Below are 55308 nucleotides of genomic sequence, written 5' to 3'. Positions count from 1 at the left end.
CGTTGCCCGATGATCTGCTTCGCCGCCTCCGGTGGTGCGCGGATGCAGGAAGCGTTGATCTCCCTGATGCAAATGGCCAAGACCTCCGCGGTGCTGGCGCGTCTGCGCGAAGAAGGCATTCCGTTCATCTCCGTGCTGACCGACCCAGTCTACGGCGGCGTTTCCGCCAGCCTGGCGATGCTCGGCGACGTGATCGTCGGTGAGCCAAAAGCCCTGATCGGCTTTGCCGGCCCGCGCGTGATCGAGCAGACCGTGCGCGAGAAACTGCCGGAAGGCTTCCAGCGCAGCGAGTTCCTGCTGGAGCACGGCGCAATCGACCTGATCATCCCGCGCGGTGAACTGCGTCCACGCCTGGGTAGCCTGCTGGCGCAGATGATGGGCCTGCCGACACCTGTTTACGTCGCGCCTAAAGTCGAGCCGATCGTTGTACCCCCGGTGCCTGCGAACCTATGACCCAACGTACCCTGGGCGAATGGCTCGCCTACCTTGAGCAGTTGCATCCGTCCGCCATCGACATGGGCCTGGAGCGCTCGCAACAGGTAGCGGCCCGCCTTGGGTTGGGCCGGCCGGCACCGCGAGTGATCACGGTGACCGGCACCAATGGCAAAGGCTCTACCTGCGCCTTTGTTGCCGCGCTGCTGCAAGCCCAAGGGCTGAAAGTTGGCGTGTACAGCTCGCCGCACCTGCTGCGTTACAACGAGCGGGTGCAACTCAATGGCGTCGAAGCCACTGATGAGCAACTCTGCGAAGCCTTCGCTGCACTCGATGCCGGGCGAGGCGAGATTTCCCTGACTTACTTCGAAATGGGCACCCTGGCGGCGTTCTGGCTGTTCGAGCGTGCGCAACTGGATGTGGTTGTATTGGAAGTGGGCCTGGGCGGACGCCTGGACACCGTCAACGTGGTGGATGCCGACCTGGCGCTGGTCACCAGTATTGGCGTGGACCATGCCGACTACCTGGGGGATACCCGCGAGTCCGTGGCTTATGAAAAGGCCGGGATTTTCCGCCAGGGTAAGCCTGCGCTGTGCGGTGATCTGGATCCGCCGCAGCCCTTGCTGGACAAGGTGCGTGAGCTGGATTGCCCATTCTTCCTGCGTGGCCGCGAATTCAATCTTGATATCGGTGGCCGGCACTGGCAGTGGCGCGGGCGGGATGCGCGTGGGCTGGCTGTAGAGCTGCGCGATCTGCCCTTGCTGAATCTGCCGATGGAAAACGCCGCGCTCGCGCTGCAAGCCTATCTGTTGCTGGACCTGCCTTGGCATGCTGAGCAGATTGCTGCGACGTTGCTGGCGACTCGCGTGGTGGGGCGTATGGACCGTCGCGGGTTCGACTGGCACGGTAAGCACCTGAACCTGCTGCTGGATGTGGGGCATAATCCCCATGCAGCGCAGTACCTGGCAAAACGCCTGGCGCGCACGCCGCCGGTGGGGCGTCGCCTTGCTGTATTCGGTTTGCTCGCCGATAAGGACTTGGAGGGCGTGGTTGCGCCGTTGCTGGGCAGCGTCCAGGCATGGGCGGTCGCGCCGCTGGACACGCCCCGTAGTCGTCCGGCCCATGAGCTTGAGATCGCGTTACAGAACCTTGGTGCGCCCGTGGCGTCGTATGCAGGCGTGACTGCTGCCCTGGAGGCTCAGTGCGCGGTGGCGACGGCCGAGGACGAGATTCTGTTGTTCGGATCATTTTATTGTGTTGCCGAGGCGCTTGAGTGGTTGGCCCGGCGCTCCACGGAGGAAGCTGCACATGGCATTACTGGATAGCGCATACAAGCAGCGAATGGTTGGAGCCCTCGTGCTGGTGGCATTGGCGGTGATTTTCCTGCCGATGCTGTTTTCCCGTCAGGACGAGCAGCGCCAAGTGGTCGTCGAGGCCCCGGCTGCGCCCCAGGCCCCGGCGGTACCGCAAGTGCAGGTTGAACCGGTGGTAGTACCGGAGCCGCAGGCATTGCCGGAAGAAGAGCCCGTGCCGACTGATGATGAGGTGGCCGCGCAACAGGCGCCGTCGATGCCGGTTCAGCCAAGTGTCCCGGTGGTCAAGCCGACACCTGCTCCGGCGGTCGCCGCCAAGCCTGCGACGCCTGCGCCCAAGCCTGTAGCGCCGCAGCCTGCTGCGCCGGGCAAGCCGGATGTGGGTCAGAGCCGTATCGATCCGAATGGTTTGCCGATCAGTTGGTCGATCCAGGTGGCCAGCCTGGGCAATCGCGAAGGCGCTGACGCCTTGCAGAAAAAGCTGCGTGCCCAGGGTTACAACGCCTACATCCGTAGCGCCGACGGCAAGAACCGGGTGTTTATCGGGCCGCTGATCGAGCGCGCAGAGGCCGACCGGCTGCGGGATTTGCTGGACCGTCAGCAGAACCTGAAAGGCTTCGTGACCCGTTTCCAGCCTGAGCGCGGCTGAGCCCGCATCGATTCCAGCCTGGAATGCAATCAAATGTGGCGGGGTTGAAATCGGGCCGTCTCGCCACAAACTATTGATTTGCAAAGCAGCCGCAATCACAGCTTACCGACAGCCCGACGCTCTGCTAAAATGCGCCGCCTTATCCGTCCGTAGGCTCAAACGTGCCATTTACCTGGGTTGACTGGGCGATCGTTGCAATCGTCGCCATCTCCGCTTTGATCAGTCTAAGCCGCGGCTTCGTAAAAGAAGCACTGTCGTTGCTGACCTGGATCATCGCAGGAGTCGTAGCCTGGATGTTCGGCGGTTCATTGTCGGTCTACCTGGCCGGATACATCGAGACACCTTCGGCTCGTGTCATCGCGGGCTGCGCCATCATGTTCATCGCCACGCTGCTGGTGGGGGCAATGGTCAATTATCTTATTGGCGAGTTGATACGTGTCACCGGCCTCTCCGGGACCGATCGATTTCTCGGCATGGCCTTCGGTGCTGCGCGTGGCGCGTTGCTGGTGGTCGTGGCGGTCGGGCTATTGAGCCTGGGGCCGGTACAGCAGGATTCGTGGTGGCAGGAGTCGGTACTCGTGCCAAAGTTTCTATTGGTTGCAGATTGGTCCAAGAACCTCATATTGGGGTGGAGCAGTCAGTGGCTGGCCAGCGGAATCAGCGTACCCGCTGATCTTCCGTTCAAGGAACACCTCTTGCCGGCCAAAACGCCGCAGTAAGCTGTGTTCAGTCAAGATTCATTAAGTAGGGGTTGCGTCGCATGTGTGGCATCGTCGGTATCGTCGGTAAGTCGAACGTCAATCAGGCGCTGTATGACGCGCTAACCGTCCTCCAGCACCGCGGCCAGGACGCTGCCGGTATTGTGACCAGCCACGACGGCCGGTTATTCCTGCGCAAGGACAATGGCCTGGTACGTGACGTGTTCCATCAACGTCACATGCAGCGCCTCGTCGGGCACATGGGCATTGGCCATGTGCGTTACCCGACCGCCGGTAGCTCGACTTCGGCCGAAGCTCAGCCGTTCTACGTCAACTCGCCTTACGGCATTACCCTGGCGCATAACGGTAACCTGACCAACGTTGAGCAACTGGCCAAGGAGATTTACGAATCTGACCTGCGCCACGTCAACACCAGTTCCGACTCGGAAGTGCTGCTCAACGTGTTCGCCCACGAGCTGGCCCAGCGCGGCAAGCTGCAGCCGACCGAAGAAGACGTGTTCGCCGCCGTGATCGACGTGCACAACCGTTGTGTCGGCGGTTATGCCGTCGTTGCGATGATCACCGGCTACGGCATCGTGGGCTTCCGTGACCCGCACGGTATTCGCCCAATCGTGTTCGGTCAGCGTCACACCGATGAAGGCGTCGAGTACATGATCGCGTCCGAAAGCGTATCCCTGGATGTGCTGGGCTTCACCCTGATTCGCGACCTCGCGCCGGGCGAAGCGGTGTACATCACCGAAGACGGCAAGCTGCACACCCGGCAGTGCGCCGTCGCGCCGAAACTCACCCCGTGCATCTTCGAACACGTCTATCTGGCGCGTCCGGATTCGATCATCGACGGCGTTTCGGTATACAAGGCGCGCCTGCGCATGGGTGAGAAGCTGGCCGACAAGATCCTGCGCGAGCGTCCCGAGCACGATATAGACGTGGTGATCCCGATCCCGGACACCAGCCGTACCGCTGCGCTGGAGTTGGCCAACCACTTGGGCGTCAAGTTCCGCGAAGGCTTCGTGAAGAACCGTTACATCGGTCGCACTTTCATCATGCCGGGCCAGGCTGCGCGCAAGAAGTCGGTGCGCCAGAAACTCAACGCCATCGAGCTGGAGTTCCGCGGCAAGAACGTGATGCTGGTGGACGACTCCATCGTACGCGGCACCACCTGCAAGCAAATTATCCAGATGGCTCGCGAAGCCGGTGCGAAGAACGTGTACTTCTGTTCCGCAGCGCCTGCCGTGCGTTACCCGAACGTGTACGGTATCGACATGCCGAGCGCCCACGAACTGATCGCCCACAACCGCACGACCCAGGACGTGGCCGACCTGATCGGCGCGGATTGGCTGATCTACCAGGACCTGCCGGACCTGATCGAAGCGGTCGGCGGTGGCAAGATCAAGATCGAGCAGTTCGACTGCGCCGTGTTCGACGGCAAGTATGTGACCGGCGATGTTGACGAGGCCTACCTGAACAAGATCGAGCAGGCGCGTAACGACTCGTCGAAGATCAAGACCCAGGCGGTCAGCGCGATCATCGATCTGTACAACAACTGAGTAGACACCGGCCCTGAGGGGCCGGTTTTGTATCTTAAATAAAGAATTGAGTAAGGAGTCGCAGCATGAGTCAGGAATGGGATGCCGGTCGCTTGGACAGCGACCTCGATGGCGTAGCTTTCGATACCCTGGCTGTGCGCGCCGGCCAGCACCGCACCCCGGAAGGTGAACACGGTGACCCGATGTTCTTCACTTCCAGCTACGTATTCCGCACTGCTGCTGACGCCGCTGCGCGCTTTGCTGGTGAAGTGCCGGGTAACGTTTATTCGCGTTACACCAACCCGACTGTGCGTGCGTTCGAAGAGCGTATTGCGGCGCTGGAGGGTGCGGAGCAGGCGGTGGCGACGGCCACCGGCATGGCGGCTATCCTGGCGGTGGTAATGAGCCTGTGCAGTGCCGGCGACCACGTGCTGGTGTCACGCAGTGTGTTCGGTTCGACCATCAGCCTGTTCGAGAAATACTTCAAGCGCTTCGGGATCGAAGTGGACTACGTGCCCCTGGCGGATCTGTCCGGTTGGGATGCGGCGATCAAGTCCAACACCAAATTGCTGTTCGTCGAGTCGCCGTCCAATCCGCTGGCCGAGCTGGTGGATATCGCCGCATTGTCCGAAGTGGCCCACGCCAAGGGCGCAATGCTGGTGGTCGATAACTGCTTCTGCACGCCTGCCTTGCAGCAGCCCCTGAAGCTGGGCGCGGACATTGTGGTGCATTCGGCCACCAAGTTTATCGATGGCCAGGGCCGTTGCATGGGCGGCGTGGTTGCCGGTCGCTGCGAGCAGATGAAGGAAGTGGTGGGCTTCCTGCGCACCGCCGGCCCGACCCTGAGCCCGTTCAACGCCTGGATCTTCCTCAAGGGCCTGGAAACCCTCAGCCTGCGTATGAAGGCCCATTGCGCCAACGCTCAGGCCCTGGCCGAGTGGCTGGAGAAGCAGGACGGCATCGAGAAAGTGCATTACGCCGGCCTCAAGAGCCATCCGCAACACGCGTTGGCCCAGCGCCAGCAGCGTGGATTTGGCGCCGTGGTGAGCTTCGAAGTGAAGGGGGGCAAAGAGGGCGCCTGGCGCTTTATCGATGCGACGCGCCTGATCTCCATCACGGCCAACCTGGGTGACAGCAAGACCACCATTACCCATCCGAGCACCACGTCCCACGGACGCCTGGCGCCGCAGGAGCGTGAAGCGGCCGGTATCCGGGACAGCCTGATCCGCGTTGCGGTAGGCCTGGAAGACGTCGCTGATCTGCAGGCTGACCTGGCCCGCGGGCTGGCTGCCTTGTGATCGAGTGGTCCATGGAGGCCGCAACGGCCAGTAATGGTCGCGTCGCTCTGGTGACGGGCGCGGCGCGGGGCATTGGCCTGGGGATTGCCGCGTGGCTGATCAGCGAAGGCTGGCAGGTGGTCTTGACCGACCTGGACCGCGAGCGCGGTTCCAAGGTGTCCAAGGTGCTGGGCGACAACGCCTGGTTTATCACCATGGATGTGGCTGACGAGAAACAGGTGGCCCAAGGGGTCGCCGAAGTCCTGGGGCAATTCGGGCGCCTGGACGCGTTGGTCTGTAACGCTGCGGTGGCCCACCCGCACAATATCACCCTGGAAAGCCTTGACCTGGCTTACTGGAACCGCGTGCTGGCCGTTAACCTCAGTGGGCCGATGTTGCTGGCCAAGCATTGTGCGCCATACCTGCGTGCCCACGGCGGCGCCATCGTCAACCTGGCGTCGACCCGGGCCCGCCAGTCGGAGCCGGATACCGAGGCCTATGCGGCGAGCAAGGGTGGCTTATTGGCCCTTACTCACGCCTTGGCGATGAGTCTCGGGCCGGAAGTGCGGGTGAATGCGGTCAGCCCTGGCTGGATCGATGCCCGTGATCCTGCCGCGCGGCGTGCCGAGCCTTTGACCGATGCCGATCATGCCCAGCACCCGGCGGGCAGGGTGGGTACGGTGGAGGACGTGGCGGCGATGGTGGCGTGGCTGCTGTCGCGCCAGGCCGGGTTTGTCACGGGGCAAGAGTTTGTGGTGGACGGTGGCATGAGCAAGAAGATGATTTACAGCGAGTAGGGCGGGTAGCCGTCTTGAAGCAATTTTGTCTTTTTCAGAAAAACTTCAAGCAGGCTATTGACTTAGGTCCGCTACCTGCGTAAATTTCGCGGCCTCAACGAAGCAAAGGGTGATTAGCTCAGCTGGGAGAGCATCTGCCTTACAAGCAGAGGGTCGGCGGTTCGATCCCGTCATCACCCACCACTTCTTGAGAGTTTTACCTTCGGGTGAGACGCAACGTTAAAGGTTGCACCGACGCGCAGCGGTAGTTCAGTCGGTTAGAATACCGGCCTGTCACGCCGGGGGTCGCGGGTTCGAGTCCCGTCCGCTGCGCCATATTTTCCAGGTTCGATTTATCGGGCTTGAGGTTGAACAGCCAAGGCTGGTCGATCAGATGTTCAAAGACGGTTGAGGCGGTTTGCTCGGCCGGTCAAGCGATACGCAGCGGTAGTTCAGTCGGTTAGAATACCGGCCTGTCACGCCGGGGGTCGCGGGTTCGAGTCCCGTCCGCTGCGCCATATCTGCTTCAAGGCCCACTGAACGCCTTGAAGCACAAAGAAAGCCACTGGCTACTTTGATCCGATAGCAAAGACCCTGGTCGAAAGACCGGGGTTTTTTGTGTCTGCGATTCGGCAATTTTTTGCGGGAGCCGGCGAACCGGCTCCCATTGATTTGTCAGAAACCCAGCTTATCTCGCAGCCCGTAATACCAGGCCCCCAGTGCCGCAAACGGTGTGCGCAACAGTTGCCCGCCCGGAAATGGGTAGTGCGGCAGGTCGGCAAAAGCATCAAAGCGCTCTGCCTGGCCTCTCAGCGCTTCCGCCAGTACCTTGCCCGCCAGGTGGGTGTACGTCACGCCATGGCCGCTGCAGCCCTGTGAGTAGTAGATGTTGTCGCCCAGGCGGCCGACCTGCGGCAAGCGCGACAGGGTCAGCAGGAAGTTGCCGGTCCAGGCGTAGTCGATCTTTACATCCTTGAGTTGCGGGAAGGCCTTGAGCATCTTCGGGCGGATGATTGCTTCGATGTTCGCCGGGTCGCGCGCGCCATACACCACGCCACCGCCGAAGATCAGGCGCTTGTCACGGGTGAGGCGATAGTAGTCGAGCAGGTAGTTGCAGTCCTCTACGCAGTAATCCTGCGGCAGGAGGGTCTTGGCCAGTTCATCCCCGAGTGGCGCCGTCGTGATCACCTGAGTGCCACAGGGCATCGACTTGGCCGCCAACTCCGGCACCAGGTTGCCCAGGTAGGCATTGCCCGCGACGATGATGAACTTGGCCCTGACCTTGCCTTCGGCCGTGTGGACCACCGGGTTGGCACCCCGCTCGATGCGCACCGCCGCCGATTGTTCGTAGATCGTACCGCCCAGTGACTCCACGGCTGCGGCTTCACCCAGTGCCAGGTTGAGTGGGTGGATGTGGCCGCCACTCATGTCCAGCAGGCCGCCGACATAGTTGTCACAGGCCACTACCTCGCGAATGCGACGCTCGTCCAGCAACTCCAACTGTGTATGGCCGTAGCGCTCCCACAAGCGTTTTTGCGACTCCAGATGGCCCATGTGCTTGCTGTTGAGTGCCGCGAACACGCCGCCGTCCTTCAGGTCGCACTGGATCTGGTATTTGGCGACCCGCTCGCGAATGATCCTGCCGCCTTCGAACGCCATCTGCCCCAGCAACTGCGCCTGCTGGGGGCCGACACTGCGCTCGATCACATCAATGTCACGGCTGTAGCTATTGACGATCTGCCCGCCATTGCGGCCCGACGCGCCAAAACCCACCTTTGCGGCTTCCAGTACCGTGACGCGAAAACCGTTCTCCAGCAGAAACAGCGCGCTGGACAGGCCGGTATAGCCGGCGCCAATCACGCACACATCGGTTTCGGCGTCGCCTTGCAGCCTTGGGCGCGGCGGAACGGCATTTGCTGAAGCGGCGTAATACGACTGGGGGTAGGGGGTGTTCGCCATCCTGGAACCTCTGTTTTATATTTTTTACGAGTGCCCCGATCCTACCTGAGTTGAAAATTGCCTGCCAGCCACCCAAAAAAGCGCGGTGCCCCGGCTGCAAATAAATAATTCGCATATTCATAGGCTTAGCTGCAAAAAAGATGTTGACACCCCTTCGGAATTCCGTAGAATGCCGCCTCACAGCAGGCACGTAGCTCAGTTGGTTAGAGCACCACCTTGACATGGTGGGGGTCGTTGGTTCGAGTCCAATCGCGCCTACCAAACAAAATCCGCTCTGCTGGGCGGTCTAGAAGGGCTCACCGAAAGGTGAGCCCTTTTTTGTTCGTGCGATTTATTACTACCCGAAAATCTTCCCACCCCCACCTAAAGTAATCGACACCCAGGCCGATAGTGCTCGCAAACCTCTTACTCTCGGACATCTGGCATGCTTATCAACATCAGCACTACCGCCTCCGTAGCAAGCACTCCAAGCACTCCAAGCACTGTCAGCTCGACGGCTACCGAAACCAAGGAAAGCACAAGCAGCGCAGGCGGCATGACCGTCAACATGCACGCTGATTCCAATGGTGCGGCAGGTGTAGGTGGTGGTGGTCAAGCCTCCTCGCTCTCGAAGGAGTCCGATACCGTCAAAGAGTTGAAGAAGCAGATCGAGCAGTTGCAAAAGCAGCTTCAAGCGCAGCAGCAAGCCTTGCAGAAAGCTCAGTCCAGCAATCAGAGTGCAGAAGCCAAAGCGGCGGCAGTGGCGGCGGCGCAGATGCAGATCGCTGGCACTGCGGCGGCGTTGCAGACAGTGACTTCCGCGCTGTTGCAGGCGGTCATTGATGAGGGCAACAGCACGTCGGGTTCGATGGTCAGTACCACCGCCTGATAGTTGCAAAAGTGTGTTGAACCTCAGCCTTCACTGTCGATTCAACACACTTTCTCCCGCTCCCACCGGCAAGCGATATACATCCACCAGCGCCCACACTCCCAGCAGCGCCACTCCGACGAACGCCACGCGAAAATCCCCGACCTGCGCGTGCATCTCATGCCCTTGCACACTCATGGATGCCCGTAGCAGCAGCGCCGCCACCGTTACGCCCATCCCCATGGCCAGCTGGAATGACATGCTGAACAGCGCCGACGCCTCACTCATGCGCGGCTTGGGCACATCCGCGAAGCCGATCGAGTTGTAGCAGGTGAACTGCATCGAGCGTGACAGACCTCCCACAAACAACACGGCCGCGATCAGTACAAATGGGGTCTGCGCCGTGAAAAGCGTGCAAGCGGCTATCGACACCACGCCGATCACCCCGTTCACCAGCAAGACCTGGCGAAACCCATAGCGGCGCATGATGGCCGTGGTGAACGGTTTCATCGCCAGATTGCCAGCGAATACCGCCAGCACCAGCAAGCCTGCGTCCACCGGGGGCAAGCCAAAGGCGACTTGAAACAGCAGCGGCAGCAGGAACGGCAGGGCGCTGATGGCCAGGCGAAACAGCGAGCCGCCGTAGATACTCACACGAAATGTATCGATGGACAGGGTCTCGAGCGGCAATAAGGGGGCGCTCGAATGGCGGCAATGGCGTAGAGCCCACACTGCCAGCGCGATGCCTGCCGCGACCAGCACGGCGCCTGGAATAAGCCGCGCACCGTTCGGGTTACCCAGCCATTCCAGCCCGCCCAGCAGGGCCACGCAGGCGCCTGCCAGCAGCAAAAAGCCCTTGGCATCGAACTGGCGAACCCTGGCTTCGCGGCCTTCCGGTACCAGCCACAGTGCGGCGGCCAGTGCCAACGCACCCAGCGGCAGATTCACGTAGAAGATCCATGGCCATGATGCATGAGTCACGATCAAGCCGCCGACCAGCGGTCCCAGAATCGGCGCGACCAGGCCGGGCCAGGTAATGATCGCGATCATTTTCACCAAGTCTTTCTTATCCGTATTGCGCAACACCGCTAAGCGCCCCACGGGCACCATCAATGCGCCGCCGATGCCTTGCAGGACTCGGGCGAACACGAACATCTCAATACTGTGGCTCAGCCCGCAGAGCAACGAGGCGAGGGTGAACAGGATGATTGCGCCAGCGAATACCCGGCGCGCACCAAAGCGGTCGGCGGCCCAGCTGGACAGCGGTATGAAGATCGCCACGGCGAGGATATAGGCGGTGATGCCGATGTTCATGTCGACCGGCGTCACCCCGAAGGCGGTCGCCATGGTCGGTAGCGCGGTGGCGATGACCGTGGCGTCGAGGTTCTCCATGAAGAAGGTCACGGCGACCACCAGGGCAATCAGGCGGGTTTGTAGACTGAGGCGGTTTTGCGCGGCGGAATTTGGAGTGGGTGAGCTCACCGGTGCTGCCCTTTTTCAGTGAACGGTTTGACGAAGAAGGCCGATCAACTGCCAGATGCGCTGCGCCCGATAAACGGGCGGCGTTAAGATGAGCGAATCCTTCGTGGTCTGTCCACATCTTGTTACTCGTGCGCCCCTCGATTGCCCACAAAATTTATTGGTTTGCAGCAACAATTTTTCTTGTTGGACACCTCCCGCTCCCAGGCAGCACAGTTGCCGCCACTGACGCTCGCCCTGACGGGTCAACAATAAAAAACCGAGCCGACTGCACGCCACTTCCTGCTGTGAACCCTTTGTTCACATCCTGCTGTAATGGCGCCGCAGCGCGCACTTAAGGACCTCTCCGCCATGCAAACTGTTGTGAACTTATGGCCGTTGATCGGCGTACTTGTGATCGTGGTTGGCTTTGTTTTGCGTTTCAATCCGCTGTTGGTGGTCACCGCCGCGGCTATCGCCACCGGGCTCGCTGCCCACTTCCCCCTGGAGAAAATCCTCGCCACTATGGGTGATGGTTTCCTACAGACTCGCGCCCTGCAATTGATCCTGTTGTTGCCTCTCGCAGTCATCGGTTTGCTGGAGCGCCACGGCTTGCGCGTGCACGCGCAGAACTGGATTGCGCGGTTTGAGCGCGCCACGGTCGGACGCCTGCTGATCATCTATCTGTTTGTGCGCGAATCCACCGCAGCCATGGGCTTGACCAGCCTCGGCGGGCACCCGCAGATGGTGCGCCCGCTGCTGGCACCGATGGCCGAAGGCGCGGCGGAAAAGCGCTACGGCAAACTGCCTGACAAACTGCGTCACAAGGTGTTGGCCATGTGCGCTGCCACCGATAACGTCGGCCTGTTTTTTGGTGAGGACATCTTCGTCGCCTTTGGTGCGATTGCGTTGATGCATACCTTCCTGCTGGGTTCGGGGATCGACGTAGAGCCGCTGCACATTGCGGTGTGGGGCATTCCTACGGCGATCTGCGCCTTTATCATTCACGCGATCCGACTTCATCGGTTTGACCGAAGACTTACCCGCGAGATGACGACCGCCGTGACCCCAGTGGAGGCCGCGCAATGATCATCTCCATCCAATACCTGTACTGGCTCGCCGGGGTCCTGCTGCTGATCACCGCCGGCATGATTCTGTTGGATCGGACCCATCCCAAGCGCTGGTCCAGCGCACTGTTCTGGCTGCTGTTCGCCATCCCGTTCCTGGTGGGGGAGCGCCTGCCCTCGGTGGTTGTCGGTGCGGGGGTGGTGGTGATGGCACTGATTGCCGGTCTGGGCGGCGTCGGCCGTGGCACCCATGCTGAGTTGCATGACAAGGCTTCGCGCGCCAGTGCCGGTCGCCTCGGGCATAAACTGTTTATCCCGGCGCTGGCGATCCCCCTGACCACGGTGATTGGTTCGGTCTTGCTCAAGCACACCGAGATTGGCGGGGTACCGCTGCTGGATCCGAAAAACACCACCTTCGTCTCCCTCGGTATCGGCTGCCTGATCGCCCTCGGGCTGGCCTGCTGGCTGACCCGTGATACCCCGGTGCAAGCCTTGCGCGAATCCCGACGACTCACCGAGGCCTTGGGCTGGGCCATGGTGCTGCCGCAGATGCTGGCGATGCTTGGCCTGCTCTTCAATGAAGCAGGTGTCGGCACGGCTGTCGCCCATGTCACCACCACCTACATCAACCTGGATTTCAAGTTGGTGGCGGTCATGGTGTACGTGTTGGGCATGGCGCTGTTTACGGTGATCATGGGCAATGGCTTCGCGGCATTCCCGGTGATGACCGGGGGCGTCGGCGTGCCGGTGCTGGTGGGTATCTATGGCGGTAACCCGGCGGTGATGGCCGCCATCGGTATGTTCTCTGGCTACTGCGGTACGCTGATGACGCCGATGGCGGCCAACTTCAATATCGTGCCGGCGGCGTTGCTGGAGTTGCCGGACAAGAACGCGGTGATCAAGGCGCAACTGCCGACCGCGTTGATGATGCTGGTGGTCAATATTGTCCTGCTTTATGTGTTGATGTGAGGCCAAGATGCGAACTGTATTGCTGACGGGGTTCGAGCCCTTTGATCAAGACCTGGTGAATCCTTCTTGGGAAGCGGTGCGCCAGTTGGATGGCGTGCAACTCGACGATGATGTGCGGATTGTTGCGCGCCGATTGCCCTGTGCGTTTGCCACGGCGGGTGATTGCCTGCTCCAACTGATCAGTGAGCTGCGCCCGGCAATGGTCATTGCCACTGGGTTGGCCCCCGGGCGCAGCGAAATATCCATCGAGCGGGTGGCGATCAACGTCAACGATGCGCGCATCCCCGATAATCGGGGGGAGCAGCCCATCGACACGGCGGTCGTGGTCGGCGGCCCTGCGGCCTACTTCTCGACGCTGCCGATCAAGGCCATGGCCAGGGCGGTGCGCGAGGCGGGGATTGCGGTTTCGGTATCGCAGACGGCGGGCACCTTTGTGTGCAACCAGGTGTTCTACCGCTTGCAACACGAACTCGCGGGCTCGGGTGTACGCAGTGGTTTTATCCACGTGCCGAGCCAGCTTGGAGCGGGCCTGGTCGATGGGCTGCGCATCGCGGTGTCGACGGCATGGAATACCCCGGTGGACGTGGTGGAGGTCGGCGGTCAGGTGAGTTGACTTCTTACGTGATGCGGTAGGCTCGACTACAGTTCAGCTACATTCCTGTGTTGGATAATCGTCATGATCAAGTGCTCGAAATTCGTATCTGTTGCGCTTACGCTTGTGTTGTTTGCCGCTGGCGGTACGGCTTTGGCTGATCCAGGCAATGGCAAGGGGCAAGGCAACGATAAAGGCAATGGTCACGGCGGGCAGGGGCATGACAAGCCCAAGGGCAAAGGTGCAGCAGGCAGTCATGGCCCCAACGTCGACCGTGGCAGCGTGCTGAATGTGTTGGGCGGTTATCGCGACTACTGGAGCCCAGGGCCTGCCTTGCCGCCTGGTATCCAGAAGAACCTGGCACGCGGCAAGCCGCTGCCGCCGGGCATTGCCAAGAAACTGGACGGGCGTTTGTTGGGCCGTTTGCCCCATTACGATGGGTACGAGTGGCAGCAGGCGGGCACCGACTTGATACTGGTGGCCATCGCGACGGGCATCATCTACGAAGTCCTCAATGGCGCCCTCGATTGAGCTGACGCTGTCACCAGCATGGTTCTCGGCGCCGCCGTGTTCTTGCCGGCGTCGGTGGCGTTTACAAGCCGCCAGGTGATCCGTAGATTGCATTGCGCCGATTATTCGTTTCAGCCCACTAGGAAACCCCGCAGTGTCCATCCGAGGTTCAGCCGTATTTGCCCGCCCTTACCGCGCCTTTCTGTTCGATATGGATGGGACTTTGCTCAATTCGATTGCCGCCGCCGAGCGGGTATGGAGTATCTGGGCTGAACGCCATGGGTTGGAGGTGGCGACGTTTCTGACCACCATCCATGGCGCCCGGGCAATCGACACCATCACGCGCCAGGCTTTGCCCGGCGTCGACCCAGAGGTTGAAGCACAGTGGATTACCGAGGCTGAAATCAATGACGTGGAAGGCGTCGTTGCGATTGCCGGTGCTGTCGAGTTTCTGAACCGCTTGCCCGGTGATCAGTGGGCGCTGGTCACCTCTGCACCCAGGGAGCTGGCGTTGCGTCGACTGCAAGCGGCGGGCATTGCACCGCCAGCGGTGCTGGTCACGGCTGAAGACGTGGCTATCGGTAAGCCTGACCCTGCCTGTTATGCGCTCGGTGCGCAGCGCCTGGGGGTGTCGGTGCAGGACTGCCTGGTGTTTGAGGATGCGACGGTGGGTATTCGTGCGGGGGAGGCGGCTGGAGCGGATGTGATGGTCGTGACCTCGACGCACCTCAAGCCCATGGCGACGGAGCATCCTTCGATCGATGGGTATGAACAGCTGCAGGTGCAACGCAGCGCCGATGGCTTGTTGTACTTGGCGCGCGCGAGGGGCTGACGCAGCAAGGCCGAGACGGCTAACGGCCTCGGTCTGCTTCGCGGGTGGCTGGATCAGGCGGCGCCTGCATTCGATCACTGCGCATGCCTTGGCGTGACAGCACCATCTCCCTGAGAATCTCGTTGGCGAGCCGGGCAATCGCTTCGGCACCGCGATAATGCGCGCGCACGATTCCGGTGATTGCGAAGTGATCGGTTTCCGGACCGCTGAGCACGGCCGAGAGGGTGCCGTCGGCGTGCAGCGTACAGGTGACCGTGTAGCTGGGCAGGCGGGCTGCCAATTCAGATTCGATTTGGGTTTTAGTGAGCGTGTCCATCTGTACCGGCACCTTTTACTGACTGTGCAAACACACCCAAGAATAGGTCCTGCTGCGAGGCTGTAAATACCAGCGATCTGATAGTGAATTACGGGGACGTCAGTGTGCGGTTTTGCGCACGATTCGCTGGCACAACTTGCGCTGCACGGCCATCTGGATAGGCTTGAGACAGAACATGAACAGGTATCCAGACAGCAGCAATACCAGGTCCAGCCGCGAACGAGGGGCCTCGGCGCCTTCTATTTCAAGCTTCAGGCCATATTCCAAACCGACAAAGACCAGCCCTGTCAGCAGGGAGATCATCCAGGATCTGGAGAAAAATGGCTGGGTATTGCCTGGCAGCATCGACGTGCTCCCAATTGCACACTGATGGCGAGATATCAGTCAGGGGATTCGGTTGCAGAGGGTGTAATAAGTTCCAGGCGTGAAGATAGTTTCATCTTGATTCATGGATGAGCATGCGGCAAAAAACGGTTCGCGCAACAAAGACAAAAGCAGTCCGAGGAGGTTTTCGCCAGCCGTTACAGTGAACGAAAGGGCTGGCTACTGAGGGCGCTTCAAGGCGTCTGGTTTTTGTCCGGAGCGGTCAGGCCGGCCTGGATGCGCTGGTAAATCTCCTCGCGATGCACGGCAACATCCTTGGGGGCGTTGATGCCGATTCGTACTTGCTGGCCGCTGACGCCCAGGATGGTGATCGTAATGTCATCACCGATGTTTATGCTTTCACCGACTTTGCGGGTGAGTATAAGCATGGACTTCTCCTTGATTACTTTTAAGGACACATGTTTCAGACAGGGCAGGTGTCGTATGTGTGTAGCTTACTGCTAAGCGCGTCCCTGTGACTGCCTCTTTTAGGACGCATAGAGGCGACATTAATTCCCATGGCGGCATCATACAGGTCTGGGATACATCATTCGCATTGTTTAAGCCAACGTTTATGACGGCCAGAATAGACAGTGAATGATAAAGTCGCTTCTTTATCCGTTGAAGGAGCAGGGCAGTGCGTAAAGTAACGATGGCAATTGCGGTGTTGGCCTTGGCCGGTTGCGGTGAAGGCAAAAGCGTCGATGCTCCCAATGCCAAGCCTGCCGTGACCGAAAGCCAGCCACAAACCGGCGCGATTGCCGCCCAGGAATGGGACCTGCGCGTTGGCCCGCCAGACCATAAGTTGCAGGCAATCACGGACCTGACCGCCTGGTTGCTCGAACACGGGTTCAGTTTTTATATCGTGAAGGTCGACGGCAAGGACGAAGTGCTGCTGGGGCCATTTGCAACCAGGGCCGAGGCCGAAGCCAAGCAGACACTGCTCAACGAGAAGATGGCACGGGCCAAGAAAACCGACACGGTGTCCGAGATCATCGAGCACAAGGCCGCGCAGTAACAGCTGGTTGGGCGGCAGGGCCGCCCATGTTCAACCGCAGGCTTTCAGGTTAACCGGGCCGACAAACTCATTGCCGCGGCCCATCACGCACGCCACCGTCTGGTTACGCTGGCGCTCCCAGGCTTGTACCGGATAGGTCTTGTTCCAAGCTTCGTAAAGCTGGCGATCCTGTTTTGACAGGCGCAAGCCGTACTGCTTGCTCATGTAAAAATAAGTGCGTGCGATCATCCCGCGAATGGACGGGCGCGGCATGACCTTCTTGGCCTTGAAATCCACCTGGGTCAGGCATGAACCGTACTGCCCGCTTTGCACCGGCAGCCAGCCAAAACTGAAGTTACTTCGATCTCCATTGACCTCGCCGATGCTCGGCACCAGGTTGTGCAAATCCGCTTCGGCGCGCTTGAACACGTCGTCATTGCGCGTGCAGTTCTTGCGTCCACCGTTCTGCCAGCACTGGCGCTGATGTCCGATCTGCCAGGCCGGAACAATGTGCTCCCACTCGATGCGCGCGGCACGGTTGGCGTTTTTGCGTGGGATGTAGCCGCAGGCTTTCAAGTCAACGCGGTTGCCGGTGTATTTGCAGCCGCAATAGAACTCGGTGGATTGTGGCGAGTAGAGCTTCCAGGCGATTTTTTTGGCTTCGCTGAAGGTTCGGGGTGCCTGTGCATGGGCAGTGACAGCAAAAAGCAGGCAGCACAGAGCAATAAAACGGGCACTCATTGAATCAATCTTCCTTCGGCACAACCCAGAAAATCTGCACGCCGCCGTCATCCCGATAGGCGAGGGTAACGTTGTCGTTCTCCGCGATTTCCTCCAGCAAGCGCTGCCACTCGTCTTCTGGCTCGTCCGGCAAGCGGAAGATCAAGGCTGCCTTGGCTTTTTGGGCGCTGGTGGAGTTGATGATCTTTTGCACACGAATGGCCAGGCGTTCGTAGGCATCAGGTGGGGTTAATGCTGCTGAGGAGGGCTTTGCCACGGAGTGTTCCTTAGTAAGCTGTACGTGCATACAGTATTTAACTGTAGGCAATTTCGCAACTGCTTAAAATTTAATAAGTTCGTCTTACGGCGGTTTAGGTGATTTGGTGTAAGGCGGGGAGGTGTTGGTTGCGGGATTTACACATGAAGTAGAGGCGGGTAAACCCGCCTCTACAGAGATGTCATCAGGAATCAATATTCCCAGAACATCCGCTGCAGTTCTTTGCTGTCCTGGGTCTTGGTCAGTGCGACCATCGCCAGAATCCGGGCTTTCTGCGGGTTCAGGTCAAGAGCGGCGACCCAGTCGTACTTGTCGTCCGGCTGTTCGGCATTACGCAACACCATGCCCCCGGCATTCACGTGGGAAGAACGGATGATCTGCACACCTTGCTTGCGCAACTCCACCAGCGCAGGGACCACTTTGGACGACACCGAACCATTGCCGGTGCCGGCGTGGATGATGGCTTTGGCGCCAGCCTGGGCCAGTGCCTTGTAGGCGGTGTCGCTCACGTTGCCGTAGCCGTAGGCGATTTCAACATCGGGCAAGCTCTTGATGTTCTTGATGTCGAATTCCGAGTCCATGGTGTGACGCTTGGCCGGCAGGCGGAACCAGTAGGACTTGCCTTCAACGACCATCCCCAGCGGCCCCCATGGGCTCTTGAAGGCTTCGGTCTTGATATTGATCATTTTGCTGACGTCGCGACCCGATTGGATCTCGTCATTCATAGTCACCAGTACGCCTTTGCCGCGTGCGTCCTTGCTGCCGGCCACGGCTACCGCGTTGTACAGGTTGAGCATGCCGTCAGCCGACATGGCGGTGCCTGGGCGCATGGAGCCGACCACCACGATAGGCTTGTCGGTTTTTTCCACCAGGTTCAGGAAGTAGGCGGTCTCTTCCAGGGTGTCGGTACCGTGGGTGATCACGATGCCGTCCACGTCCTTGCTGTCGGCCAGTTCGGCGACGCGGCGACCCAGTTGCAGCAAGTTTTCGTTGTTGATGCTTTCGGACGCAATTTGCATCACTTGCTCGCCACGCACATTGGCGATCTGGCTAAGCTCAGGAACACCGGCAATCAATTGCTCGATACCGACTTTGGCGGCCTGGTACGTCGCACTGTTGGCGGCGCTGGCGCCCGCGCCGGCAATGGTACCGCCGGTGGCGAGGATGACCACGTTGGACAATTTGGTCTTGGATTCAACGTCCTTTGCCTGGGCGGCAACGGGGAACAGCAGCAGAAGGGCCAACGCCCCCGGAACAAAGTTCTTCAATGCAGATTTCATTATTTTTCTCTCTGGTTTTTGATGAGTGCTGTAGCAGGTTCATCTAGAACACCTGGGCAGTGCTGAATGCCGCCAGGCGCTGTGTAGGAGCAGGATCTGTACCATGCTGAATATGTTTGCGTATATAAATTAAACTGTTGATATGTATTGGTTTTTATCTTTTTTGTGATGGTTTTTCGATCACTGGATGTCCGGCTTTCCGAACAACCTGGGGTGTGGCGTTCGGTTGTCCGAAAGTTATGACGAAAGAATCCTGTGTCTTGCGCCAAAACCTGTCGTTTCAGAGAACGACCGAACGCGGCAGATGTTTAAGAGCGGCTCTCGGAGGACGCGAGAGCCGGGGCTAGAGGCCTTGCATGAAAGGCCATATTCTAGCGTTGACAAATCTCGACAAGGTTCTCATAGTTTGGTTAACGCAAACGTTTGCGAGATGTTTCATGGGGCTCTCACTGAGTCTCCTGTCAGCTCGTATCAGCCCCCCGGGTGGGAGGGCGCCCGAAGCACACTTCGGTGCAAGCGTTGCCCACAATAATCATAAGATCGGAGTGAACCCATGAAGCTGCCATTCGCTGGACGTCTTCTTGCTGTCGCTGTGCTTGCTGCCGCATCCGCCGCCTTACCTTTCTCCTCTGCATTCGCTGATGACGCTGCCGCCAAACCCAAGGTCGGCCTGGTGATGAAATCCCTCGCCAACGAATTTTTCGTGACCATGCAGGACGGTGCCAAGGCGTACCAGAAAGACCATGCCGCCGATTTCGACATGATCACCAACGGCATCAAGGACGAAACCGATACCAGCGCGCAAATCGGTATCGTCAAGCAGATGATCCTGGCCAAGGTCAATGCCATCGTTATCGCGCCCGCTGATTCCAAGGCACTGGTAAAAGTGCTGGAGGATGCCTCTAAAGCCGGGATCAAGATCGTCAACATCGATAACCGCCTGGATCCGGGCGTGCTGAAAAGCAAAAACCTCGATATTCCCTTTGTCGGTCCCGACAACCGCAAAGGCGCCAAACTGGTGGGCGACTACCTGGCCAAGCAACTGGCTGCCGGCGACAAGGTCGGCATCATCGAAGGTGTACCGACCACCACCAACGCCCAGCAGCGCACCGCGGGCTTCAAGGATGCGATGGACGCTGCCGGTATGAAGATCGTTTCCACCCAATCCGGCAACTGGGAAATTGACCAGGGCCAGAAAGTGGCCTCGGCCATGCTGAGCGAACACCCGGACCTCAAGGCGTTGCTGGCCGGTAACGACAACATGGCCCTGGGCGCCGTCTCCGCCGTACGTGCAGCAGGCAAGGCCGGTAAGGTCCTGGTGGTGGGTTATGACAACATCGACGCCATCAAGCCGATGCTGCAGGACGGTCGTGTGCTGGCGACCGCCGACCAGGCGGCGGCGCAGCAAGCGGTGTTCGGTATCCAGAACGCCCTCAAGCTGGTCAAGGGTGAGAAAGTCGATGCCAAGGACGGCATGATCGAAACCCCGGTCGAACTCGTCCTCAAGAAGTAATCCTGGCAGCACCCAACAGCGTCCGTCCGCCCTGGGCGGACGCCTGGAGATTTTCCTATGTCATCTTCCGCCCCGAACGCTGTCCTCTCGGTCAGCGGTATCGGTAAGACCTATGCCCAACCGGTTCTGTCCGACATCACCCTCACGCTTAACCGTGGTGAAGTGCTGGCGTTGACCGGTGAAAACGGCGCGGGCAAAAGTACCTTGTCGAAGATTGTCGGCGGGCTGGTCACGCCGACTACTGGGCACATGCAATTCAAGGGGCAGGATTACCGTCCGGCCAGCCGCACCCAGGCTGAATCGTTGGGCGTGCGCATGGTCATGCAGGAACTCAATCTGCTTCCGACGCTGACCGTGGCCGAAAACCTGTTCCTGGATAACCTGCCGAGTCATTGTGGCTGGATCAGCCGCAAGCAATTGCGCAAAGCCGCGATCGAGGCCATGGCCCAGGTCGGTCTCGACGCCATCGATCCGGACACCCTGGTCGGCAGCCTCGGCATCGGCCATCAGCAGATGGTCGAGATCGCCCGCAACCTGATCGGTGACTGCCATGTGCTGATCCTCGATGAGCCCACCGCGATGCTCACGGCCCGCGAAGTCGAGATGCTGTTTGAGCAAATCACCCGCCTGCAGGCTCGGGGCGTGGCGATCATTTATATTTCGCATCGGCTCGAAGAGTTGGCCCGTGTCGCCCAGCGCATTGCGGTATTGCGCGACGGCAAGCTGGTCTGTGTCGAGCCGATGGCCAATTACAACAGCGAACAACTGGTCACCTTGATGGTCGGCCGGGAGCTGGGTGAACACATCGACCTGGGGCCGCGCAGCATCGGCGGCCCGGCCCTGACCGTAAAGGGCCTGACGCGCTCGGACAAGGTCCGCGATGTATCGTTTGAAGTGCGTGCCGGTGAGATCTATGGCATCTCCGGCCTGATCGGCGCCGGTCGTACAGAGTTACTACGCCTTATCTTCGGTGCCGACCTGGCCGACAGCGGCACTGTGGCCCTGGGTTCGCCGGCCCAGGTGGTGAGTATCCGCTCGCCAGTGGATGCAGTCAGTCATGGCATTGCTCTGATTACCGAGGATCGCAAGGGCGAAGGGCTGCTGCTGACCCAGTCGATCAGTGCGAATATCGCGCTGGGCAACATGCCGGAAATTTCCGGCGCCGGGGTGGTGAATACGCGAGATGAGACGGCATTGGCCAAGCGCCAGATCGACGCCATGCGGATCCGCAGCTCCAGCCCGGCGCAATTGGTGTCCGAACTGTCCGGTGGTAACCAACAGAAAGTGGTGATCGGCCGCTGGCTGGAGCGCGACTGCTCGGTGATGCTGTTCGACGAGCCTACTCGCGGCATCGACGTCGGTGCCAAGTTCGACATTTATGCCTTACTGGGTGAATTGACTCGCCAGGGCAAGGCGCTGGTGGTGGTATCCAGTGACCTGCGTGAGCTCATGCTGATCTGTGACCGCATCGGCGTGCTGTCCGCCGGGCGCTTGATCGAGACCTTCGAGCGCGACAGCTGGACCCAGGACGAATTGCTCGCTGCCGCCTTTGCCGGCTATCAGAAACGTGATGCGCTGCTCAACGACGCAGTGCTTAGGGATACCCCATGAAACTAACAACTTCCCCCGGTAAAACCGGCGGCAACTTCTACGGCCTGGGCACCTACCTGGGGCTGGCCGGTGCATTGCTGGCGATGATCGCGCTGTTTTCGGTGCTCAGTGATCACTTCCTGTCCTATGACACGTTCAGCACTCTGGCTAACCAGATTCCTGACCTGATGGTGCTGGCTGTGGGCATGACCTTCATCCTGATCATCGGCGGTATCGACCTGTCGGTGGGCTCGGTGCTGGCGTTGGCGGCATCGGCCGTCAGCGTGGCGATTCTCGGTTGGGGCTGGAGTGTCTTACCGGCTGCCTTGCTCGGCATGGGTTGCGCCGCGTTGGCCGGCACTATCACCGGTTCGATCACGGTGGCCTGGCGCATACCATCGTTTATCGTGTCCCTCGGTGTGTTGGAAATGGCCCGTGGCGTGGCGTACCAGATGACCGGTTCGCGTACGGCTTACATCGGCGATTCGTTTGCCTGGCTCTCCAACCCGATCGCCTTCGGCATTTCGCCGTCGTTTATCATCGCTTTGCTGGTGATCATTGCCGCCCAACTGGTATTGACCCGCACCGTATTCGGTCGTTACCTGATCGGTATCGGCACCAACGAAGAAGCTGTACGCCTGGCCGGGATCAATCCCAAGCCGTACAAGATTCTGGTGTTCAGTCTCATGGGCCTGCTGGCCGGTGTGGCGGCGTTGTTCCAGATTTCGCGCCTGGAAGCGGCAGACCCGAATGCCGGTTCGGGCCTGGAACTGCAAGTGATCGCCGCAGTGGTGATCGGCGGCACCAGCCTCATGGGCGGACGTGGCTCGGTGATCAGCACCTTCTTCGGCGTGCTGATTATTTCGGTATTGGCCGCCGGCCTGGCGCAGATCGGTGCCACGGAGCCCACCAAGCGCATCATCACCGGTGCCGTGATCGTGATCGCTGTGGTCCTGGATACTTACCGCAGCCGCCGCGCCAGTCGGCGAGGCTGAACCATGGCAACGATCAAGGATGTGGCCGCGATTGCAGGTATTTCCTACACCACCGTGTCCCATGTGGTGAACAAGACGCGCCCGGTGAGCGAGCCGGTACGGATCAAGGTTGAAGCGGCGATCAAGCAGCTCGACTACGTGCCCAGCGCCGTCGCGCGTTCGCTCAAGGCTAAGACCACGGCCACCATAGGATTGCTGGTGCCCAACAGCCTCAACCCTTATTTTGCCGAGCTGGCCCGGGGGATCGAGGACTACTGTGAGCGTAATGGCTACTGCGTGATTCTCTGCAACTCCGACGACAACGCAGAAAAACAGCGCAGCTATTTGCGGGTGTTGCTGGAGAAGCGCGTCGACGGCTTGATCGTGACCTCGGTAGGCGGTGATGACAGCGGCCTCGCCGCAGGCTTGAGCGCGGTGCGCACGCCCATGGTGATTGTCGACCGGGCGCTGGACGGTATAGATGTCGACTTGGTGCGCATCGACCATGAGCACGGCGCCTACCTGGCGACCCGGCACTTGCTTGAGCTGGGGCATCGGGATATCGCCTGCATCGGTGGCCCGGCCCATACTCGCGTCGCGCAAATGCGCCTGGCGGGATACCACCGCGCGCTCCGTGAAGCGGGAGTGGAAGTGCTGGCCAATCGCACCCTGGAGAGCGACTTCACCAGCACCGGCGGTTATGCTGCTGCCGTGCAACTGCTGGCGGAAAACCCGCCCAGCGCGATTTTTGCCAGCAACGACATGATCGGTTTCGGCGTGTTGCGTGCTGCGGCGGAGCGCAATATCCGCGTGCCCGGTGAACTGTCGGTGATCGGTTTCGATGACATTCAAATGGGCCGCTACGTGTACCCGGCGCTGACCACGGTCGGGCAGTCGATCCTGCAACTGGGTGAGACGGCGGCCGAGCTTTTACTGCGACGAATTGCAACACCCCAACTGCTGATCGATCAACGCATCGTGACGCCGAGCATCGTATTGCGCGAGTCCACGGCGCCAGTCGCCAGCGTATTCGCCCAATACCGCTGAATCGAATTGATGAGTACTGATGTATGCCAGCAAAAGTAGTGGTAATAGGCAGCTTGAACATGGACCTGGTCACCCGCGCGAGTCGGCTGCCCCGTGCCGGTGAGACCCTGATCGGCCAGACGTTTTCCACGGTGCCTGGCGGCAAGGGCGCCAACCAGGCCGTGGCATCGGCGCGACTGGGGGCCGATGTGGCAATGATCGGTTGTGTCGGTAGCGATGCCTATGGCACTGAACTGCGTGGCGCCTTGCTGGTGGAAGGTATCGATTGCCAGGCGGTGAGCACCGTGGACGGTTCCAGTGGCGTCGCCTTGATTGTGGTGGACGACAGCAGCCAGAACGCGATTGTGATTGTTGCCGGCAGCAACGGCGAGCTGACCCCCGTCTCACTGCAGGCGTCTGATGCGGTGTTGCAGGCCGCCGATGTGATTATCTGTCAGCTTGAAGTGCCGATGGATACCGTGGGCTACACCCTCAAGCGCGGTCGTGAACTGGGCAAGACCGTGATCCTCAACCCCGCGCCGGCCAGCGGCCCGTTGCCCGCTGACTGGTACGCCTCGGTCGACTACCTGATTCCCAACGAAAGTGAAGCCAGCGCACTGAGCGGCGTGACAGTCGACTCCCTCGACAGTGCAAAGGTCGCGGCGACTCGGTTGATCCAGGCGGGAGCTGGCAAGGTCATTGTTACCCTGGGTGCCCAAGGTGTGTTGTTTGCCGATGGCCAGGGCTTTGAGCACTTGGTGGCGCCCAAGGTCAAGGCGGTGGATACCACGGCTGCCGGCGATACCTTTGTCGGTGGTTTTGCCGCAGCACTCGCCAGTGGCAAAAGTGAGGCCGAGGCCATCCGTTTCGGCCAGGTCGCGGCAGCATTGTCAGTCACCCGTGCCGGTGCCCAACCCTCCATTCCTACGCTGCATGACGTTCAAGGTTTTGTACCTTTATGAAAAAGACCCCTCTGCTCAATATCGCCTTGTCGCGGTTGATCGCATCCCTGGGCCATGGCGACATCCTGGTGATCGGTGACGCCGGCCTGCCAGTGCCGCCGGGGGTTGAGTTGATTGACCTGGCGCTGACCCAGGGCATTCCCGACTTCATCAGTACCTTGCGTATCGTGCTCAGTGAAATGCAGGTGGAAAGCCACGTACTGGCGGAAGAAATCCTGCTCAAGCAGCCTCCCGCGCTGACTGAGCTGAACGCGTTGACTGAACAGGCCGCCCTCGGCGAGCGACGTCTGCTCAGCCATGAACAATTCAAGCAACTGAGCCGTAACGCGCGCGCTGTCGTGCGTACCGGCGAGTGCCAGCCTTACTGCAATATCGCGCTGGTGTCCGGCGTAACCTTCTAGAGTGTCCCAACGACAAGGAGTGTTTTATGCAACGTGGTCTCCCAACCCTGAGAAATCTGTTTCGGAGTGTCCTGCTTTTGTCCGCACTCACTGCTGCCAGCGCCCAAGCGGCGGAAAAAATCGACTTGATCATCGACACCGACCCAGGCGCCGACGATGTGGTGGCCTTGCTCTTTGCCATGGCTTCCCCGGACGAATTGAACATTCGTGCGCTGACTACCGTCGCCGGCAACGTGCGCCTGGACAAGACCTCGCGTAACGCGCGCCTGGCCCGCGAGTGGGCCGGGCGCGAGGAAATCCCGGTGTACGCCGGCGCACCCAAGCCGCTGTTGCGCACACCGATCTATGCCGAGAACATCCATGGCAAAGAAGGTATTTCCGGCGTCACCGTCCATGAGCCTAAAAAGGGCCTGGCTGAAGGCAGCGCCGTTGATTACCTGATCAAGACCCTCCGTGCGGCTAAGCCTCACAGCATCACCATTGCCATGCTCGGCCCGCAGACCAACCTGGCGCTGGCATTGACTCAGGACCCGGAAATCACCCAAGGCATCAAGGAAGTGGTGGTGATGGGTGGTGCGCACTTCAACGGCGGCAATATCACCCCGGTTGCCGAGTTCAACCTGTTCGCCGATCCGATTGCAGCCGAGATTGTGCTCAAGAGTGGCGTCAAGCTGACTTACCTGCCGCTGGACGTGACCCACAAGGTGCTGACCAGTGAGGCGCGCTTGAAAAAGATCGCCGACATCAACAACAACGCGAGCAAGGTTGTCGGCGATATTCTGAATGAGTACGTCAAGGGCGATATGGAGCACTACGGCATCCCGGGCGGACCGGTACATGACGCCACTGTTATCGCTTACTTGCTCAAGCCGTCTTTGTTCACGGGGCGTCAGGCCAATATGGTGGTGGACAGTCGCGAAGGCCCGACCTTCGGCCAGACCATCGTTGATTGGTACGACGGCCTGAAGCAGACAAAGAATGTGTTTTGGGTTGAGAACGGCGACGCCCAGGGCTTCTTCGATCTGCTCACCGAGCGCCTTGCACGCTTGAAGTAACCCGGTCGACGTTCGTCAGCTGGTTCTCATTCCCGCTCGGGGTCTTGTGCCCCCATGTGGTCGGCCGGGTATTTTTCGAATACCTGGCCGATGAATGCTTGCGCCGCCTGGGTGCCGAGTTCCTTGACCAGCAGGTCGATACCGATGATTGCCAGTTCCTCCGGGCTTCCTGGGCTGTAGGAACTTTGCCCTTGGGGCCACTTGGCTTTGATGTCGGCTTGGAGCGTTACGGTGGTCATGGAAGTCTCACGGGTTGAAATACTGGGCAGTGCGCTGGAACGCGGCTCTAACGGGCGCAGTTAATCATTTTGCGCGGGGTTTGGCACTGCTACTTAGGCATGAAGCAGGCGCTGTGCGACACTGTCCCCCTGTTTAATTGCCGGGGGACCCCGCGTGCAGATCGATTTGAGTAACCCCGAGAACCTGACCCTGGCCGCCGTGCGCCAACTGATCGCCAGTGCCAGTGATGACGAACATACCCAGTTGCGTGTGACCAAGGCTGGGATTGCCTACATATCTTCGGGGGTGGTGGGAGGCACTGATATCGACGGCCTGCTGTTTCGCCTGGAGACCTGGGCCAAGGGCTCCGGTTATGTCGGCAACGTCGCAGCCAGCGACGAGGTCTGGGTCACACAGATTTTTAATGCGCTGAAGCAGAACTGGCCGAAGCCGCCATTTGATTACATCGACATCTACTGATTACGTTCATATTTGGTCACGATTGATCGGGCGAATGCTTGCTGATAGTCGGGCAGACTTGCCTATCGGCGGTTTACGTTTTGAAACCTATCATCCAGACCGCTGTCGCAAGATCTCTGTTCATTTTTCAATAGGAGGCTTCATGCCTTGGAAGCTCGCATCATTCGGTACTTTGTTGGCAGCACTCGCGTTGGCGGGTTGCAGCACCCCGGGTGCCTCTGAGCCAGCCAAAGACGCCGCCGTGACCGATGCCGGTCATAGCCGCTGTGAGTCGAAGGCCGCCGAATTCAGCATTGGCCAGAAAGCCTCGCCGCAGTTGCTGGAGCAGGCCCGTACCCGCGCTGGCGCGCAGAACGCACGGATTCTCAAGCCCAACGATATGATCACGCTGGAATACCGCTCCGACCGCTTGAACCTGAATACCGATGACAATCTGGTGGTCACGCGCGTTAATTGCGGCTGATCGTTTCCAGGCTTTTGCAACGCCCATAAAAAACCCCGTCACATGGACGGGGTTTTTTTAGCTCAGCGGAGAATTACTCGCCGCGAACCTGTGCAGCTTGCATACCCTTTTGGCCTTTCTCAGCCACGAAGGAGACGGTTTGGCCTTCTTTCAGGCTTTTGAAACCGTCGCTTTCGATAGCTTTGAAGTGTACGAACAGGTCGTCACCGCCACCTTGAGGAGTGATGAAGCCGAAGCCTTTTTCATCGTTGAACCATTTAACGGTGCCGGTTTGGCGATTAGACATGGTGTATCTCCAAGAAACATATATTTTCAGTAGTGCTGTGCTGCTCAGGCCAACTGGGCACACCGGGCTATCATAGTCGAAATGTTCGGCTTGGGAGCCCCCCCAAGGCATTGTTTGCTAATCAATAGCGTTGCGTTTGGTGCTTGTGTCGGCTGAAAGCCCCGATTTACGGGGCTTCAGCACGAAATATAAGCTGGTAAAAAAAGCCGTAAAAGCTGCGTAATTTGTGAGAAATGGCAGTTTTCGGGCTGTTTTTCCGGCAAAACGGACGTCTGATCAGGGCCCGATCTTACTTTTTCTTCACGACTTTGCAGGACGAAATAGCCGCGACCGCTTTGTTTTTAAGCTCCGGGCTGGCGTTCTGATTGGTCATGAGTTCCTTGATTTCTGCTGTGCTCAATTCGGCGTTGATCTTGTCAGCGCCACATTCGCAATGGGCCTTGGCAGTTTTGGCATCAACGTTCTGGCTGGCAGCTGCGCTGCAGTCGCTGACGAAGCTGTCGCGGGCGCCCGCTGGCCAATTGGACGGGGCGGCGGCCTGCGCGCCGAGGGAAAGGAGGCTCAGGGTAGCGGCGAGAGCGAGGGTAGAGGTGAAACGCATCATGGGATGCTCCTTTGGGTCGAGGACGAACGGCGATTCTCAGTGGGTTTGAGGCATGGCGTACAGCCCAAGTTCACTTTTGCAGCTATAAAGGCTGGAATTTGTCTTTAACATCAGGTGTGCCCGGCGCGATGACCGTTCATCTGTGCTAGCATCTTCCGCTTGGCTAATTCCGGGTGCGCCATTTGCCGCCTTGCCATGTTTCTTTTTAGCTCACTCCAGTCACTGTGGTTCGATTATCGGTTGGCCGAAAGGCTCCTGCCGCTGTAAGGCAGGCGTTCATCACTGAACGGCCTGGTGTTGGATCTTGTACTGGCTCATCCCAACCCACGTGACCTTTGGTAGGGGTCACCACTAGGAGAGGAGGCGCCATGCCAACTATTACTCTTCCCGACGGCAGTCAACGTTCATTCGATCATTCGGTTTCCGTAGCCGAGGTCGCCGCCTCCATTGGTGCCGGCCTGGCCAAGGCCACCGTGGCCGGCAAGGTCGATGGCAAGCTGGTTGACGCCAGCGACCTGATCACCTCCGATGCCAGCCTGCAAATCATCACGCCCAAGGATCAAGAGGGGCTGGAGATCATTCGCCACTCTTGCGCGCACCTGATTGGCCATGCGGTCAAGCAGCTGTACCCAACTGCGAAAATGGTGATCGGCCCGGTCATCGACGAAGGTTTTTACTACGACATCGCCTACGAGCGTCCTTTCACTCCGGACGATCTGGCCGCCATCGAACAGCGCATGCACGCACTGATCGAAAAAGATTACGACGTCATCAAGAAAGTCACCCCGCGTGCCGAGGTGATCGACGTGTTCACCGCGCGTGGCGAGGACTACAAGCTGCGTCTGGTGGAAGACATGCCGGACGAACAGGCAATGGGCCTGTACTACCACGAAGAATACGTCGACATGTGCCGTGGTCCGCACGTGCCGAACACGCGCTTCCTCAAATCGTTCAAGCTGACCAAATTGTCTGGTGCCTACTGGCGCGGCGATGCGAAGAACGAGCAGTTGCAACGGATCTACGGCACCGCCTGGGCTGACAAGAAGCAGCTGGCCGCCTATATCCAGCGCATTGAAGAAGCCGAAAAGCGCGATCACCGCAAGATCGGCAAGCGTCTTAACCTGTTCCACCTCCAGGAAGAAGCGCCGGGCATGGTGTTCTGGCACCCGAACGGCTGGACCCTGTACCAGGTGCTTGAGCAGTACATGCGCAAGGTTCAGCGCGACAACGGTTACCTGGAGATCAAGACCCCACAGGTCGTTGATCGCAGCCTGTGGGAGAAGTCCGGGCACTGGGCCAACTACGCCGACAACATGTTCACTACACAATCGGAAAACCGCGACTACGCCATCAAGCCGATGAACTGCCCTTGCCACGTGCAGGTGTTCAACCAGGGCTTGAAGAGCTACCGCGAGTTGCCGATGCGTTTGGCCGAGTTCGGCGCCTGCCACCGTAACGAGCCATCGGGTGCGCTGCACGGCATCATGCGTGTGCGCGGCTTCACCCAGGACGACGCCCACATCTTCTGTACCGAAGAGCAGATGCAGGCCGAATCCGCCGCGTTCATCAAGCTGACCATGGACGTTTATCGCGATTTCGGCTTTACCGAAGTCGAGATGAAGCTGTCCACTCGTCCGGAAAAACGCGTCGGTTCCGACGAACTGTGGGACCGCGCTGAAGCGGCACTGGCCGCAGCGCTAGACAGTGCGGGCCTTGCGTACGACCTGCAGCCGGGCGAGGGTGCCTTCTACGGTCCGAAGATCGAGTTCTCGTTGAAAGATTGCCTTGGCCGTGTCTGGCAATGTGGTACCTTGCAGCTCGATTTTAACCTGCCGATCCGTTTGGGAGCCGAATACGTCTCCGAAGACAACAGCCGTAAACACCCGGTTATGCTGCACCGGGCGATCCTCGGTTCGTTCGAACGGTTCGTCGGGATCCTGATCGAGCACTACGAGGGTGCGTTCCCTGCGTGGCTGGCTCCGACTCAGGCAGTGATCATGAATATCACTGATAAACAGGCAGATTTTGCTGCTGAAGTTGAAAAAACTCTCAACGAAAGCGGATTTCGTGCCAAGTCCGACTTGAGAAATGAAAAGATCGGCTTTAAAATCCGCGAGCATACTTTGCTCAAGGTTCCCTATCTTTTGGTTATCGGAGATCGGGAAGTCGAGATGCAGACTGTCGCTGTGCGTACTCGTGAAGGTGCTGACCTGGGCTCGATGCCCGTCGCCCAGTTCGCTGAGTTCCTCGCGCAAGCGGTTTCCCGGCGTGGTCGCCCAGATTCGGAGTAATTATTATTAAGCGTGAAATGAGACAAGATAAACGAGCTGCACCGAAAGCCCCGATCAACGAGAATATCTCGGCACGCGAGGTTCGGTTAATTGGCGCTGACGGCGAGCAGATTGGCATCGTCTCGATTGATGAAGCGCTTCGTATTGCAGAAGAGTCCAAGTTGGACCTGGTGGAAATTTCCGCCGATGCAATCCCACCCGTTTGCCGGGTGATGGACTACGGCAAGTCGATCTTCGAAAAGAAGAAGCAGGTTGCCGCGGCGAAGAAGAACCAGAAGCAGATTCAAGTAAAAGAAATCAAGTTTCGTCCAGGGACGGAGGAAGGGGATTACCAGGTAAAACTGCGCAACCTGGTACGTTTCCTGAGTGATGGGGACAGGGCCAAGGTATCCTTGCGATTCCGCGGCCGTGAGATGGCCCACCAGGAGCTGGGGATGGAACTCCTCAAGCGGGTTGAAGCTGACCTGCTCGAGTACGGTTCGGTCGAACAGCATCCTAAGATGGAAGGACGCCAGCTGATCATGGTCATCGCCCCGAAAAAGAAGAAGTAATCAACAGGGCACGGCAGGCCTTCTGATTATGTTTATCAACTGAATGCGGAGTATCCGAACATGCCAAAGATGAAGACTAAAAGTGGTGCTGCTAAGCGGTTTCTGAAAACTGCTAACGGTATCAAGCACAAGCACGCTTTCAAGAGCCACATCCTGACCAAAATGTCGACCAAGCGTAAGCGTCAACTGCGCGGTAGCAGCTTGCTGCATCCGTCTGACGTGGCAAAAGTCGAGCGCATGCTGCGCCTTCGTTAATTTTGGATCAAGAATAGAGGAAGTAACTCATGGCTCGTGTAAAGCGTGGCGTCATTGCCCGTAAACGTCACAAAAAAATTCTGAAACTCGCTAAAGGCTACTACGGCGCGCGTTCACGCGTATTCCGTGTTGCCAAGCAAGCGGTAATCAAGGCAGGCCAATACGCCTACCGCGACCGTCGTCAGAAAAAACGTCAGTTCCGCGCTCTGTGGATCGCTCGTATCAACGCTGGTGCACGTGTTAACGGTCTGTCCTACAGCCGTTTCATCGCTGGCCTGAAAAAAGCGTCCATCGAAATCGACCGTAAGGTTCTGGCTGAACTGGCTGTGAACGAAAAAGCGGTGTTTGCTGCGATTGTCGAGAAAGCTAAAGCCACCTTGGCTTAAGTACCCCCGACAGTCACCCTGGGCTGCTCCTGTAGCCCAAGGTGGTAAACGTCATAAATAGGGGAAGAGCCTTCAAGCTCTTCCCCTATTTTGTATCTGGAGTCTGTACATGGAAAACCTGGACGCGCTCGTCGCTCAAGCTCTTGAGGCTGTGCAAAGCGCTGAAGATATCAATGCCCTGGAGCAAATCCGGGTTCACTACCTTGGCAAAAAGGGTGAATTGACTCAGGTGATGAAGACCCTGGGGAATTTGCCGGCTGAAGAGCGCCCGCAAGTCGGTGCGCTGATCAACGTCGCCAAGGAGCGTGTCACAGAGGTGCTCAATGCGCGCAAGGCGTCGCTCGAGGAGGCCGATCTTGCGGCCAAGCTCGCCGCCGAGTCCATTGATGTGACCTTGCCTGGCCGTGGCCAGGCCTCGGGCGGCCTGCATCCGATCACCCGGACTCTGGAACGTATCGAGCAGTTCTTCACCCACATCGGCTACGGCATTGCCGAAGGCCCTGAGGTCGAAGACGATTATCACAACTTCGAGGCGCTCAACATCCCAGGTCATCACCCGGCCCGGTCGATGCACGACACCTTCTATTTCAACGCAAACATGCTGTTGCGCACGCATACCTCTCCGGTACAGGTCCGCACCATGGAAGCGAACAAGCCGCCGATCCGCATTGTCTGCCCAGGACGTGTGTACCGCAGCGACTCCGATATCACCCACTCGCCGATGTTCCACCAGGTCGAAGGCCTGCTGATTGATCGCGACATCAACTTCGCCGACCTCAAGGGCACCATCGAAGAGTTCCTGCGGGTGTTCTTCGAGAAAGAGTTGGCGGTGCGTTTCCGTCCATCGTTCTTCCCGTTCACCGAGCCGTCCGCAGAAGTCGACATGGAATGCGTGATGTGCAGCGGTAAAGGCTGCCGCGTCTGCAAACAGACTGGCTGGCTGGAAGTGATGGGCTGCGGCATGGTTCACCCCAACGTGCTGCGCATGTCCGGGATCGATCCGGAAGAGTTCTCGGGCTTTGCCTTCGGCATGGGCGTTGAGCGTCTGGCCATGCTGCGTTACGGCGTGAACGACTTGCGTCTGTTCTTCGACAACGACTTGCGGTTCCTCGCGCAATTTCGCTAGTCGTAACGAATCTTTAGGAGAGCAGGATGAAATTCAGTGAACAATGGCTGCGTGGCTGGGTAAGCCCGCAGGTAGACCGCGATGCGCTGGTTGCGCGTCTGTCGATGGCCGGTCTTGAGGTCGATAGCGTTACGCCGGCCGCCGGTGTTTTCAGTGGCGTGGTCGTGGGTGAGGTGTTGAGCACCGAGCAACACCCTGATGCCGACAAATTACGTGTGTGCCAGGTCAGCAATGGCGCGCAAACGTTCCAGGTCGTGTGCGGAGCGCCTAACGTGCGCCCGGGCCTGAAGATCCCGTTCGCCATGATCGGCGCCGAACTGCCGGGCGACTTCAAGATCAAGAAGGCCAAGCTGCGTGGGGTCGAGTCCAACGGCATGCTGTGCTCCCAGGCGGAGTTGCAAGTAGGCGAGGGCAACGATGGCCTGATGGAGCTGCCGGGCGATGCGCCAGTGGGGCAGGACATTCGCGTCTATCTGGAACTGGAAGACGCCAGCATCGAGGTCGACCTGACTCCGAACCGCGGCGATTGCTTGTCCCTGGCTGGCCTGGCCCGTGAAGTAGGTGCGCTGTACGACGCTCCAGTGACTCGTCCAGTGGTTGCTGCAGTGGCTGCGGTGCACGATGAAGTGCGTCCGATCGAAGTGCTGGCGCCAAACGCCTGCCCACGTTACCTGGGGCGCGTGATCCGCAACGTTGACCTGTCCAAGCCAACCCCGCTGTGGATGGTTGAGCGCCTGCGTCGTGCCGACGTGCGCAGCATCGACGCTGCCGTCGATATCACCAACTACGTGATGCTTGAACTGGGCCAACCGCTGCATGCTTTCGATCTCGCTGAAATCAATGGCGGCATCCGCGTGCGTATGGCCGAAGAAGGCGAGAAGCTGGTTCTGCTCGACGGCCAGGAAGTCAGCCTGCGCGCCGACACCCTGGTGATCGCTGACCACTCCCGCGCCCTGGCGATTGCCGGTGTGATGGGAGGCGAGCACAGCGGTGTGTCTGCGACTACGCGCGATGTATTTCTTGAAAGCGCCTTCTTCGACCAGATTGTCATCGCTGGCAAGGCCCGTTCCTACGGCCTGCACACTGATGCTTCGCACCGCTATGAGCGTGGTGTGGACTGGAAGCTCGCCCGTGAAGCCATGGAGCGCGCCACTGGCCTGCTGCTGGAAATCACCGGTGGCGAAGCCGGCCCGATCACTGAAACCGTCAGCGAGCAGTATCTGCCGTCTGTTGCGCCGATCACCCTGCGCGCCAAAAGCGTCGAACAAATGCTCGGCCTGGTCATCGCTCCGGCTGAAATCGAGCAATTGTTGTCGGCCCTCGGGTTGAACATTTCTGCGGGTGGGGAAGGGCAGTGGCATGTTGAAGTGCCAAGCCATCGCTTCGATATCAGCCTGGAAGTCGATCTGATCGAAGAACTGGCTCGCCTGTACGGCTACAACCGCTTGCCGGTTCGTTACCCGCAAGCGCGCCTGGCACCGCAACCCAAGGCAGAAGCGCGTGCGCATTTGCCTGAGCTGCGCCGTCTGCTGGTTGCCCGTGGCTATCAGGAAGCGGTGACCTACAGCTTCATCGATCCCAAGCAGTTCGAGCTGTTCAACCCGGGCGTCGAACCGCTGCTGCTGGCCAACCCGATCTCCAACGACATGGCCGCCATGCGTTCGTCCCTGTGGCCAGGCCTGGTGAAAGCCCTTTCCCATAACCTGAACCGTCAGCAAGACCGCGTGCGCATGTTCGAAAGCGGCCTGCGGTTTGTCGGTCAACTCGACGGCCTGAAGCAAGAGCCAATGCTGGCCGGTGTTGTTTGCGGCAGCCGCTTGCCGGAAGGCTGGGCGCAAGGCCGTGATGCCGTGGACTTCTTCGACGTTAAAGCTGACGTGGAAGCGGTACTGGGCTTTGCCGGTGCGCTGGACGACTTCAAATTTGTGCCAGGCAACCACCCGGCGTTGCACCCTGGCCAGACTGCGCGTATCGAACGTGACGGTCGCCTGGTGGGCTTCGTCGGCGCCATCCACCCAGAGCTGTCGAAAACCCTTGGGCTCGACCGCCCGGTCTTCGTCTTCGAGCTGGTCCTGGCCGAAGTGGCCTCGGGCAAGATGCCTAAATTCAGCGAGTTGTCTCGCTTCCCTGAAGTGCGTCGCGACCTGGCCCTGATCGCCGATCGTGAAGTCGCCGCCACTGCCGTTCTGGATGTAATCCGTGAAAATGCAGGGGAATGGCTGACAGACCTCAGGCTATTTGACGTCTATCAGGGTAAAGGCATTGATCCGCATAGAAAAAGCCTTGCAGTTGGCTTGACCTGGCAGCATCCATCGCGCACTCTTAATGACGATGAGGTGAATACCACGACACAAAATATCCTCACCTCGCTCGAACAAAGGTTGAACGCCACGTTAAGGAAGTGACGTATGGGGGCTTTGACGAAAGCTGAGATGGCGGAACGTCTGTACGAAGAGTTGGGTCTGAACAAGCGCGAGGCCAAGGAATTGGTCGAGCTGTTTTTTGAAGAGATCAGGCACGCTCTGGAAGACAACGAACAGGTCAAATTGTCCGGTTTCGGCAACTTTGACCTGCGGGACAAACGCCAGCGGCCTGGCCGCAATCCAAAAACGGGAGAAGAAATCCCGATCACGGCTCGCCGTGTGGTCACCTTTCGTCCAGGGCAGAAGTTGAAGGCCCGAGTTGAGGCTTATGCTGGAACCAAGTCATAACGACGAGCTACCCGTCATCCCAGGCAAACGCTACTTCACCATAGGTGAAGTCAGCGAGCTTTGTGCGGTAAAACCGCACGTATTGCGCTATTGGGAGCAGGAGTTTCCTCAACTCAACCCCGTCAAACGCACCGGGAACCGTCGGTATTATCAGCGCCAGGATGTGCTGATGATCCGACAGATCCGTGCATTGCTGTACGATCAGGGGTTCACCATCAGCGGCGCGCGCCAGCGTATGTCCGGTGATGAGGCCAAAGACGACACCACCCAGTACAAGCAACTGATCCGCCAGATGATCTCCGAACTGGAAGATGTGCTGGTGGTTTTGAAAAAATGATTCAGGCTTTTAAAATACTTCCACATTTCAAAAGCTTGCGGTATATTCCTGATCGCTTCGTTACGAAGCGAATCCAGTAACACGCCTAGTCGGGGCGTAGCGCAGTCCGGTAGCGCACTAGCATGGGGTGCTAGGGGTCGAGTGTTCGAATCACTCCGTCCCGACCATTATTCCTGAGTAAAATCAGACTCTTAAGCCGATCAGATAGATCGGCTTTTTTGTGCCTGCGCAAAACCCGCGAAAGCTACAGATCTTAGTGCAATTGTTAGCCGGTTCCGACTGAGCTAACCAGTTAGAAGGATTTATGGGGTTGCCCGTTGGAGACTATTCTTGAAGCTAATGGGCGAACGGCTACCGTAAACCGGCAGCCGCCCTTGCGCCCCTTAAACCTTAAACCGCTCCACCAACCGCTCCAATTCATGCCCCAAGCGCGCCAGCTCGTTACTCGACGCTGCGGTTTCTTCGCAGGTGTTGGCCGTCTGGTCGGAGATGTTGCGAACGTTGATCACGCTGCGATTGATCTCCTCGGTGACGGCGCTTTGCTGTTCCGCTGCCGTGGCAATCTGCTGATTCATTGACTGAATGATTGAGACCTTGCCCGTGATGTTCTCCAGCGCATTGACCGCCCGATGGGTGCATTCCACGCTGCTTTCGCTCAGTACCCGGCTGCTTTCCATGCCTGAGGCGACGGCGTGGGTGCCGCTCTGTACCCCGGCGACCAGGCTTTCAATTTCTTCAGTGGAGCGCTGGGTACGCAGTGCGAGGCTGCGGACTTCGTCTGCCACCACTGCGAAGCCACGGCCAGCCTCTCCGGCGCGGGCCGCTTCGATGGCCGCGTTCAGCGCCAGCAGGTTGGTTTGCTGGGCGACGGCTTTGATTACATCCAGTACGCCGCCGATCTTGTCGCTTTGTTCCTGGAGATGGCGCACCGCTTCGGCCGACTGGTTGAGTTCTGCCGCCAGGCGTTGGATCTGCGCAATCGCCTCACCCACGATTTGCTCCCCCTCGCAGGCTTGTTGATCCGCGCTGGACGCGGCCGCAGAGGCTTCTTCAGCATTGCGTGCGACGTTGTGAACAGTGGTGGTCATCTCGTTCATCGCGGTGGCCACATGATCCGTTTCGGCTTTTTGATTGCTGATGCCGGAATTCGTGTGCTCGGTGACTGCCGACAACTGCTCGGCCGCGCTGGCCACCTGGATAACACCGGAGCGAATACCGTCAATCAGCTCATGAAGGTTGTGCATCATCTGCGCAAGGCCTGATTGCAGTTGGCCCAACTCGTCACGCCGGTCGACCTTTACAGGCTCGGTCAAATCACCCTGGGCAATGCGGTTCACTGCCTGGAGCGTGTGTTGCAGTGGGTTCACGATTTGGCGGGTGATGACCCAGGCGGCGAGTGTACCCAGCAACAGTGCCAGGGCCGCGACGAGTCCCAGCAGCGTCTTGGCAGAGGCGGCATCGGCATCGCGTTTGGTATTTTGCGATTGAATGAGGGTTTGCGTGGTGTCGAGTAACAGGTCACCCAACTGCCCCATCCGTTTAAATAGCGCCGCCTGGTCAATGTCAGGCGTGGACAGGTCGTGCAGGCGTTTTCCGTACTCGTTGACCGCATCTTCCTGCTGCTGGATCAGGTCTTCATCCATCGGCTCGATAAACAGTTCCCGGATACTGTGCAGATGGGCTGCAAGTTGATCCAGGGTTTGTTGCAAGGGTTGATAGGCATCCGCTGGAGCGTTGGTACCGATGCGCAAACGGATGATTCGCAAGTCTTTGGTGTAGTTGCTGATCTGCGCAATTTTTTCAACCTTAAGCCCGCGCTCGGTCAGTGTCACAACGGCGTACCAGCCGGTCGCGGCCAGCAAGAGCGCAAGCCCCAGCACCAGGCCGAACCCCCAACTTAATTTAGCACTGACTCGGATATTGCTGATCCAGCCAAACATACAGACTCCCGAAAATAACGCAGGTTGATTATTGATCCCCTGAGTGTCGACCAAGACCTCCAGTGCTTTAATTTTCAGCATGTTCCACACCTCAACTTGGACCTTGTGTGAAAAAATATAGCCAGGTGGTGTTCATGGGCTGTAGTGTTACTGAAAGGATACAGCCTTATGTTTTTCAGGCGTTGGCGGGGATGGTGGTTAGTAAACTAAGTTGGTTCTCTGAGACCCACAATGTTGTCTTGTGCTTTAGTCGAATATCCAGAAGGACCGAGTTCTGGCTGGCCAGAATGTTTGCGGCTAACTATCGAAAGACAGGAGGCCGTCACCAGGTATTTAAAGGTTTATGGTTTTTTTTAGGTAGGAAAACAAATGGTCCTGGCAGGCCCTGTATTGGTTTTCCAGGTTCTCGACTTCCCACATGCGCGCGAGCCAGACGTCATCACAGGCTGCTTCCAAATGGTTGACGGTTGTCATCCAGGCCGTTTGGGCGTTAGCGGTTGCTTGTATTAAATGCAATAGCTCCTCATTAATCGCAAGTGCATTCGGTGTGGGGGGCTTGAGGGACATTAAAAATACTCAAAACTATTTCAATAGGGGGGGGATTAGGCTCCGCACTATAAGGCCCTGCTCGCGGGAGGCAGTATTCGACTAATGGCTAACGCGGTGAAACAGTAAGGTTCATAGCTTTTTTGTGCGGGTATTCACCCTGCTTATAATGTCGCTCACGAGTTGTAGTGTATTTCACGGATTAAATAGATGATTCGGTTCAGCCGATAAGTTGAGTCTTAATTAAATCTGCATTCAATAACGTGCCGCTGCGTTAGTACGGTCTTAGCTATAAGTTAGATCAACGGCAGCGGCATTTTTCCAGTGCAGTATCAAACCACAGGCTGCCGCCGATCAGCAGACCCCGGAACCGGTGCCTTGCGACGGGGTCAGCGTTGGTGAAATCCTCATGCGCGGCAACACAGTAATGAAGGGCTACCTGAAGAATCCCGAAGCCACCCGTTGCCGGAAACCTCGACGGGCAAGATCCAGAAGTTCGTGCTGCGCGGCTGGGCCGAGGCGCTTTGAAAGGAGCCTGTTTGACCGATGAAACGTCAGTACGTCATCAAGGGCGTCGCCGTCATACAAACGTCATTTGGAGGCCCGGCATTGACCTGGTTTTACACGATTAAATCCCAGGCAAAGAAAAGCCCGCGATGGGGAGTGCGGGCTTAAAGGGATGTTCACCAGGAGCTGGGTTAACCCTAGACGCTCGACTGTGAAAGGTATGTGAAAGGGCGCCAGTCGCTAAGGGCTCGCGTCAACCGTGGATAATTGACTGTGGCAATGTCGAGTTCTATTCCGGCGACACTCAAGGCAGCTCCTAATCATCAACCTCCCTTGCTTCATGGCTTTTGGAGCATCGCTTCCACTTGCGCAACGGTTACACGCGCAATGACGCTGTCCGGAATTTTCGAAATATCGGATAAGTTGTAAACCATGAAGTCATCCCCCATGACTTTCTTGGACATCAACTCAAACGACGGAAGTATGCGGGTGTCATAGTGCTGGTCGAGCCCGCAGGGAGAGTTTATGGAGTCTTTCGTTTCGTAAAACCTTCCCGAGTTTTCGTTCAGGTCGACTCCAACCAGAAAAACCTTGGAGAACCCGACGTGAAATGCCAGCTGTATCGCCAGGTAGGCCACGGTTCGAGCATCAAAAAAGCCCTGGCTCATGTCCTTGCTGAACCCGATCGGCCGTTTCCGAAAGGTGATCAAGGAGTGATCGGTTACCAACTCTTTTTGTCTCCCGAGCGCCACATCGAGCCACGACGGTTTTGTAGCCTTGGATAACGGGTAGAACTCCCCGGTTGAAGGAACGCGGGATGATCGCGCATGGTCTTCCCATAGCGCGACCCTTTGGCTGACCGCCATGGCGTAGTTGAATAAATCCGGCTGTTGTGTGGAAAAGCTTCTGTCCGTGCAGGCGTAAAAACTCGGTTTGATGTCGGTATTCATAAACATCGAAATCGCCCCATTCATGGTAATCATGGGGACGTGTGCAAATTTTTCGAGGGGAAATGATTTGGCTGACGGGCCGGAAGCAATAATAAAAACTGCACCTGACTCGGCATTCCGACAGGCAGCAAAATCGTGCAGGGTCAGTGAGGGTACGCTTGAACGCCACGGCGCTGACACGGGTGCAAACACAGCCAGCTTTTTGTCGGCAACAGGCTTGGCCTCGACGAAGGGCGTCTGTTTCATCCGATCTATCCGCGTAGTGAAAGGAAAATACATACATCAGCCGACCAGGGCTCGACAGCAGAGTTCCTTTATAAAAAAGAATACCTAACCGCGGCTTCACCAGACGTTCGGTATCTGTGTAGGGCCTTTCCCAGAAGGGGAAACGCATCAACACGCAACAACCTTCAGAACGTCTGCCCCATGGAGAACTGAAACACTTGTTTGTCCGCGTTCTCCGGCGTGCGAATCGGATAGGCCAAATTCACACTCAGCGGTCCCAGCGGGCTGTACCAGGTCACTCCAACCCCCACCGAACTGGCCATCTGGCCCAGGTCCACGCTGCCGCAGCCCTGTGTCGTGCTGAGGTAGCACTTGTCCGAATACACCGTCCCCACGTCCCAGAACAATGAGGTGCGCACGGATTTGTTGTCTTTGATGAAGGGCACCGGGAACAGGTATTCCGCGCCGCCGGTAATCAGGATATTGCCGCCCAGCGACTCGGTGTCCCGATCCGAGTAGTACGCCTGCCCGGCACTGGCGTAGGCACCGGTAGCCGGGGTGTTGCGCGGGCCGAGAGTGCCGCTTTCAAAGCCGCGCACCGTGCCTTCGCCGCCGGCGGTGTAGGTTTCATAGAAGGGCAGCCCGTCTGTGGAACCATAGCCGCTGCCGTAGCCGAGCTTGGTGTGAAAGCGCAGTGATGTGTTGTTGCTGACAGGCAGGAACGTCTGCCCCGTGTAGTCGATTTTGTAGAAACTCAGGTCGCTGCCGGGCACCGTCACCATCAGGTTGAGGTTTTGCGAATGCCCGCGAGTCGCCAGCACGCCTTTGTTCAAGGTCGACTCCGACCAGCCAAGGGTGGCCTTGAAGTTGGTGAACTCCTTGCCTTCGCGCTCGATAAAGTCGTAGATCTCGTCGGCGCTGTAGGTGCCAGGTTCGATGCTGTCGTGTTGTACGGTCAGGCCAAAGTTTAAGCGCGAGGTTTCATTGATCGGGTAACCGAGGTTGGCGCCCAAGCCAAAACTATTGATGGCGTAATAGGACACCCCGTCATCGTAGTACTTGTTGTAGTCGGTCTTGCTGTAGAACGCGTTGTAACCCAGGCTCACCCCGTCGGTGGTGAAGTAGGGATCGGTGAAACCGATGTTGTACTTGCTCTGGTAGGACGAGCGGGTCAGTCCCAGGCTGGCGTAGTTGCCGGTGCCGAGGAAGTTGTTCTGGGTGATCGAGCCGCCGAGGATCAGCCCCGAACTCTGGGCAAAGCCGACACTGGCGGTAATCGAACCGGACGCCTGTTCTTCCACGGCGTAGTTCACATCCAGCTGGTCGTCGATGCCCGCCACCGCAGGTGTCTCGACGTTCACATCCTTGAAGAACCCCAGGCGCTCCAGGCGCACCTTGGACTGGTCGATCAGATAGGTCGACGCCCAGCCACCTTCCATCTGGCGCATTTCCCGCCGCAGCACCTTGTCGTCGGTCTTGGTATTGCCGCGGAAATTGATGCGATTGACGTAGGCCCGCTTGCCGGGGTCGACGGAGAACGTGACGTCAACCGTGTGGTCTTCATCGTGGGACTGCGGCACGCCGTTGACGTTGGCGAACGTGTAGCCTTCATTGCCCAGGCGGCGGGTAATCAGCTCCGAGGTGGTGGTCATCAGTTTGCGTGAGAACACCTGGCCCTTCTGCACCAGCAGCAAGGACTGGACCTGGTCCTGCGGGACTTTCAGCTCACCACTGAGCTTCACCTCGCGCACCGTGTATTTCTGGCCTTCCTGGATGTTCACGGTGATGTAGACGTGCTTTTTGTCCGGCGTCATCGAGACCTGGGTCGAGGTGATATCCATGTTGATATAGCCACGGTCCAGGTAATAGGAACGCAAGCGTTCAAGGTCCCCCGACAGCTTCTCCCGTGCGTATTTGTCGTCGTTCTTGAAAAACGACAGCCAGTTGCTGGTCTTGAGGGTGAACTGGTCGATCAGGGCATCGTCGGGGAACACCGTGTTGCCCACCACGTTGATGTGCTGGATCGACGCCACTTCACCTTCATCGATCTTGATTTTCAAGCCCACACGGTTACGCGGCTGAGCCATCACCTGCGCGTCGACCGACGCCGAGTATCGGCCCTGGGCAACGTACTGGCGCTGCAACTCGTTGCGTATCCCTTCCAGGGTGGCGCGCTGGAAAAGTTCGCCCTCGGCAAGGCCCGATTGCTTCATGCCTTTCATCAGGTCATCGGTGGCAATCGCCTTGTTGCCCTCGAACTCGATACTGGCAATCGAAGGACGCTCGACTACATTGATGATCAACACATCGCCTTCGCGGCTCAGTTGGATGTCCTGGAAGTAACCGGTCTTGAACAGCGCGCGGGTCGAGTCCACCAGGCGCCGGTCATCCGCTTCGTCGCCGACGTTCAGGGGTAACGCCCCGAACACGCTGCCCGCAGAGACCCGTTGCAGGCCGTTGATTCGAATATCCGAGATTTTGAAGCCTTGGGCGAGTGCCAGTGAGGCATTGAGCAGCAGCGCAACCGAGCAGAGCAGGCGCGAAAAATTCATCAAGATCTTTTCCAGAACACATCGACAAGCAGCGCCGGCACGCATGGACAACTCGCCGCGCGGCCAGACTGGTGAACATCCAGCATACGAGCGAGGGGCGTTTGGTGCGGTTAACCGAATGTCAAGTTAGGTAAAGTTTGGCCTGGGATACCGATGCCGGGCCGATAATGCGCACCCCCCCACTGACGAGCCCGAGATGATCCGCGTACTGTTGGTCGACGACGACCAGGAATTGACTGACATGCTGAGCCAATACCTCGCGCGCGAAGGCTTTGAGGCCACGGCTGTGCACACGGGGGAGGAGGGCGAGGTGGAGGCGCTGTCGGGGCGCTACAACATTGTGGTGCTGGATGTCATGCTGCCCCAGCGCTCGGGCATCGAGGTGCTCCGGCGCATCCGCGTCGTCAGCCAGGTGCCGGTAGTGCTGCTCACCGCCCGTGGCGACAACATCGACCGCATCACCGGCCTGGAACTCGGCGCCGATGATTACGTGCCCAAGCCCAGCTCCCCCGGTGAACTGGTCGCGCGCCTGCGCGCCATCATGCGCAGGGTGCAGCCGATGGGCCAGCCGACCACCGAAGTGATCACGACCGGCGCGCTGGTGTTGTGGCCCGGCAAGCGCCAAGCGCTGTGGAACGGCCTCGAGCTGGGCGTGACCAGCACCGAGTTCAGCCTGCTGGAAGAGCTGGCCCGCAGCGCCGGCCAGGTGGTGAGTAAAAAGGACCTCTCACTCAATGCCCTCGGTTGCCCGCTGACCCGCTACGACCGGCGCATTGACGTGCATATCAGCAGCATCCGGCAAAAACTCGGGCCGCGCCCGGACACCAAGGCCTGGATCCAGAGCGTACGTGGCCTCGGCTACTTGTTGATTGCCGAATGACCCGGCCCAGCCTGCTGTTCTGGAAACTGTTCCTGGCCTTCTGGCTGGCGACCACCTTGACCTTCCTGGTGGGCGTCGGCGTGCTTGAACTGGGCCGTTTCCAGCCGAATGACCCGCATGTTGAAGCCATGTTGGCGGCCGAAGACAAGCTGCTGCAACAATTCGGTGTCGAGGCGGGCGGCCAGCTCCTGGCGGTGTGGGAGCGCCCGGCGGATGAGGCCATCGGCGTCTACAACAGTGCCGGTCAATTGCTGATAGGTGGGCCCGTGGCGCAGCCGGTCTATGAGCGAGCGGTCGTCAGCAAGGAAGGCCTGGCGCTTTCGATCAGGTCGACCCACGCACCCGGTAACCCGCCCGACCGGCCCTGGCACCAGATCCCGCTGATCATCGGCACGTTGATGAGTGCGCTGTTCAGCGGCTACATGGCCTATTACCTGGCCTGGCCCCTGGCTTACCTGAAGCGCGCCATGGGCGATGCGGCCCAGGGACGCTTCGAAACCCGGGTCAAGCCCGCCATGGGCAAGCGTCGCGACGAAATCGTCGACCTGGCGGAAGACTGCGACCGCATGGCCAACCAGTTGAAGGTGCTGGTGGAGGCCCAGCAACAGCTGCTGCACGACATCTCCCATGAACTGCGTTCCCCGCTGACGCGCATGCAGGCGGCCATCGGCCTGTTGCGCCAGGACGCCGCTCGCCTGGAAATGCTCGAACGCATCGAGCGTGAATCCGAGCGCATGGACACCCTGATCGAAGCGTTGCTGACCCTGGCGCGCCTGCAGGGCCGCCCGGAAAGTATTGAGCGCGAGCCCGTGGATATCGTCGAATTGCTGGCGATGATCGTCGACGATGCCCAGTTCGAAGCGGGCATCAAAGGCTGTCGCGTGCACCTGCAGGCGTGCCCGCCGTTTATCGCCTGCGTCAGCGGTGAGTTGTTGTACCGCTGCTTCGAGAACGTGATCCGCAATGCCGTGCGCTACACCCGGCCGGACACCACCGTGGGCGTGTCGGCGCAGGTCAACCCTGACGCGAACCGCCTCACGGTGCAGATCACCGACCAAGGACCGGGCGTCCACAATGACCGGCTGCGCAGCATTTTCCAGCCGTTCGAGCGTGGAGTGGGCGACGCCAGCGTGGGGTTTGGCCTGGGGCTGGCCATTGCTGCGAGGGCCGTGCAAATGCACGGTGGCAACATCCTCGCGCGCAACGAGCCGGGCGGTGGGCTGACGGTGGAGATCACCCTGCACAGTGCGCGATCTTTACACGACATTACATTGGCTTGACCGCCCTGTACGTCGCGCCTCATTAGACTTGTCACCCTTGATTGAGTGGAGGTGGCGATGTTTCAGGTGCATAAAAAGGGCTTTGTGCCCGGCAGGAAAATGGTCGACGGCCTGGTCCCTTACGACTTCTTTTGCGAAGACAGCCCGGCGATCAATCTGTTTGTGTTTACCGGCGCCGCTACCCCGGGCGCCACGGTCGAGGAACAGACCCTGTGGGGCTTCACGCGGTTGGAACGTTTCGAGGCGATGACCCACACGTTGGTGAGTAACAAGCAGCACGCCGGCTGGTTTCAAAGCGTCAATGTGCTCACCGGGCCTAACCAGAACGGCACGCAAAGCGTGAAGTTCCAGCGCGTGCTGAAAATCATCAAACACGCCAGCCCGGCCCGTAAGGCCGACTACGAGATCCTCACCGACGAAGGCGACACCTATTTTACCCGCCGAGCGGTTGCCGAAAACAGCGCGCAAACCGTCATCTATTCGGCCGAGCCATAACGCCAACGGTGGGCTGCATTCGCCTCAAGCAAAAGCATCTCGCCCACGTCCCGCTGGGTACTTCCGCCCACCAATGGGGCGTCTTCTGCGCCATTGGGTAGCAAATTCCCACGCGAATTTTCAACGCCAGCGCCAGCTTTTTCCCTTCTATCCGATCTGAATCAATCACTTGGCTCCTCTCCGAAGCCGTTGGCACGCATCCTGCTTTTTGTATTCGTGGATAATTGGATACAAAAATTCAAAAGGTGCTGCCGATGCAATTCGCTTCCGCTTACGTTGACCGCCAGCCCCTCACTGCCGAGGAGGAGGCCTACAACTTTCTGCTTGATGCCATTTGCAGCGGTCGCTACCGCAAGGGTGACCGGCTGATCGCCGAAGACATCGCCAGCGAGATCGGCATGAGCCGCATGCCGGTGCGTGAAGCTTTCCGCCGCCTGGACGCCCAGGGCCTGGTGACCCTGCGACCCAACCGTGGCGCGATCGTCAGCGGTTTGGATATCGATGAGCTGCACGAAGTGTTCGAGATGCGCAGCGCCCTCGAAGGCCTGGCGGTGCGCGTGGCCGTCGGCCGTATCGGTGAGCGTCAACTCGCGGCCCTGGAGCGCATGCTCGACGCGATGGACGACTACCGCGATGAGAGCGCCGCCTGGGTCAGCCGCCATCGCGCGTTCCATGAATACCTATGCAGCCTCAGCGGCCGCCCGCGCCTGATGAAACAGATTTCGGCGTTGTACTCCCTGGTCGAGGCACCCATGCGCCTGTGGCTGCAGCACGGTGAAAAACCCCTCAGCGCCCGCCAGGAACACGCGGTGATCCTCGATGCGATTCGTGCCGGTGACGCCGCCCGTGCCGAAGCAGTGGTACGCGAACACATCGAAGGCACCGTGCCGGCACTGATCCAGTTCCTGCAAACCGAACAATAAGAAACACCCGCTGTGTTTTGACGTTGAGCCCTGCCCCGTTATTCAACGAACTGGAGTGTCTGGTCATGCATAAATGCCGCGCCTTGCTGGTGGCTGTCTCCTTCGGTCTCTGCGCACAAGGGGCCTTTGCTGCGCCTCAAGTGCCGGATCGTCTGCAAAAAGTCGACAAACTTGTCTATTGCTCGGGGATGGATTCCCCGCCTCTGGTGTCCTTCGACGAAGCCCAGAAACCCCGAGGGCTCACCGTCGACCTGGGCCTGGAAATCGCCAGGCGCCTGGGCGACAAGCAGGTGCAATGGCGGGTGATTCCGTTCTCTGGGCTGGTGCCGGCGTTGCTCGCCCAGCAGTGCGACATGATCGTCGACCAGCTGTTCGACAAACCCGAGCGGCGCCAGGTGATCGACATCGTCAACTACATGTATTCCAGCCAGTCGGTGGTGGTGCCCAAGGGCAACCCCAAGGGCATCAAGGCGCTGGATGACCTGTCCGCGCACAAGGTCGCGGTGCTCAACGGCTCCACCATCAAGACCCTGCTCGATACCCACAATGAAAGCCTGGCCAAGGCCGGCAAGCCCCCGATGAAACTGGTGGTCTACAACACCGACACCGACGCGTTCCAGGCCCTGCGTATCAGCCAGGTCGATGCCTACGGCACCACCGTGGAAACCGCCGGTTACTACGCAGCAATGGCCCCGGACCTGTTCCAGGAGGGCGTGCCGGCGTTCAGCCGCATCCTCACCGGCCTGGGCATACGCAAGGACGACCCGCAACTGACCGCCGCCGTGCAGCAGGTGATCAGCGACATGCGCAGTGATGGCAGCTATGTGCAGTTGCTGAACAAATGGCATGTCAGCAGCGACACACTCGACTGAGGTTCTACAACAATGAATTTCAATTGGGATGTGTTCTGGCAGTACCTGCTGCAGCCTAGTGGGGTTTACCTCACGGGGCTGTGGCTGACGTGCCTGATCAGCGTACTGGCGATGCTGTTGGGCTGCGCGCTGGGGCTGGCGGCGGCGTTGTTGCGCTTGTCGAAGAACCCGCTGTTGCATCTGCCGGTGCGTTTTTATGTGTGGCTGATGCGCGGTACGCCGCTGCTGGTGCAGATCGTGTTTCTGTACACGGCACTGGCGGCGGGCGGGATTTTCCGCTTTGAGGATATCGAGCTGTTCGGTTTGATCGTCCCCGGCAATATCCAGGCGGCGATCATTGCCCTGGGCCTCAACGAAGGTGCCTACATGGCCGAGATCATCCGTGCCGGTATCGGTGCGGTGGACAAGGGCCAATATGAAGCCGGGCGCTCCCTGGGCATGGGCTTCGCCAAGTTGATGCGACGCATCGTGCTGCCCCAGGCGTTCCGGGTGATCGTGCCGCCGCTGGGTAATGAGTTCAACGTGATGCTCAAGAACACCACCCTGGTCAGCGTGATCGGTGTGCAGGAACTGCTGCTCAGCACCCAGATGATCACCTCGGCCACCTTCCGGGTGTTCGAGCTGTACCTGGTGGTCGCCCTGTACTTCCTGACGCTGACCACCCTCTGGGGCTTTTTCCAACGCTGGCTCGAAACCCGCTTCAGCCAATCCGACCGGCCTTCCGCGCCACCACCGGCAGCCAGTCGCATGTTCGGGCGCAGCACCCTGAAACTGCTGAGGGGACGATAACCATGGCGCACCAAAGTGACGAACTGATCATCGAAGCGCTGGATATCCACAAGTCGTTCGGCGCGCTGCAGATTCTCAAGGGCATCTCGTTGCAAGTACGACGCGGCGAAGTGGTGGTGCTGATCGGCGCCTCGGGCTCGGGCAAGACCACCTTTATCCGCTGCATCAATTTGCTGGAAGACATCCAGGGCGGCCGCATCCGCGTCAACGGCCGCGCCATGGGCTACCGCGAGCGCAGCGACGGCAGCCTGGTACGCGACTCGGAGCGCAACATCGCCCGCCAGCGCCGCGACATCGGCATGGTGTTCCAGCGTTTCAACCTGTTCCCGCACATGACGGCGCTGGAAAACATCATCGAAGCACCGATCCAGGTCCTCGGCACGCCACGTGCCGAAGCACTGGAACAGGCCCGTGGCCTGTTGGCGCGGGTCGGCCTGGCGGACAAGGCCAGCCATTACCCGTCGATGCTCTCCGGCGGCCAGCAGCAACGGGTCGCCATCGCCCGCGCCCTGGCCATGAAACCCCAGGCCATGCTGTTCGACGAACCCACCAGCGCCCTCGACCCGGAAACCGTCGGTGAAGTGCTGCAGGTGATGAAAGAGCTGGCCGAGGAGGGCATGACCATGGTGGTGGTCACCCATGAAATGGGCTTTGCCCGGGAAGTGGCGGACCGCGTGGTGGTACTCGACCAGGGAGAACTCATCGAACAAGGGCCGCCGGAACAGATCTTCAGCCACCCCAGTCATCCCCGTACCCGGGCGTTTCTCAGCCGTGTGTTATGACTTTTTTTGAAGAGCCTTTGCCATGTTGAAATTTTCTGCTCACGAGTACCCCTATCCGTCGCAGCGCCAGAGCGTATTTGCCCGCCGTGGCATGGTCGCGGCGTCCCAGCCCCTGGCCGCCCAGGCCGGTATCGAGATCATGCAAAAGGGCGGCAACGCCATCGACGCGGCCATCGCCACGGCGGCCGCGCTCACGGTGGTGGAGCCCACCGGCTGCGGCCTGGGCGGCGATGCGTTTGCCCTGGTGTGGTGCAAGGGCCAGTTGCATGGCCTGAACGGCAACGGCCATGCGCCGGGCGCCTTGAGTGTCGAGGCGGTCAAGGCTGCCGGGCACGACCGGATGCCGCTGTACGGCTGGACCCCGGTGACCGTGCCCGGCTGCCCATCGGCCTGGGCGGAGCTGTCGCAACGCTTCGGCAAGCTGGCGTTTGACGAGTTGCTGCAACCCGCCATCCGCCTGGCCCGCGAGGGTTTCCCGCTGTCACCGGTGGTTGCCCACCAATGGCAGATATCCTTGAACGAATTCAGCCCGCACCGCGATGAAGTGCTGCAAGCCTGGTTCGACACGTTCCTCATCGATGGGCGCGCACCCCAAGCGGGCGAGATTTTCCGCAACCCGGCCCAGGCGCGCACCCTGGAAGAACTGGCCGCCAGCCGTTGCGAAAGCCTGTATCGCGGTGACCTGGCCGCACGCCTGGACGCCCACTCACGGGCCACCGGCGGATACCTGCGCGCCAGTGATCTCAAGGACTACCGCGCACAGTGGGTGGACCCGATCCACATCAATTATCGCGGTGTCGACGTCTGGGAAATCCCTCCGAGCGGCCAGGGCCTGGTGGCGCTGATGGCGCTGAACATCCTCGAAGGCTTCACCTTCGATCACCGCGACAGCCAACAGACCTGGCACCTCCAGCTCGAGGCCATGAAGCTCGCCTACAGCGACGGCCTGCACTACATCACCGACCCGCTGCATATGCGCATGGCAGTGGCCGACCTGCTCAGCGACGACTACAGCGCCCGCCGTCGCAGCCAGATCGGCGAGCAGGCCCAGGCGCCCAAGCCCGGTGACCCGCACGCCAGTGGCACGGTATACCTGGCCACGGCGGACGCCGAAGGCAATATGGTCTCGTTCATCCAGAGCAACTATCACGGCTTCGGCTCCGGCGTGGTGTTGCCCGACAGCGGCATTGCGCTGCAGAACCGTGGACAGGAATTCAGCCTCGACCCGACCCACGCCAACTGCCTGGCAGCAGGCAAGAAGACCTTCCACACCATAATCCCCGGTTTCCTCACCAAGGACGGCCAGGCCCTTGGCCCGTTCGGCGTGATGGGCGGCTATATGCAGCCCCAGGGCCACGTACAGATGGTGATGAACCTGGTGGACTTCGGCCTCAACCCCCAGGCCGCACTGGATGCGCCGCGCTGGCAATGGCTGGGCGACATGAAGGTCGGCATCGAGCAGGGCGCCTCCCGCGACCTGGCCAATGCCCTGGCCCGGCGTGGTCACCAGGTGCAGATCGCCAGCGACCTCACTGACTACGGCCGTGGGCAGATCATCCTGCGCGACCCGGTCAGCGGCGTGCTGTGCGGCGGCACCGAACCGCGTGCGGATTCCCATATCGCGGTATGGTAACCAGGGCAGGGCATGGCGCCGCCATTGCCCTGCCATTTTGAAAAAAGTTGGTTGAAGCCTGTCCCCTTTTTTCACCTCGCCTGTCATTCCAGGCAAGTGAACAAAATCGAGAGCTTCTTCCAATGCCCGCAGTCCAACCCTTGCGCTTGCGCCCGTTGCTCAAACTGAGCCTGATGCTGAGCCTCAGCGCCAGCCCGTTGTTCGTCCCCGTCAGCTATGCCGAAGACAGCGCCGCGCGCCGCAGCTACCAAGTACCTGCCGGTAGCCTGAGTGCGGCGTTGACCCGTTTTGCCGGGCTGTCGGGGGTCAACCTGTCGGTGGACCCGGCGCTGGTCAGCGGGCGCAGCAGCAGTGGTTTATCCGGCGAATACGGCGTGGAAGAGGGCTTTGCCCGCCTGTTGCAAGGCTCCGGCCTGCAGTTGCAGCCCATGGGGGAGCAGGCTTACATGCTGGTGCCGGTGCCGGAGGGCGGCAGTTTGGAGCTGGCGCCCACGTCCATCCTCGGCACCACTGGCCTGTACGACGGCGACACCTACGCCGGTGGCCAGGTGGCGCGACGTGGTTCGCAAGGCCTGCTGGGCACCCGTGACTTCATGGAAACGCCGTTCAGCATGACCACCTACACCCAGGACGCGGTGAAAAACCAGCAGGCGCGCACCCTCGGCGACCTGATCGCCAGCGACCCGTCGGTACGCGCCACCAACCCGGCCGGCGGGCGTTATGAACAGTTCACCATTCGCGGTTTCAGCCTGTTCAACAGTGATGTGTCTTACAACGGCCTGTACGGCGTGCTGCCGACCTACACCATCGACATGGAAATGGCCGACCGCGTCGACATCTTCAAAGGCCCCACCCAGTTGATCAACGGCGTCTCGCCGCGCGGCAGCGTGGGCGGCGGGATCAACGTGGTGCCCAAGCGTGCCACCGACAAGGACATCACCTCGTTCACCGGCACCTGGGCCTCCGACAGCCAGGCCGGTGGCGCCGTGGATGTGGGGCGGCGCTTTGGTGAGGACAACAAATTCGGCCTGCGCTTCAACGGCGTGAAGCAGTCCGGCGATACCGAATGGGACCACCAGAGCGTCGACCGTGAGATGGCCGTGCTGGGCCTGGATTTTCGTGGCGAGCGCCTGCGCCTTTCCACCGATATCGGCCGCACCGAGCGCGACACCGATGCGCCGCAGGAACGTGTGCAAGTCGCCGCTGCCGCGCCGGTGCCCAGCGCCAACGATGTACGCCGCAACTACGCGCAGTCCTGGAGCAAGGCGCGCACCAAGGACACTTTCGGTACGGTGAACGCCGAATATGACCTCAGCGATTCGGTGATGCTCTACGGCGGTGTCGGCGCGCGTAAAAGTAACCACGAGTTCCTGCGTCATGCGGTGTCGGTCAGCAATGCAGCCGGCGCCTTCCGCGTGCAGCCTCGGGACTTCACCCGCGATGAGAACGTACAAACCGCCACGGCCGGGGTGCGTAACTGGTTCCATACCGGGCCGGTGAGTCATGAGGTCAACCTGGCCGCCAGCTATTTCTATATGGACTTCACCAACGGCGGTGCGCGGTATGGGGAGGCGTCGAGCAATATTTACAACCCGGTGCAAACCCCAACGCCGTCCACGGTCACGCGCCAGGATGCGAAGGTCTACACCGAGAATAAGTTCAGTGGCGTGGCGTTGTCCGACACCCTGGGCTTCTTCGATGACCGCCTGTTGCTCACCCTCGGTGCGCGCTGGCAGCGAGTGATCGTGGACGATTGGAGCGACGGCATCAAAGGCAAGACCAACTACGACGAAGAAAAGATCTCGCCTTCGGGTGGCCTGCTGTTCAAAGCCACCGACAAGCTGTCGCTGTACGCCAACTACATGGAAGGGTTGAGCCAGGGCAAGATCGCACCGTCCACGTCGCGCAACGAAGACCAGATCTTCCCGCCGTTTATCAGCCGCCAGGTGGAAGTGGGCGCCAAGTACGATGCCGGTGCCTTCGCCGTCACCGCCGCCGTGTTCCGCATCAAGCAACCGGCCTACGAGACCAACGCCACGTCGCGGCTGTTCGGCCCCAATGGCAAGCGCCAGAACACCGGTGCGGAGCTGAGCGTATTCGGCGAACCGCTCAAGGGCGTGCGCTTGCTCGGCGGTGTGATGTACATCGACAGCAAATTGAAGGACACCACCAATGGCGCCTGGGACGGCAACCGCGCGCCGGCCACGCCCAAGTACAACGTCAATCTCGGGGCCGAGTGGGATGTACCGACCCTCGAAGGCCTGACCCTGACCAGCCGAGGCATCCACTCCAGTTCCCAGTACCTGGACCAGTCCAACGTCAAGGAAATCGACGCCTGGAACCGCATCGACGTGGGCGCCCGCTACGCCTTCAAGGTCGATGACAAGCACATCACCCTGCGGGCGAACGTGGAGAACGTCGCCGACAAGCGCTACTGGAGTTCAGCCGGCGCGTCGGATGACAGCGAGCCGGGGCTGACCTTGTCGACCCCACGTACCTACCTGCTGTCTGCCACCGTCGACTTCTAGACGCGGTTAAAAATGTGGGAGGGGGCTTGCCCCCTCCCACAAATGAGAATGTTTTTTGATCACGCCGCCCCGATATGGAATAGTAGCCGCCGTTTTCCCCAGCCCGTCCAGTTGGGGTGTTTTAACGCCGAGGTACCTCCATGCGATTGCTGCGCTCCATCCCCACCCTTGCTGCCTGCCTGCTGGCGTTCTCTTCCAGCCTGCTAAGCGCTGCCCCCATCGACCTCAATGACGGCCAGCACGCGGTGCATCTACCCGATGCGCCCAAGCGTGTGGTGGTACTGGAGTTCTCTTTTCTCGACAGCCTCGCTGCCGTTGACGTGACCCCCGTCGGCGCCGCCGATGATGGCGACGCCACCCGCGTGCTGCCGCGTGTGCGCCAGGGCATCGGCCAATGGAAATCCGTGGGCCTGCGTTCGCAGCCGAGCATCGAAGAAATCGCGCGGCTCAAGCCGGACCTGATCGTGGCCGACCTCAACCGCCACCAGGCGCTGTACAGCGACTTGGCAAGCATCGCGCCGACCCTGTTGTTGCCCTCGCGTGGTGAGGACTACGAGGGCAGCCTCAAGTCCGCCGAGCTGATCGGCAAGGCCTTGGGCAAAAGCCCGCAGATGGAAGCCCGCATCGCGCAGAACCGTGAAAACCTGAAGAAAGTCGCCCAGCAGATCCCCGCCGGTGCCAGCGTGTTGTTCGGTGTCGCCCGTGAAGACAGCTTTTCCGTGCACGGCCCCGACTCCTACGCCGGCAGCGTGCTGCAAGCCATCGGCCTGAAAGTGCCATCGGTGCGCGCCAACGCCGCCCCGACCGAATTCGTCAGCCTTGAACAACTGCTCGCCCTCGATCCGGGTTGGCTGCTGGTCGGCCATTATCGCCGCCCGAGCATCGTCGACAGCTGGAGCAAGCAGCCGCTGTGGCAAGTGCTGGGCGCGGTGCGTCACCTGCAGGTGGCCGAAGTGGACGGTGACAGCTGGGCGCGCAACCGTGGCGTGTTGGCCTCGGAGCAGATCGCCGAGGACGCCTTGGCGATCCTCAAGGGCGGCAAAGCCGTACTGAGCCAATAAGCATGGGCCGTGGTTTGGCCGCAGTCGGCATCGTAGTGCTGGGCGCCGTGTTGTTCTGGCTGTCGTTGTACAGCTGGTCGCCGTTCACCCTCACGGCGGCCGACGCCTGGAATGGCCTGATGCATCAGGGCAGCGTGGGCGGCAATATGGCCTATATCGTCGCCCAGTTGCGCGTGCCGCGTGCGGTGTGCGCGGCATTGGTGGGCGCCTGCCTGGGCCTGGCCGGGGCGCTGATGCAGGGCATCACCCGCAACCGTCTGGCATCGCCGTCGCTGTTCGGCGTGACGGCGGGCGCGGCGTTGGGGCTTGCGTTGTTTTCCACGGGGTTGGTCGCGCCGCCGTTTGCCGGCGGTGCCTTGCTGATGACCTGCCTGGGCGGCGCGCTGGCCTGGGTCACGGTGTTCAGCCTCGGCGGTGCCTGGTCGCCGACCACGGCCCAAGGTCGGCTGGTGTTGGCCGGGGTGGCCGTCGCCGCGTTGTGTGCTGCCTTGACCCGGCTCACGGTGATCCTGGTCGAGGCCCAGGCGCAAAGCGTGCTCAATTGGCTGGCCGGTTCTCTGGCCAACGTCGGTGCGGCCCAGGTGCAATTGCTCTGGCCGTGCACCTTGATCGGCGGCCTGTGGGCGCTGTGGTGTGCGCCGCGCTTGAACCTGATCAACCTTGGCGAAGACGCCGCGCGCTCGTTGGGCGTGGGCATTGCCAGCCTGCGCTTGCAGGTGTTCGTCGCCAGCCTGTTGTTGGTGGGGGCGAGTGTCTGCGCGGTCGGGCCGATCGGTTTTGTCGGGTTGATCGCGCCGAATATCCTTCGCCAGTTCCTTGGTAACGACTACCGCTGGCTGATCCCGCTGAGTGCCGCCCTGGGTGCGGTGATCGTGCTGGGCGCCGACCTGCTCAGCCGCGCCGTGGCGTTCCCGGTGGAAACCCCGGCCGGGGTGGTCACTGCATTGATTGGTGCCCCGTTCTTCCTCTTTCTCGCCAGGCGTGCCCTATGACCCAGCCACGATTGCGCCTCTGGCTGCTGCTCGGTTTGTTGCTGCTGGCGACGTTCGTCAGCCTCAGTGCCGGCACCTTGTGGCTCACGCCCGAAACGGTGCTGGAGCGCCTGCTGGCCCATGACGCCCTCGACTTTGAAGTCTGGAACCACCGCCTGCCACGCAGCCTGATCGCGATCCTCGCCGGCTGCGCATTCGGCCTGGCCGGGGCGATTGTGCAGGGCGTGATTCGCAACCCGCTGGC

The 55308-nt window shown here is 59.8% G+C and carries 57 protein-coding genes, 5 tRNA genes and 1 pseudogene (2 of these 63 running past the window's edge); 49 read left to right on the top strand and 14 right to left on the bottom strand.

Annotation, left to right across the window (positions count from 1 at the left end; all coding sequences use genetic code 11):
* The 10 genes from accD to HDC32_RS06715 all read left to right on the top strand — a co-directional run.
* A protein-coding gene (gene accD / locus HDC32_RS06760) for an acetyl-CoA carboxylase, carboxyltransferase subunit beta (RefSeq protein WP_027604076.1) crosses the window boundary here: on the top strand, nt 1-453 show its final stretch. Its footprint begins 468 nt before the window's first position; the window shows 453 of its 921 coding nt (coding positions 469-921); its start codon lies off the left edge, out of view; it ends in the stop codon at nt 451-453.
* Nucleotides 450-1757: a bifunctional tetrahydrofolate synthase/dihydrofolate synthase gene (gene folC / locus HDC32_RS06755; RefSeq protein WP_184743084.1), complete on the top strand. Its 1308-nt coding sequence runs from the start codon at nt 450-452 to the stop codon at nt 1755-1757. Before accD ends, folC begins: the two co-directional genes overlap by 4 nt.
* Nucleotides 1741-2394 carry an SPOR domain-containing protein gene (locus HDC32_RS06750; RefSeq protein WP_131700519.1) on the top strand — a complete coding sequence of 218 codons (654 nt, stop codon included), beginning with the start codon at nt 1741-1743 and terminating at the stop codon, nt 2392-2394. The genes folC and HDC32_RS06750 overlap by 17 nt, the downstream gene beginning before the upstream one ends.
* Nucleotides 2395-2555: 161 nt before the next feature.
* Complete coding sequence (locus HDC32_RS06745; protein ID WP_003192538.1) at nt 2556-3113, top strand: CvpA family protein; 558 nt, start codon at nt 2556-2558, stop codon at nt 3111-3113.
* A gap of 41 nt (nt 3114-3154) precedes the next feature.
* Complete coding sequence (gene purF, locus HDC32_RS06740; protein WP_027604079.1) at nt 3155-4660, top strand: amidophosphoribosyltransferase; 1506 nt, start codon at nt 3155-3157, stop codon at nt 4658-4660.
* Between the two features lie 65 nt (nt 4661-4725).
* Complete coding sequence (locus tag HDC32_RS06735; protein ID WP_131700520.1) at nt 4726-5937, top strand: O-succinylhomoserine sulfhydrylase; 1212 nt, start codon at nt 4726-4728, stop codon at nt 5935-5937.
* Between the two features lie 11 nt (nt 5938-5948).
* Nucleotides 5949-6713 carry an SDR family oxidoreductase gene (locus HDC32_RS06730; RefSeq protein ID WP_131700521.1) on the top strand — a complete coding sequence of 255 codons (765 nt, stop codon included), beginning with the start codon at nt 5949-5951 and terminating at the stop codon, nt 6711-6713.
* A gap of 107 nt (nt 6714-6820) precedes the next feature.
* Nucleotides 6821-6896, top strand: a tRNA-Val gene (locus HDC32_RS06725).
* Nucleotides 6897-6951: 55 nt separating this feature from the next.
* Nucleotides 6952-7028, top strand: a tRNA-Asp gene (locus tag HDC32_RS06720).
* Between the two features lie 105 nt (nt 7029-7133).
* Nucleotides 7134-7210, top strand: a tRNA-Asp gene (locus HDC32_RS06715).
* A 157-nt stretch (nt 7211-7367) separates the two neighbouring features.
* On the opposite strand, the gene HDC32_RS06710 is transcribed toward HDC32_RS06715, so the two are convergent.
* Nucleotides 7368-8651, bottom strand: a complete 1284-nt coding sequence (locus tag HDC32_RS06710; protein WP_184743081.1) for an FAD-binding oxidoreductase — start codon at nt 8649-8651, stop codon at nt 7368-7370.
* A gap of 184 nt (nt 8652-8835) precedes the next feature.
* Between HDC32_RS06710 and HDC32_RS06705 the strand changes: the two genes are divergently transcribed.
* Together HDC32_RS06705 and HDC32_RS06700 are read left to right on the top strand one after the other, a co-directional pair.
* Nucleotides 8836-8912 (top strand) — tRNA-Val (locus HDC32_RS06705).
* A gap of 163 nt (nt 8913-9075) precedes the next feature.
* On the top strand, nt 9076-9519 hold the full coding sequence (locus tag HDC32_RS06700) for a hypothetical protein (protein WP_184743078.1): 444 nt from the start codon (nt 9076-9078) through the stop codon (nt 9517-9519).
* Nucleotides 9520-9549: 30 nt separating this feature from the next.
* On the opposite strand, the gene HDC32_RS06695 is transcribed toward HDC32_RS06700, so the two are convergent.
* Nucleotides 9550-10980 carry a DHA2 family efflux MFS transporter permease subunit gene (locus HDC32_RS06695; protein WP_184743075.1) on the bottom strand — a complete coding sequence of 477 codons (1431 nt, stop codon included), beginning with the start codon at nt 10978-10980 and terminating at the stop codon, nt 9550-9552.
* Nucleotides 10981-11328: 348 nt separating this feature from the next.
* On the opposite strand from HDC32_RS06695, the gene HDC32_RS06690 reads away from it, so the two are divergent.
* The 5 genes from HDC32_RS06690 (at nt 11329) to HDC32_RS06670 (ending at nt 14926) form a co-directional block, all read left to right on the top strand.
* Nucleotides 11329-12045: a DUF969 domain-containing protein gene (locus HDC32_RS06690; RefSeq protein ID WP_131700525.1), complete on the top strand. Its 717-nt coding sequence runs from the start codon at nt 11329-11331 to the stop codon at nt 12043-12045.
* The gene (locus HDC32_RS06685; protein WP_065927250.1) at nt 12042-12992 is read left to right on the top strand and encodes a DUF979 domain-containing protein; all 951 of its coding nucleotides are present in this window, start codon (nt 12042-12044) and stop codon (nt 12990-12992) included. The genes HDC32_RS06690 and HDC32_RS06685 overlap by 4 nt, the downstream gene beginning before the upstream one ends.
* Before the next feature lie 7 nt (nt 12993-12999).
* Nucleotides 13000-13605 (top strand): pyroglutamyl-peptidase I, encoded by a 606-nt coding sequence (gene pcp / locus HDC32_RS06680; RefSeq protein ID WP_131700526.1) that lies wholly within the window; start codon nt 13000-13002, stop codon nt 13603-13605.
* A 63-nt stretch (nt 13606-13668) separates the two neighbouring features.
* Nucleotides 13669-14115 carry an anti-virulence regulator CigR family protein gene (locus HDC32_RS06675; RefSeq protein ID WP_131700527.1) on the top strand — a complete coding sequence of 149 codons (447 nt, stop codon included), beginning with the start codon at nt 13669-13671 and terminating at the stop codon, nt 14113-14115.
* A gap of 133 nt (nt 14116-14248) precedes the next feature.
* Entirely contained in the window at nt 14249-14926 is a 678-nt protein-coding gene (locus tag HDC32_RS06670) for an HAD-IA family hydrolase (RefSeq protein WP_131700528.1), read from the top strand.
* 19 nt (nt 14927-14945) lie between these two features.
* Here HDC32_RS06670 and HDC32_RS06665 read toward each other — a convergent pair whose 3' ends face one another.
* From HDC32_RS06665 to csrA, 3 genes are all read right to left on the bottom strand, one after another.
* Nucleotides 14946-15242, bottom strand: coding sequence for a hypothetical protein (locus HDC32_RS06665; protein WP_131700529.1), 297 nt, complete (start codon nt 15240-15242; stop codon nt 14946-14948).
* A 99-nt stretch (nt 15243-15341) separates the two neighbouring features.
* Nucleotides 15342-15587 (bottom strand): hypothetical protein, encoded by a 246-nt coding sequence (locus tag HDC32_RS06660; RefSeq protein WP_184743072.1) that lies wholly within the window; start codon nt 15585-15587, stop codon nt 15342-15344.
* A gap of 212 nt (nt 15588-15799) precedes the next feature.
* Nucleotides 15800-15994 carry a carbon storage regulator CsrA gene (csrA, locus tag HDC32_RS06655; protein WP_003192511.1) on the bottom strand — a complete coding sequence of 65 codons (195 nt, stop codon included), beginning with the start codon at nt 15992-15994 and terminating at the stop codon, nt 15800-15802.
* 263 nt (nt 15995-16257) lie between these two features.
* Between csrA and HDC32_RS06650 the strand changes: the two genes are divergently transcribed.
* Nucleotides 16258-16623 carry an SPOR domain-containing protein gene (locus HDC32_RS06650; RefSeq protein WP_167656391.1) on the top strand — a complete coding sequence of 122 codons (366 nt, stop codon included), beginning with the start codon at nt 16258-16260 and terminating at the stop codon, nt 16621-16623.
* Nucleotides 16624-16653: 30 nt separating this feature from the next.
* Here HDC32_RS06650 and HDC32_RS06645 read toward each other — a convergent pair whose 3' ends face one another.
* The 3 genes from HDC32_RS06645 to HDC32_RS06635 all read right to left on the bottom strand — a co-directional run bounded on the left by HDC32_RS06645 (nt 16654) and on the right by HDC32_RS06635 (nt 18879).
* On the bottom strand, nt 16654-17343 hold the full coding sequence (locus HDC32_RS06645) for an endonuclease (protein WP_131700532.1): 690 nt from the start codon (nt 17341-17343) through the stop codon (nt 16654-16656).
* A gap of 4 nt (nt 17344-17347) precedes the next feature.
* Complete coding sequence (locus tag HDC32_RS06640; RefSeq protein WP_178116737.1) at nt 17348-17599, bottom strand: DUF1654 domain-containing protein; 252 nt, start codon at nt 17597-17599, stop codon at nt 17348-17350.
* Nucleotides 17600-17790: 191 nt separating this feature from the next.
* Nucleotides 17791-18879 carry an asparaginase gene (locus HDC32_RS06635; RefSeq protein WP_131700534.1) on the bottom strand — a complete coding sequence of 363 codons (1089 nt, stop codon included), beginning with the start codon at nt 18877-18879 and terminating at the stop codon, nt 17791-17793.
* 553 nt (nt 18880-19432) lie between these two features.
* Here HDC32_RS06635 and HDC32_RS06630 point away from each other — a divergent pair.
* Genes HDC32_RS06630 through HDC32_RS06600 form a run of 7 tightly spaced genes read left to right on the top strand, consistent with a single transcriptional unit; the run spans nt 19433 to nt 26400 of the window.
* Nucleotides 19433-20392, top strand: a complete 960-nt coding sequence (locus HDC32_RS06630) for a sugar ABC transporter substrate-binding protein (RefSeq protein WP_131700535.1) — start codon at nt 19433-19435, stop codon at nt 20390-20392.
* A gap of 57 nt (nt 20393-20449) precedes the next feature.
* Nucleotides 20450-22003, top strand: a complete 1554-nt coding sequence (locus HDC32_RS06625) for a sugar ABC transporter ATP-binding protein (protein WP_131700536.1) — start codon at nt 20450-20452, stop codon at nt 22001-22003.
* Complete coding sequence (locus tag HDC32_RS06620) at nt 22000-22977, top strand: ABC transporter permease (protein ID WP_131700537.1); 978 nt, start codon at nt 22000-22002, stop codon at nt 22975-22977. Before HDC32_RS06625 ends, HDC32_RS06620 begins: the two co-directional genes overlap by 4 nt.
* A gap of 3 nt (nt 22978-22980) precedes the next feature.
* The gene (locus HDC32_RS06615; RefSeq protein WP_184743070.1) at nt 22981-24003 is read left to right on the top strand and encodes a LacI family DNA-binding transcriptional regulator; all 1023 of its coding nucleotides are present in this window, start codon (nt 22981-22983) and stop codon (nt 24001-24003) included.
* 23 nt (nt 24004-24026) lie between these two features.
* Nucleotides 24027-24944, top strand: a complete 918-nt coding sequence (gene rbsK, locus HDC32_RS06610; protein ID WP_184743068.1) for a ribokinase — start codon at nt 24027-24029, stop codon at nt 24942-24944.
* Nucleotides 24941-25345, top strand: coding sequence for a D-ribose pyranase (gene rbsD / locus HDC32_RS06605; RefSeq protein WP_131700540.1), 405 nt, complete (start codon nt 24941-24943; stop codon nt 25343-25345). The genes rbsK and rbsD overlap by 4 nt, the downstream gene beginning before the upstream one ends.
* Before the next feature lie 26 nt (nt 25346-25371).
* A complete protein-coding gene (locus tag HDC32_RS06600) occupies nt 25372-26400 on the top strand; it encodes a nucleoside hydrolase (RefSeq protein WP_131700541.1) in 1029 nt (342 codons plus the stop codon).
* 26 nt (nt 26401-26426) lie between these two features.
* Here HDC32_RS06600 and HDC32_RS06595 read toward each other — a convergent pair whose 3' ends face one another.
* Nucleotides 26427-26639: a hypothetical protein gene (locus HDC32_RS06595; RefSeq protein ID WP_053128891.1), complete on the bottom strand. Its 213-nt coding sequence runs from the start codon at nt 26637-26639 to the stop codon at nt 26427-26429.
* Between the two features lie 154 nt (nt 26640-26793).
* Here HDC32_RS06595 and HDC32_RS06590 point away from each other — a divergent pair, with 154 nt between their 5' ends.
* Both HDC32_RS06590 and HDC32_RS06585 read left to right on the top strand, forming a co-directional pair.
* Nucleotides 26794-27099, top strand: coding sequence for a hypothetical protein (locus HDC32_RS06590; RefSeq protein WP_131700542.1), 306 nt, complete (start codon nt 26794-26796; stop codon nt 27097-27099).
* Nucleotides 27100-27241: 142 nt separating this feature from the next.
* Nucleotides 27242-27562, top strand: a complete 321-nt coding sequence (locus HDC32_RS06585) for an I78 family peptidase inhibitor (RefSeq protein ID WP_131700543.1) — start codon at nt 27242-27244, stop codon at nt 27560-27562.
* A 73-nt stretch (nt 27563-27635) separates the two neighbouring features.
* Here HDC32_RS06585 and HDC32_RS06580 read toward each other — a convergent pair whose 3' ends face one another.
* Together HDC32_RS06580 and HDC32_RS06575 are read right to left on the bottom strand one after the other, a co-directional pair.
* Nucleotides 27636-27848: a cold-shock protein gene (locus HDC32_RS06580; protein WP_003234260.1), complete on the bottom strand. Its 213-nt coding sequence runs from the start codon at nt 27846-27848 to the stop codon at nt 27636-27638.
* Between the two features lie 289 nt (nt 27849-28137).
* Complete coding sequence (locus HDC32_RS06575) at nt 28138-28452, bottom strand: hypothetical protein (protein WP_131700544.1); 315 nt, start codon at nt 28450-28452, stop codon at nt 28138-28140.
* 368 nt (nt 28453-28820) lie between these two features.
* On the opposite strand from HDC32_RS06575, the gene thrS reads away from it, so the two are divergent.
* The 9 genes from thrS to HDC32_RS06530 all read left to right on the top strand — a co-directional run bounded on the left by thrS (nt 28821) and on the right by HDC32_RS06530 (nt 36276).
* Nucleotides 28821-30743 (top strand): threonine--tRNA ligase, encoded by a 1923-nt coding sequence (gene thrS / locus HDC32_RS06570; protein ID WP_048719014.1) that lies wholly within the window; start codon nt 28821-28823, stop codon nt 30741-30743.
* Nucleotides 30743-31294 carry a translation initiation factor IF-3 gene (gene infC, locus HDC32_RS06565; protein ID WP_015884933.1) on the top strand — a complete coding sequence of 184 codons (552 nt, stop codon included), beginning with the start codon at nt 30743-30745 and terminating at the stop codon, nt 31292-31294. Before thrS ends, infC begins: the two co-directional genes overlap by 1 nt.
* A gap of 60 nt (nt 31295-31354) precedes the next feature.
* Complete coding sequence (rpmI, locus tag HDC32_RS06560; RefSeq protein WP_002553160.1) at nt 31355-31549, top strand: 50S ribosomal protein L35; 195 nt, start codon at nt 31355-31357, stop codon at nt 31547-31549.
* A 29-nt stretch (nt 31550-31578) separates the two neighbouring features.
* Nucleotides 31579-31935: a 50S ribosomal protein L20 gene (gene rplT, locus HDC32_RS06555; RefSeq protein WP_003174975.1), complete on the top strand. Its 357-nt coding sequence runs from the start codon at nt 31579-31581 to the stop codon at nt 31933-31935.
* Between the two features lie 109 nt (nt 31936-32044).
* Entirely contained in the window at nt 32045-33061 is a 1017-nt protein-coding gene (gene pheS / locus HDC32_RS06550) for a phenylalanine--tRNA ligase subunit alpha (protein ID WP_131700545.1), read from the top strand.
* A 26-nt stretch (nt 33062-33087) separates the two neighbouring features.
* Nucleotides 33088-35466 (top strand): phenylalanine--tRNA ligase subunit beta, encoded by a 2379-nt coding sequence (pheT, locus tag HDC32_RS06545; protein WP_184743066.1) that lies wholly within the window; start codon nt 33088-33090, stop codon nt 35464-35466.
* 3 nt (nt 35467-35469) lie between these two features.
* Complete coding sequence (gene ihfA / locus HDC32_RS06540; protein WP_002553164.1) at nt 35470-35772, top strand: integration host factor subunit alpha; 303 nt, start codon at nt 35470-35472, stop codon at nt 35770-35772.
* Nucleotides 35753-36109 carry a MerR family transcriptional regulator gene (locus HDC32_RS06535; protein WP_003174972.1) on the top strand — a complete coding sequence of 119 codons (357 nt, stop codon included), beginning with the start codon at nt 35753-35755 and terminating at the stop codon, nt 36107-36109. The genes ihfA and HDC32_RS06535 overlap by 20 nt, the downstream gene beginning before the upstream one ends.
* 90 nt (nt 36110-36199) lie before the next feature.
* Nucleotides 36200-36276: transfer RNA gene (locus tag HDC32_RS06530), tRNA-Pro, on the top strand.
* 216 nt (nt 36277-36492) lie between these two features.
* Here the strand turns inward: HDC32_RS06530 and HDC32_RS06525 are convergent.
* A complete protein-coding gene (locus tag HDC32_RS06525) occupies nt 36493-38049 on the bottom strand; it encodes a methyl-accepting chemotaxis protein (RefSeq protein ID WP_131698271.1) in 1557 nt (518 codons plus the stop codon).
* 895 nt (nt 38050-38944) lie between these two features.
* On the opposite strand from HDC32_RS06525, the pseudogene HDC32_RS06520 reads away from it, so the two are divergent.
* Nucleotides 38945-39055: pseudogene (locus HDC32_RS06520) on the top strand (hypothetical protein); the annotation flags it as partial.
* A gap of 385 nt (nt 39056-39440) precedes the next feature.
* On the opposite strand, the gene HDC32_RS06515 reads toward HDC32_RS06520, so the two are convergent.
* Nucleotides 39441-40298, bottom strand: a complete 858-nt coding sequence (locus HDC32_RS06515; protein WP_184743063.1) for a lipopolysaccharide biosynthesis protein — start codon at nt 40296-40298, stop codon at nt 39441-39443.
* A 164-nt stretch (nt 40299-40462) separates the two neighbouring features.
* A complete protein-coding gene (gene bamA / locus HDC32_RS06510) occupies nt 40463-42829 on the bottom strand; it encodes an outer membrane protein assembly factor BamA (protein WP_184743061.1) in 2367 nt (788 codons plus the stop codon).
* 196 nt (nt 42830-43025) lie between these two features.
* Here bamA and HDC32_RS06505 point away from each other — a divergent pair, with 196 nt between their 5' ends.
* The 12 genes from HDC32_RS06505 to HDC32_RS06450 all read left to right on the top strand — a co-directional run.
* A complete protein-coding gene (locus HDC32_RS06505) occupies nt 43026-43709 on the top strand; it encodes a response regulator transcription factor (protein WP_131698267.1) in 684 nt (227 codons plus the stop codon).
* Nucleotides 43706-44989, top strand: a complete 1284-nt coding sequence (locus HDC32_RS06500; RefSeq protein ID WP_145336260.1) for an ATP-binding protein — start codon at nt 43706-43708, stop codon at nt 44987-44989. The genes HDC32_RS06505 and HDC32_RS06500 overlap by 4 nt, the downstream gene beginning before the upstream one ends.
* A gap of 57 nt (nt 44990-45046) precedes the next feature.
* Entirely contained in the window at nt 45047-45484 is a 438-nt protein-coding gene (locus tag HDC32_RS06495) for a hypothetical protein (protein WP_131698265.1), read from the top strand.
* 254 nt (nt 45485-45738) lie between these two features.
* Entirely contained in the window at nt 45739-46407 is a 669-nt protein-coding gene (locus HDC32_RS06490) for a GntR family transcriptional regulator (protein ID WP_184743058.1), read from the top strand.
* 65 nt (nt 46408-46472) lie between these two features.
* Nucleotides 46473-47279 (top strand): ABC transporter substrate-binding protein, encoded by an 807-nt coding sequence (locus HDC32_RS06485; RefSeq protein ID WP_167656348.1) that lies wholly within the window; start codon nt 46473-46475, stop codon nt 47277-47279.
* 12 nt (nt 47280-47291) lie between these two features.
* Nucleotides 47292-48068, top strand: a complete 777-nt coding sequence (locus tag HDC32_RS06480) for an amino acid ABC transporter permease (RefSeq protein WP_015884889.1) — start codon at nt 47292-47294, stop codon at nt 48066-48068.
* A 2-nt stretch (nt 48069-48070) separates the two neighbouring features.
* Nucleotides 48071-48850, top strand: a complete 780-nt coding sequence (locus tag HDC32_RS06475) for an amino acid ABC transporter ATP-binding protein (RefSeq protein WP_092485926.1) — start codon at nt 48071-48073, stop codon at nt 48848-48850.
* Nucleotides 48851-48872: 22 nt separating this feature from the next.
* Nucleotides 48873-50483, top strand: coding sequence for a gamma-glutamyltransferase family protein (locus HDC32_RS06470; protein WP_184743055.1), 1611 nt, complete (start codon nt 48873-48875; stop codon nt 50481-50483).
* Between the two features lie 122 nt (nt 50484-50605).
* Nucleotides 50606-53011: a TonB-dependent receptor gene (locus HDC32_RS06465; RefSeq protein WP_184743052.1), complete on the top strand. Its 2406-nt coding sequence runs from the start codon at nt 50606-50608 to the stop codon at nt 53009-53011.
* Nucleotides 53012-53151: 140 nt separating this feature from the next.
* The gene (locus tag HDC32_RS06460; RefSeq protein WP_184743049.1) at nt 53152-54072 is read left to right on the top strand and encodes a Fe(3+) dicitrate ABC transporter substrate-binding protein; all 921 of its coding nucleotides are present in this window, start codon (nt 53152-53154) and stop codon (nt 54070-54072) included.
* A 2-nt stretch (nt 54073-54074) separates the two neighbouring features.
* The gene (gene fecC / locus HDC32_RS06455; protein WP_184743046.1) at nt 54075-55064 is read left to right on the top strand and encodes an iron-dicitrate ABC transporter permease FecC; all 990 of its coding nucleotides are present in this window, start codon (nt 54075-54077) and stop codon (nt 55062-55064) included.
* Nucleotides 55061-55308: the 5' portion of an iron chelate uptake ABC transporter family permease subunit gene (locus HDC32_RS06450; RefSeq protein WP_145336257.1), read on the top strand. The gene runs 721 nt beyond the window's last position; only the first 248 of its 969 coding nucleotides appear in the window; its start codon is at nt 55061-55063; its stop codon lies beyond the right edge, outside the window. The genes fecC and HDC32_RS06450 overlap by 4 nt, the downstream gene beginning before the upstream one ends.

Origin of the sequence: Pseudomonas sp. JAI120 (assembly GCF_014207255.1) — a bacterium.
In the GTDB taxonomy this organism is placed as follows: Bacteria; Pseudomonadota; Gammaproteobacteria; order Pseudomonadales; family Pseudomonadaceae; genus Aquipseudomonas.
The sequence above is the reverse complement of the archived record's forward strand: the minus strand, read 5'-3'. Positions and strand labels throughout refer to the sequence as shown.

What these genes read in the sequence shown, in the direction of transcription:
- HDC32_RS06625 (WP_131700536.1), top strand. Translation starts at nt 20,450, where the DNA reads ATGTCATCTTCCGCCCCGAACGCTGTCCTCTCGGTCAGCGGTATCGGT.
- bamA (WP_184743061.1), bottom strand. Translation starts at nt 42,829, where the DNA reads ATGAATTTTTCGCGCCTGCTCTGCTCGGTTGCGCTGCTGCTCAATGCC.
- HDC32_RS06490 (WP_184743058.1), top strand. Translation starts at nt 45,739, where the DNA reads ATGCAATTCGCTTCCGCTTACGTTGACCGCCAGCCCCTCACTGCCGAG.
- HDC32_RS06620 (WP_131700537.1), top strand. Translation starts at nt 22,000, where the DNA reads ATGAAACTAACAACTTCCCCCGGTAAAACCGGCGGCAACTTCTACGGC.
- pheT (WP_184743066.1), top strand. Translation starts at nt 33,088, where the DNA reads ATGAAATTCAGTGAACAATGGCTGCGTGGCTGGGTAAGCCCGCAGGTA.
- HDC32_RS06710 (WP_184743081.1), bottom strand. Translation starts at nt 8,651, where the DNA reads ATGGCGAACACCCCCTACCCCCAGTCGTATTACGCCGCTTCAGCAAAT.
- folC (WP_184743084.1), top strand. Translation starts at nt 450, where the DNA reads ATGACCCAACGTACCCTGGGCGAATGGCTCGCCTACCTTGAGCAGTTG.
- HDC32_RS06470 (WP_184743055.1), top strand. Translation starts at nt 48,873, where the DNA reads ATGTTGAAATTTTCTGCTCACGAGTACCCCTATCCGTCGCAGCGCCAG.
- pcp (WP_131700526.1), top strand. Translation starts at nt 13,000, where the DNA reads ATGCGAACTGTATTGCTGACGGGGTTCGAGCCCTTTGATCAAGACCTG.
- HDC32_RS06525 (WP_131698271.1), bottom strand. Translation starts at nt 38,049, where the DNA reads ATGTTTGGCTGGATCAGCAATATCCGAGTCAGTGCTAAATTAAGTTGG.
- HDC32_RS06535 (WP_003174972.1), top strand. Translation starts at nt 35,753, where the DNA reads ATGCTGGAACCAAGTCATAACGACGAGCTACCCGTCATCCCAGGCAAA.
- HDC32_RS06665 (WP_131700529.1), bottom strand. Translation starts at nt 15,242, where the DNA reads ATGGACACGCTCACTAAAACCCAAATCGAATCTGAATTGGCAGCCCGC.
- rpmI (WP_002553160.1), top strand. Translation starts at nt 31,355, where the DNA reads ATGCCAAAGATGAAGACTAAAAGTGGTGCTGCTAAGCGGTTTCTGAAA.
- rplT (WP_003174975.1), top strand. Translation starts at nt 31,579, where the DNA reads ATGGCTCGTGTAAAGCGTGGCGTCATTGCCCGTAAACGTCACAAAAAA.
- rbsK (WP_184743068.1), top strand. Translation starts at nt 24,027, where the DNA reads ATGCCAGCAAAAGTAGTGGTAATAGGCAGCTTGAACATGGACCTGGTC.
- HDC32_RS06460 (WP_184743049.1), top strand. Translation starts at nt 53,152, where the DNA reads ATGCGATTGCTGCGCTCCATCCCCACCCTTGCTGCCTGCCTGCTGGCG.
- HDC32_RS06580 (WP_003234260.1), bottom strand. Translation starts at nt 27,848, where the DNA reads ATGTCTAATCGCCAAACCGGCACCGTTAAATGGTTCAACGATGAAAAA.
- HDC32_RS06730 (WP_131700521.1), top strand. Translation starts at nt 5,949, where the DNA reads ATGGAGGCCGCAACGGCCAGTAATGGTCGCGTCGCTCTGGTGACGGGC.
- HDC32_RS06585 (WP_131700543.1), top strand. Translation starts at nt 27,242, where the DNA reads ATGCCTTGGAAGCTCGCATCATTCGGTACTTTGTTGGCAGCACTCGCG.
- HDC32_RS06495 (WP_131698265.1), top strand. Translation starts at nt 45,047, where the DNA reads ATGTTTCAGGTGCATAAAAAGGGCTTTGTGCCCGGCAGGAAAATGGTC.
- HDC32_RS06735 (WP_131700520.1), top strand. Translation starts at nt 4,726, where the DNA reads ATGAGTCAGGAATGGGATGCCGGTCGCTTGGACAGCGACCTCGATGGC.
- HDC32_RS06750 (WP_131700519.1), top strand. Translation starts at nt 1,741, where the DNA reads ATGGCATTACTGGATAGCGCATACAAGCAGCGAATGGTTGGAGCCCTC.
- HDC32_RS06700 (WP_184743078.1), top strand. Translation starts at nt 9,076, where the DNA reads ATGCTTATCAACATCAGCACTACCGCCTCCGTAGCAAGCACTCCAAGC.
- HDC32_RS06485 (WP_167656348.1), top strand. Translation starts at nt 46,473, where the DNA reads ATGCATAAATGCCGCGCCTTGCTGGTGGCTGTCTCCTTCGGTCTCTGC.
- rbsD (WP_131700540.1), top strand. Translation starts at nt 24,941, where the DNA reads ATGAAAAAGACCCCTCTGCTCAATATCGCCTTGTCGCGGTTGATCGCA.
- HDC32_RS06480 (WP_015884889.1), top strand. Translation starts at nt 47,292, where the DNA reads ATGAATTTCAATTGGGATGTGTTCTGGCAGTACCTGCTGCAGCCTAGT.
- purF (WP_027604079.1), top strand. Translation starts at nt 3,155, where the DNA reads ATGTGTGGCATCGTCGGTATCGTCGGTAAGTCGAACGTCAATCAGGCG.
- HDC32_RS06600 (WP_131700541.1), top strand. Translation starts at nt 25,372, where the DNA reads ATGCAACGTGGTCTCCCAACCCTGAGAAATCTGTTTCGGAGTGTCCTG.
- HDC32_RS06595 (WP_053128891.1), bottom strand. Translation starts at nt 26,639, where the DNA reads ATGACCACCGTAACGCTCCAAGCCGACATCAAAGCCAAGTGGCCCCAA.
- HDC32_RS06690 (WP_131700525.1), top strand. Translation starts at nt 11,329, where the DNA reads ATGCAAACTGTTGTGAACTTATGGCCGTTGATCGGCGTACTTGTGATC.
- thrS (WP_048719014.1), top strand. Translation starts at nt 28,821, where the DNA reads ATGCCAACTATTACTCTTCCCGACGGCAGTCAACGTTCATTCGATCAT.
- HDC32_RS06645 (WP_131700532.1), bottom strand. Translation starts at nt 17,343, where the DNA reads ATGAGTGCCCGTTTTATTGCTCTGTGCTGCCTGCTTTTTGCTGTCACT.
- pheS (WP_131700545.1), top strand. Translation starts at nt 32,045, where the DNA reads ATGGAAAACCTGGACGCGCTCGTCGCTCAAGCTCTTGAGGCTGTGCAA.
- ihfA (WP_002553164.1), top strand. Translation starts at nt 35,470, where the DNA reads ATGGGGGCTTTGACGAAAGCTGAGATGGCGGAACGTCTGTACGAAGAG.
- HDC32_RS06505 (WP_131698267.1), top strand. Translation starts at nt 43,026, where the DNA reads ATGATCCGCGTACTGTTGGTCGACGACGACCAGGAATTGACTGACATG.
- HDC32_RS06475 (WP_092485926.1), top strand. Translation starts at nt 48,071, where the DNA reads ATGGCGCACCAAAGTGACGAACTGATCATCGAAGCGCTGGATATCCAC.
- HDC32_RS06465 (WP_184743052.1), top strand. Translation starts at nt 50,606, where the DNA reads ATGCCCGCAGTCCAACCCTTGCGCTTGCGCCCGTTGCTCAAACTGAGC.
- csrA (WP_003192511.1), bottom strand. Translation starts at nt 15,994, where the DNA reads ATGCTTATACTCACCCGCAAAGTCGGTGAAAGCATAAACATCGGTGAT.
- HDC32_RS06575 (WP_131700544.1), bottom strand. Translation starts at nt 28,452, where the DNA reads ATGATGCGTTTCACCTCTACCCTCGCTCTCGCCGCTACCCTGAGCCTC.
- HDC32_RS06635 (WP_131700534.1), bottom strand. Translation starts at nt 18,879, where the DNA reads ATGAAATCTGCATTGAAGAACTTTGTTCCGGGGGCGTTGGCCCTTCTG.
- HDC32_RS06675 (WP_131700527.1), top strand. Translation starts at nt 13,669, where the DNA reads ATGATCAAGTGCTCGAAATTCGTATCTGTTGCGCTTACGCTTGTGTTG.
- HDC32_RS06685 (WP_065927250.1), top strand. Translation starts at nt 12,042, where the DNA reads ATGATCATCTCCATCCAATACCTGTACTGGCTCGCCGGGGTCCTGCTG.
- HDC32_RS06630 (WP_131700535.1), top strand. Translation starts at nt 19,433, where the DNA reads ATGAAGCTGCCATTCGCTGGACGTCTTCTTGCTGTCGCTGTGCTTGCT.
- HDC32_RS06500 (WP_145336260.1), top strand. Translation starts at nt 43,706, where the DNA reads ATGACCCGGCCCAGCCTGCTGTTCTGGAAACTGTTCCTGGCCTTCTGG.
- HDC32_RS06515 (WP_184743063.1), bottom strand. Translation starts at nt 40,298, where the DNA reads ATGAAACAGACGCCCTTCGTCGAGGCCAAGCCTGTTGCCGACAAAAAG.
- HDC32_RS06650 (WP_167656391.1), top strand. Translation starts at nt 16,258, where the DNA reads ATGGCAATTGCGGTGTTGGCCTTGGCCGGTTGCGGTGAAGGCAAAAGC.
- HDC32_RS06660 (WP_184743072.1), bottom strand. Translation starts at nt 15,587, where the DNA reads ATGCTGCCAGGCAATACCCAGCCATTTTTCTCCAGATCCTGGATGATC.
- fecC (WP_184743046.1), top strand. Translation starts at nt 54,075, where the DNA reads ATGGGCCGTGGTTTGGCCGCAGTCGGCATCGTAGTGCTGGGCGCCGTG.
- HDC32_RS06615 (WP_184743070.1), top strand. Translation starts at nt 22,981, where the DNA reads ATGGCAACGATCAAGGATGTGGCCGCGATTGCAGGTATTTCCTACACC.